The following is a 57,671-nucleotide window of genomic DNA, read 5'->3' as shown; positions in this document are numbered from 1 at the left end:
CAGCCCCAGTCGTGGAGGGCCTGCCGGGTGAAGTCGCGGGAGAGCGGCACGGCGCCGCCGACTCCGACGAGGCGCAGCCGACGACTCCGACCGCCCGGCGGCGGTGAGCCTGCCGGGGCGGCGCCCGAGGCCTCCGGACCGGGACCGTCCGGCGGTGGGCACGCCCGGGGGGTGCTCATCAGCGCTTCACCTCACCGATTCACCGAAACGAACACGAACAACTTCAACGGATTCAGCTGTCTCCTGCCCGGCGGAATCGTGAGAACACCCACGAATTCGACACGGGACTGTGACGCAGGCAACGAGGCCTACGGAGATTTTCGGCCGGACTCAGTCGGCGAGTGCCGCATCGAGCGTGTCGTGCACGGTGAAGACGGCCCCGGCACCCGTGATCTCGAAGACGCGGGCGACGACCGGTCCCATGGCGGCGAGGTGGATGGCGCCCCCCGCGGCCTCGGCCTTCAGCCGGGCGCCGAGCAGTACGTTCAGGCCGGTGGAGTCGCAGAAGTCGAGCCGCGAGCAGTCGACGACCACGCGCGCGTCGCCGGCGCTGACGCAGTTCTCGAGTGGTTCACGCAACAACTCGGCCGTGTGGTGATCGAGCTCACCCGCCGGCGAAACGATCGAGCTCGCCCCGTGCCGCCGGACCTCCACCCGAAGCCGACCTCTGCTCGGATTGCCGACCATCCCGCGATCCATGCGCTTCCCTTCGTGCCTTACGTGCCTTCGTGGCGTACCCGTGTGGCGCAGGCAAAACCCTACGCCTTCGATACGGTCGTCCGGAAGCCGAAGTTCCGTCATTTCCGACAGAACCGGACAAACGGTACTTGCCATATGAAGGTAAAGACCGGTAGGGCTAGTAGAGACACATCCACCACCGACGGCCTCGGAGGCGCCGCAAACCGCAGCAAAGGGTCACGGCATCGGCAGCCATATGCCGAGAATGATGGAGGAGACCATGTCACCCCGGCTCGACGAAAAGCATTCCTATACCTCGTGCGCGGCCCTGGCGGCCCGCACCCGCGAGGAGCGGGAAACCGCCTCGTCGACAACCCCGCCCGAGCACAGCGACCCCGGACTCTCCGGGCTCCCCGAGATCCCCCCGTTCGACGAGGTGGGGGCGGTCGACGCACGTGCTCTGTCCAAGACGCTCTTCGCGCGCCTCAGCGCGCTCGAGGAGGGCACCCATGAATACGCCTACGTCCGCAACACCCTGGTCGAACTGAACCTGGCACTGGTGAAGTTCGCGGCCTCACGGTTCCGCACCCGCAGCGAGCCGATGGAGGACATCATCCAGGTCGGGACGATCGGCCTGATCAAGGCCATCGACCGCTTCGAGCTCAGCCGCGGCGTCGAGTTCCCCACGTTCGCGATGCCGACGATCATCGGCGAGATCAAGCGCTTCTTCCGCGACACCAGTTGGTCGGTACGCGTGCCCCGCCGGCTTCAGGAGCTCCGGCTCGACCTGGCCAGGGCCGGCGACGAACTGGCACAGCAGCTCGACCGCTCCCCGACCCTCGGTGAACTGGCCGAGCGGCTGAACCTCAGTGAGGACGAGGTCGTCGAGGGCATGGCGGCGAGCAACGCGTACACCGCGAGCTCGCTGGACGCCCAGGCCGACGAGGACGAGCCCGAGGGCTCGCTGTCGGACCGCATCGGCTACGAGGACCACAGTCTCGAGGGCATCGAGTACGTCGAGTCGCTCAAGCCCCTGATCGCCGAACTCCCCTCGCGCGACCGGCGGATACTGTCCCTGCGCTTCGTGGCCAACATGACGCAGTCGGAGATCGGCGAGGAGCTGGGCATCTCCCAGATGCACGTCTCACGACTGCTGTCCCGCACGCTGGTGCGACTGCGCCGAGGGCTGCTGAGCGAGGACTAGGACCGGAGCCGGGCCTCCCTCGTCACCAGTGCGCCGCACGGACAGCTCCGTGCGGCGCACTGGGGCTGCCGCGCCCCGCCCGGACGGTTCTCCGAGCGGTGCGAGCGCCAGCAGGAACAGCAGGGCGCCCAGCGGCAGCAGATCCAGGCTGACCGCCGTGAGCGCCGTTGCGGCCACCACGGCGACCGGCCGCCACGCCGCGACGGCGCGCACCACCGCCGCCTGCGCCGTCAGCAGCACCAGTCCGACGTGGAAGAGCAGCGGGCCGACGGTGTAGAACGCGGGCCCGATGCCCGGCCCGCCCTGGATCCGGTCGAAGAGCTCGTCCATGGTCGCGCGGTCCGCCGAGCAGTAGCCGACGACGAGGTCGATGACGGCCTGCCCCGTCACGGCCGCCACTCCCAGCAGCCCCAGCACCGCCCCGGTACCCGCGAACCACCGCCCGGCGGGGCCGCTGCCGCGCGCCGCCGCCCCGCGCAGCCCCACGAACACGGGGACGAACAGCAGGACGCCCGCCAGAAGGGCGAGGTGGCCGATCGACCAGTCCGGCCCCGGACCGTGATCGTCGTCGATCAGCCGGACGAGGCCGTACGCCCCCATGCACAGCGGTCCTGCGGCGAAGGCCGCCCGGCCCCACGTCGTGTTCGTCATGAACCGATCATTGCGGCGGGGGTGCCGCCCCGGCCTCGGGGAACACCCGGATGCCGCCCTGACGGACCCCTGACAGGCCCTCAGAGGGCGCGGACGCCCCGCTGCCAGACGGCCGAGACGAGCGGCACTCCGGGGCGATAGGCGAGGTGGACGTGCGACGGGGCGTCCAGGAGCGCGAGGTCGGCGCGGGCGCCCGGGGCCAGGCGGCCGATGTCGGTGCGGCGCAGGGCGGCCGCGCCGCCGGCCGTGGCGGACCAGACCGCCTCGTCGGGCGTCATGCCCATGTCCCGTACCGCCAGGGCGATGCAGAAGGCCATGGAGCTCGTGAAGGACGAGCCGGGGTTGCAGTCCGTGGAGAGGGCGACCGTGGCGCCGGCGTCGAGAAGGCGGCGCGCGTCGGGCCACCGGGCGCGGGTGGAGAACTCGGCGCCGGGAAGCAGGGTGGCCACGGTGGTGCTGTTGGCCAGGGCGTCGACGTCCGCGTCACTGAGGTGCGTGCAGTGGTCGGCGGAGGCCGCGTCCACCTCCACGGCGAGCTGGACGCCCGGACCGTGGCCGAGCTGGTTGGCGTGGACGCGCGGGGCCAGACCGCGCCGCTTGCCGGCCTCCAGGACCGCACGGGCCTGGTCGCCGTCGAAGGCGCCCTTCTCGCAGAAGACGTCGACCCAGCGGGCGTGGGGCGCGCACGCGTCGAGCATCTCGCCGGTGACGAGGGCGACATAGCCCTCCGGGTCGTCGGCGAACTCCGGGGCGACGATGTGCGCGCCGAGGTAGGTGACCTCGTCCGTGTGGGCGGCGGCGATGCGCAGGGCGCGGGCCTCGTCGTGGGTGGTCAGGCCGTAGCCGGACTTGGTCTCCAGCGTGGTGGTGCCCTGCCGCAGGGCCTCACCGAGGTAGCGCAGGAGGTTGGCCCGAAGCTCCTCGTCGGTGGCCGAGCGGGTCGCCGCCACCGTGGTGCGGATGCCGCCGGCGCTGTAGCTCCGGCCGGACATGCGCGCGTTGAACTCGGCGGTGCGGTCGCCCGCGAAGACCAGGTGGGAGTGGGAGTCCACGAAGCCGGGCAGGGCGGTGCGGCCCTGCGCGTCGACGGCGTTGTCAGTGGCGGGTGCTTTCCTGGACTCACCGGTCCACACGACGCGGTCGCCGTCGATGACGACCGCCGCGTCCCGGATCAGACCGAGGGGGCCTTCACCGAGGGAGGGGTCGTTGGTGACGAGAGTGCTGATGTTGGTGATCGCCGTGCTCATGCTGTCTCCGGTCGTCGGCGTCAGCCGCGCAGGGCGGCGATGGAGTCGGCCAGGGCCAGGGGCACGTCCGGTACGAGCTGGTGGACCCCGTCCCGTACGACATGCCGGCCACCGACCACCGTATGGCGGATGTCCGCGCTGGTCGCCGCGAATACGGCCGTCTCGGCGCCGTGGCGCGGCTCCGGGCCCGCGGTACGGACGGAGTCCAGAGCGACGGTCGTGAGATCGGCGAGCGCGCCGGGCCCGATGCGGCCCGCGTCGGCCCAGCCGAGGGAGGCGTGGCCGTCGGCGGTGGCGGCGCGCAGCAGCGCGGCGGCCGTCCAGTGGCCGCGGGTGCGGGTGCGCAGCCGTTCGTCGAGCTCCATGGCGCGGGCCTCTTCGAGAAGGTCGATGACGGCGTGGCTGTCGCTGCCGAGGGACAGCGGGCTGCCGGCCTGCTGGAGCCGGGCGGCGGGGCCGATGCCGTCGGCGAGGTCCCGTTCGGTGGTGGGGCACATGCAGATCGTCGTGCTCGCGCCGCCGAGGAGGCGGATGTCCTCGTCGGTCAGGTGCGTGGCGTGCACGGCGGAGGTGCGGGGGCCGAGCACACCGTGGTCGGCGAGCAGACGCGTGGGGGTGCGGCCGTGCGCCGCCTGGCAGGCGTCGTTCTCGGCGGTCTGCTCGGAGAGGTGGACGTGCAGGGGGGCATCGCGCTCGTCCGCCCAGGCGGCGACGGTCGCCAGCTGGCCGGCGGGCACGGCGCGCACGGAGTGGACGGCGGCACCTATCCGGGCGTGGCCGGCGGGCTTGAGGGCCGCGGCGCGCTCGGCCCAGGCGTCGGCCGTGCCGTCGGAGAAGCGGAGCTGGTGGTGGTTGGGGGGCTCGCCACTGCGTCCGTCACCCATGCCGGAGGAGAGGTAGGCGGTATCGAGGAGGGTGATGCGGATGCCGGCTTCGCCGGCGGCCGCGATCAGGGCCTCGCCCATGGCGTTGGGGTCGGCGTAGCGGGTGCCGCCGGGGGCGTGGTGGACGTAGTGGAACTCACCGACGCAGGTGATGCCGGCGAGGGCCATCTCGGCGTAGGTGGCGCGGGCGAGGGCGAAGTAGTTCTCGGGGGTGAGCCTGTCGGCGACGCCGTACATGACGTTGCGCCAGGTCCAGAATGAGTCGGGCGCTCCGCCCGGGCTCCGCGCAGGCGGAGGTGACCCGGCACGGCTGCGATCGTCGGCCGGTCCGGGGAGGGCGGAGTCGGGTGCCGCTTGGACCACGCCCCGCAAGGCGCGGTGGAACGCGTGGGAATGGCTGTTCGCCAACCCGGCGATGGTCAGCCCGCGCAGGCTCACCGCGCCCGGTGGCGGGGCCGGGACCCCGGTGCGTACGGCCGTGATCCGCCCGTCGGTGACGTCGATGGCCACGCCGGGCTCGACGCCGGTGCCGAGCCACGCGTGCTCGGCCCAGTAGGTCACCTGCACGCGAGGCCCTCCAGTACGTCGGCGAGTGCGCTCACCCCGGCGAGGCAGTCGTCCTCGGACGCCGTCTCGGCCGGCGAGTGCGAGACGCCGGTGGGGTTGCGGACGAACAGCATGGCGGTGGGGATGACGCCGGACAGAATACCGGCGTCGTGCCCGGCGCCCGTGGGCAGCACGGGGGCGCCGCCCAGCAGCTTCGCGATCTCGTCGCGCAGGTCGTGCGCGAACTCCACGACGGGCGTGAAGGACTCCCGGGTGACGTGGACGTCGACGCCGTCGCGGGCCCCGCGCTCCAGGGCGGCGTGTTCGATCCCGGCGACGACGGCGGCGAGGGTCTCCTCGTCGGCGGCGCGCGAGTCCAGCCAGCCGCGCACGAGGGAGGCGATGGCGTTGACGCCGTTCGGCTCGACACTGACCTTCCCGAAGGTGGCCAGGGCGCCGGCGAGGCGGGCCTTCTTGCGGGCGGCCAGCACGGTGTTGGCGTAGGTCAGCATCGGGTCGCGGCGGTCCTCGATGCGGGTGGTGCCGGCGTGGTTGGCCTCGCCGTGGAAGTCGAACCGCCAGCGGCCGTGCGGCCAGATCGCGGAGGCGACGCCGACCGCGTGGTCCGTCCCGGCGAGGGCGCGGCCCTGCTCGACGTGCAGTTCCACGAACGCGCCGATGCGGGCGAGGCGCTCGGGGTCGGCTCCGATGGCGTCCGGGTCGTAGCCGGCGCGCTCCATGGCCCGGGGCAGGGAGATCCCGTCGGCGTCGCGGAGCGCATGCGCCTTGTCCACGGTGAGCTGCCCGGCGGTCAGGCGGGAGCCGACGCAGGCGAGGCCGAAGCGGGCGCCTTCCTCGTCGCCGAAGTTGACGATGGCCAAGGGCCGGGCCGGCTTCGCGCCGCGCGAGCGGAGTTCGTCGAGCGCCGCGAAGGACGACACGACGCCCAGCGGTCCGTCGAAGGCGCCGCCGTCGGGGACGGAGTCCAGGTGGGAGCCGGTGACGACGGCGTCACCGGCGGCGGGGTCGCCGAGCCAGGCCCACTGGTTGCCGTTGCGGTCGAGTTCGTAGGCCAGGCCGCGGCTCTCCGCCTGCGCCCGGAACCACGCGCGGCAGTCGGCGTCGGCGCCGTTCCAGGCGAAGCGGCGGTATCCGCGGCTTTCGGAGCTGCGGCCGATGGGGAGAAGGTCCCGCCACATCTCGTGAAAGGTCGCGCCTGCGGCGGGCTGCTCCCCTGCCCCGCCCCTTCCCGGAACCGGGGGACGGGCTGTATTCAGCCCGTGCGGCGATCGAGTACCGGGGTCCGGGGCGGAGCCCCGGACGGGGGCACCTCCCAGCGGTAGCTGGGGGAGGGAAGGGGCGGGGTGGGGCGAGGATTCCTCGGTCACGACGCGTCGCCCTCGCGCATCGGGATGCGGACATCGCGCTCGGCGGCGACCGACTCCGCGATGTCGTACCCGGCATCCACGTGCCGGATGACGCCCATGCCCGGGTCGTTCGTCAGCACCCGGCGGATCTTCTCGCCGGCCAGCGCCGTGCCGTCGGCCACCGTGACCTGGCCCGCGTGGATCGAGCGGCCCATGCCGACGCCCCCGCCGTGGTGCAGGGAGACCCAGGACGCGCCGGAGGCCACGTTGACCATCGCGTTCAGCAGCGGCCAGTCCGCAATCGCGTCGGAACCGTCCAGCATGGCCTCCGTCTCGCGGTAGGGAGAGGCGACCGAGCCGCAGTCGAGGTGGTCGCGGCCGATGACCAGCGGCGCGGCGAGCGTGCCGTCGGCGACCATGTCGTTGAAGCGCTCGCCCGCCTTGTCGCGCTCGCCGTAGCCGAGCCAGCAGATCCGGGCGGGCAGGCCCTGGAAGTGGACCCGCTCCCCGGCCATCTTGAGCCAGCGGGCGAGGGACTCGTTCTCGGGGAAGAGTTCGAGCATCGCCTTGTCGGTCTTGTGGATGTCGGCCGGGTCGCCGGAGAGGGCCGCCCAGCGGAAGGGGCCCTTGCCCTCGCAGAAGAGGGGGCGGATGTACGCCGGTACGAAGCCGGGGAAGTCGAAGGCGCGCGTGTAGCCGGCCAGCTGGGCCTCGCCTCGGATGGAGTTGCCGTAGTCGAAGACCTCGGCGCCCGCGTCCTGGAAGCCGACCATGGCCTCGACGTGCCGCGCCATCGACTCACGCGCCCGGAGCGTGAAGTCGGCGGGCTTCTCGGCGGCGTAGGAGGCCATGTCGTCGAAGTCGACGCCGGTCGGCAGGTAGGCCAGCGGGTCGTGGGCGGAGGTCTGGTCCGTGACGATGTCGATGGGGGCGTTCATGGCGAGCAGCTGCGGGACGAGCTCGGCCGCGTTGCCGAGGACGCCGATGGACAGCGGGCGGCGCGCGTCGCGGGCCTCGACGGCCAGCTGGAGCGCGTGGTCGAGGGAGTCGGCCTTGACGTCCAGGTAGCGGTGCTCGATGCGGCGCTCGATGGCGCGCGGGTCGCAGTCGATACAGATCGCGACGCCGTCGTTCATGGTGACGGCGAGCGGCTGGGCGCCGCCCATGCCGCCGAGGCCGGCGGTGAGGGTGATCGTCCCGGCCAGGGTGCCGCCGAACTTCTTCGCGGCGACGGCGGCGAAGGTCTCGTATGTGCCCTGCAGGATGCCCTGCGTGCCGATGTAGATCCAGGAGCCGGCCGTCATCTGCCCGTACATGGTCAGGCCGAGGGCCTCCAGGCGGCGGAACTCCTCCCAGTTGGCCCAGTCACCGACGAGGTTGGAGTTGGCGATCAGGACGCGCGGCGCCCACTCGTGGGTCTGCATCACGCCGACCGGCCGGCCGGACTGGACCAGCATGGTCTCGTCCTGCTTCAGCGTCTGCAGGGTGCGGACCATCGCGTCGAAGGAGCGCCAGTCGCGGGCGGCCTTGCCCGTGCCGCCGTAGACGACGAGCTTGTCGGGGTGCTCGGCGACCTCGGGGTCGAGGTTGTTCTGCAGCATCCGCAGCGCGGCTTCCTGCTGCCATCCCCGGGTGCTCAGCTCGGTGCCTCGCGGCGCTCGCACGGGTCGCGCTCCTGACATGGGCCCTGCCTCCCTGGCTTTGAATGGAACATTGCACAGTTTGAGCCGCTGAATACCGCTAGTCAACAGGTCGGCGGGGCTCACATCGGTCCCGGCGGGACGGAAGCCTCCGGCATCCCGCAGGATCCGGCCTCGCGAAGTCCGTGGCAGGCGGCCTCCCGCAGTGGTGGAGTAGGTACATGGGCCTCGACGACGGTGAGCGCTGCGGCACCGCGAGCGCCGCCCGGCGCCGGGCGGCCGTGCGGGCCGCTGTCCGGCAGGGCGTGGTGAGCGCGGACCGGCCCGTGGTGGGGCTGCTGGACGTGCGGGGCATCCGGGAGGCCGCGGGGGCGCTGCGGGATGCCTTCGCGGGCGCGGGCGGAGCGCAGGGCGTCCTGCACGCCTTCGCCGTGAAGGCGGCACCGCTGGTGCCCGTGCTGCGGCTGCTCGCCGCCGAGGGGCTGGGCGCCGAGGTCGCGAGCCCCGGGGAGCTGGCGCTGGCACGGGCGGCCGGCGTGCCGGCCGGGCGCACGGTGCTGGACTCGCCGGCGAAGACCACCGCCGAGCTGCGCGAGGCGCTGGCGGCCGGGATCACCGTCAACGCCGACAGCCGGGAGGAGCTGACGCGGCTGGACGCCCTCCTGGGCGGGGCGCCCAGCACATCACCGGTCGGGCTGCGCGTGAACCCGCAGGTCGGCGGCGGCAGCATCGGTGCCCTGAGCACCGCCACGGACACCTCCAAGTTCGGGGTGGCACTGCGCGACGAGGGAGCACGCGCATGGCTCCTCCGCGCGTACGCCGAGCGGCCGTGGCTGACCCGGATCCACGCCCACGTCGGCTCGCAGGGCTGCCCGCTGGAGCTGATGGCCGCCGGGGTGCGGGAGATCCACGAACTGGCGGAGGAGGTCAACCGGGCCCACCGGGCCACCGGTGGCGGGCAGCGGATCGACACCATCGACATCGGCGGCGGCCTGCCGGTCAACTTCGCCTCCGACGACGTCGCTCCCACGCACCGCGACTACGCGCGGCTGCTGTCCGCCACCGTCCCGGGGCTGTTCGACGGGGGCTACGGCCTGGTGACCGAGTTCGGCCGGTCGCTGCTGGCCAAGAGCGGCACGATCCTGGCCCGCGTGGAGTACACCAAGTCGGCCGGCGGCCGGCGGATCGCGGTGACCCACGCGGGCGCCCAGGTGGCGGTGCGCACGGTCTTCGCCCCCGAGTCGTGGCCGCTGCGGGTGGCGGTGTTCGACGCCGAGGGGCGGCCGAAGGAGGCGGATCCGCTGCCTCAGGACGTGGCGGGGCCGTGCTGCTTCGCGGGCGATCTGGCCGCGGCCAACCGCCTCCTGCCCCGCATCGAGGCCGGGGACCACATCGCGCTGCTCGACACCGGCGCGTACTACTTCTCGCACCACTACGCGTACAACACACTCCCCCGGCCGGGGGTTTACGGCTACGCCGCGCACCAACAGGAGGTGCGCTTCGCCACCGTACGACCGCCGCAGACCGTGGACGAGCTCGTCGCGGAGAGCGGTGGCGGCCCCCACGCCGCGGACCTCAGCGCGCTGCGCTGACCGCCGCCCCGCTCCGCGGCGTCGCACCGCGCCGGCGCCTGGCGCCTCCCGGCAGGGCGTCGCCCGCGGCGAGGCCGGTGGTCAGATAGCCGGGGACGGACCCCGCGGCGGGGCTGCCCTGCGCCCATTCCGTGCGCACCCACAGCAGCGCCTCGCCGCGGCGCTCCAGGCCGCCCAGCCACAGGGCCTTCGCCCACAGGCCCGCGCCGAGCCCGGCCATGGCCAGGCCCGCCGCGGCCGGCACCGCGAAGGAGGAGCCGGCGGCGGCGAGGAAGGCGGCCGTCAGCCACCAGCGCCGGGCGCGCGACCAGTTCCGTGCGGTCACAGCACGGTCCTGGAGGAAGACGGACCGTCCCGCGCGCGCCGCGCCGCCCGCCAGTTCCCTGTACCGCCCGCGCCGCACGGCGAAGGCCACGGCGCCCGCCACGACGAACAGCGCCGCTCCGGCCGCCAGGCCCGTCCGGCGCCCGGTCAGCCCCGGCACCACGGCTGCGATGCCCGCGGCCGGCACGCCCAGCCACCACAGGCGGACGGCCGTCGCCCGTACGATCACGGCGACCCGCGCCAGCGCATATGCTCCGCGCCCCACGTCAGACCTCCTTGTGTCCCGTCTCCCGACTCGCGCCCGGCAGGTTAGCCAACGAATATGAGGACCGGCTGAGAACGGCGCCGGGCGCCACTGGTCCACTGAAGGTCATACCCAGGTATCACCCGTGAGTCGGCTCCTGCGCAGGCCGTGTCCGCACTGACCGGCCTGCTGGGCGCGTTCGCCCCGCACTCGCAAGCGGCGGATGCGCCACGCCCACCGGTCCGGGTGACGGCGGCTCACTCGACGAACAGCCCCCGCGCCGTCGCATGCGCGTCGAACTCCTCCAGCCGCGCCTGCGCGTCCGGCAGCGCGTCGCACATCGCCTCCAGCAGCACCCGCCCCAGCAGCATGGGCGCGCACGCGGTGTCGAAGGCGAGGCCCGTGCCGACGGCGGCCGGCAGCAGCAGGTCGCTGTGGCGGGCGACGGGGGCGAAGGTGGAGTCGGCGACCGTGACGGTCGTCAGGCCCGCGCCGCGCGCGTACTCCAGGGCGTCGACGACCTCGCGCGGGTGGCGCGGCAGCGCGAAGCACAGCAGTGCGCTCGCGCCCGCCCGTACGGCCGCGTCGACGCGGTCGACGAGCAGCGTGCCGCCCTCGTCGAGCAGCCGCACGTCGGGGTGGACCTTGCGCGCGAAGTAGGCGAAGCCGCCCGCCTGTGCGGCGGCGGCGCGCAGGCCGAGGACGGGCAGCGGCCGCGACGCGGCCAGCAGCCGGCCCGCGCGGGCGACGGGGGCCGGGTCGGAGAGCAGCGAGGCGAGGTGGCGCAGGTTGTCGATCTCGGCGTGGACGGCCTGCTGGTACTCGTTGAACGAGCTGTCCGACGGCGCCTCGACGGCGGGGACCACATCGCGCAGGTGCCGGCGCAGCGCGGGGTAGCCGTCGAAGCCGAGGGCGACCGCGAAGCGGGTGACGGAGGGCTGGCTGACCCCGGCGAGGTCGGCGAGCTCCACGCTGGAGAGGAACGGCGCGTCGGCGGCGCGCCGCACCATGCAGTGCGCGATACGGCGCTGAGTGGGCGTCAGCCGGTGCCCCTCGAAGAGCTTCTGCAGCCGCGCGATGGCTTCCGGTTCGCCCCCGGTCTCGCTCATGGCCCTCCTCGGTCATTCATTCCACCCGTACCCTGCATGGAATTATGCAGGGTACGCGAGGGAAGAAGCACGCTCACAGCGGCGGGAGCAGCTTCTTCTGCGGCTTGCCCATGGCATTGCGCGGCAGGGCGTCCATGAAACGGATGCGCCGCGGCCGTTTGTGGACGGACAGGTGGCCGGCCACGAAGTCGATCAGCTCCCGTTCGCTCACGCCGTCGGCCACCACATAGGCGACGACCTCCTGCCCCAGGTCCTCGTGCGCCACCCCGACGACGGCGGCCTCGCCGACCGCCGGGTGGTCCAGCAGCGCGTTCTCGACCTCGCCCGCGCCGATGCGGTACCCGCCGGACTTGATCAGGTCGGTGGAGGCGCGGCCCACGATGCGGTGCGTGCCGTCGGCGTCGACGGCCGCGATGTCGCCCGTACGGAACCAGCCGTCGTCCGTGTACGAGGCCGCCGTCGCCTCCGGCCGGCCCAGGTAGCCGGAGAACAGCGTCGGCCCGGTGACCTCCAGCTCCCCGATGCCGCCTTCCTCCCCGCTCTCCACGACCCGGGTCCGTACGCCCCGCAGCGGCAGGCCCACCGAGCCCTGGCGGCGTTCGCCGTCCGCCCGGGTGGAGAGGGTGATCAGGGTCTCGGTCATGCCGTAGCGCTCGACGGGCCGCTGTCCGGTGAGCGCCTGGAGGTCGCGGAAGACGGGCGCGGGCAGCGCCGCGCTGCCCGACACCAGCAGCCGCGCACCGCCGAGCGCCCGCGCGGCCTCCGGCTCGCGCACGACGCGCGACCACACGGTCGGCACCCCGAAGTAGAGGCTGCCGCCGGCTGCCGCGTACGCCGTGGGGGTGGGCCGGCCGGTGTGCACCAGCCGGCATCCGGTGCGCAGCGCGCCCAGCACGCCCAGGACGAGGCCGTGGACGTGGAAGAGCGGCAGCCCGTGCACGAGGGTGTCCTCCGCCGTCCACTGCCAGGCCTCGGCGAGCCCGTCCAAGCCCGCCGCGACGGCCCCGCGCGGGATCAGCGCGCCCTTGGGCGCCCCGGTCGTACCGGAGGTGTAGAGCACGAACGCGGTCGCCCCGGGACCCGGCTCCGGCGCGGACCACGCTCCCCTCTCCCGCATGTCCACGGGCACGTCCTGGCCGAGCACCAGTTCGGCGCCGGAGTCGCGCAGGATGTGCTCACGCTCGGCGGGCCCGGCGTCCGGCGGCAGCGGCACGACGGGCACCCCGGCGAGCAGGGCGCCGACGACCGCGACCACGGTCTCCGGCGCGGCCTCGGCCCGCACGGCCACGGAGGAGGCCCCGGCGATCCGGGCCGCCACCGCGCCTGCCGCGCCCAGGAGTTCCTCGCGGGAGAAGGACCGGCCGGCGACGGTCAGGGCGTCCGGGCGGTCACCTGCGTCCGGCGCGGCGAGGGACGACAGCAGGGGCTCGTGCGCCCGCCCGTCCGCCTGCCCGCGCGGGGCGGGGGTTCGGTCTTCGTCGTTGTCCGGCGGCCCGGCGGCCGTGCGTGCGTCGCTCACGGTTGTGCTCCTTCCAGGGGGCCCTCGGCGACCGGGGGCCTTCCCCTCTGCGGATACGGGTGCTGGCCCCACCGACGCGGGCCCTGGGCGACCGTACCGTCGTAGGCATGATGGCCCGGGACCCCGATCTGAAGAAGGACCTCGACGCGACCTGGCAGACCCGCAAGGAGCTGGGCGCGGAGTACGAGGCGGAGCTCATCGACTCCTTCATGGAGAAGGTGGAGCACCGCATGGAGCAGAGGCTGGACGCCTCGGCGGACCGGCAGGTGCGCCGGCAGCTGGCCGAGCGGCAGATGGACGCGGCCCGCGGCGCGTGGCCCGGTGGCGGCCCGGTGGCGGGCGGCTTCGGCGAGCGCTTCGGCTTCGCCGCGGTGTCGCTGGTGCTCGCCGTCCCGCTGTCGGCGATCGGCGCGGTCAATGCCCACCTGCCGGGACTGCTGGTGACCTGGGCGGGGATCGTGGGGGTCAACGCGGCCCAGGCCGCGGGGCGGTTGCCGTGGCGCCGCATCCCCGGTGAGGAGCGGTAGCGCCCGTCCGGGCGGTGGAGCGGCGGGGGCCGCCGCACCCCGGCCGGGGCCGGGGTCGGGACGGCGGCGGTCCCCGCACAGGACACGGACCGGATCCGGGGGTGCCGGGGCCGGGGCCGCGTCCGGGCGGCCCTGGAAGTCCGGGAGCCGCTCCGGAGGTTCCTGCCGCCGCATTCGGGATGCCGGCCGGGGGAGTTCCCCTTGACCGGCATCCCTCACTATGCCGGACCCGTGTTAAGCGCATGCTGCGCGCGCGTGACGCTCCCGTGCCTTTTACGGACCGTCAGCTTCCGCGCGGAGCAGGGCGGTTGGACGGCTGCTCCTGAACGGCTACTTCGCCGCGCCGTTGCCGCCCTCGGCGAGGAAGGCCAGCAGGTCCTGGCGGCTGACGACGCCCGTCGGCTTGCCCTCGACGATCACGATCGCGGCGTCCGCGCTGCCGAGCACGGCCATCAGGTCCGCGACCGGCTCGCCGGAGCCGACCTGCGGCAGCGGCAGGCTCATGTGCTTCTCCAGCGGGTCGTCGAGCGAGGCGCGCTGGGCGAACAGCGCGTCCAGCAGGTCGCGTTCGACGACCGAGCCGATGACCTCGGCGGCCATGACGTCGGGGTGACCGGCGCCCGGCTTGACGATGGGCATCTGCGAGACGCCGTACTCGCGCAGCACCTGGATCGCCTCGCCGACGGTTTCCTCGGGGTGCATGTGCACCAGCGAGGGCAGGCCGCCGTCCTTGCGGAGCAGGACGTCGGCGACGCGCGCGGAGTCGCCGGCCTCCTCCAGGAAGCCGTAGTCCGCCATCCACTCGTCATTGAAGATCTTGCTCAGGTAGCCGCGGCCGCTGTCCGGCAGCAGGACGACGACCACGTCGTCCGGGCCGAGGCCCTCGGCGGCGCGCAGGGCGCTGACGACCGCCATGCCGCAGGAGCCGCCGACGAGCAGGCCCTCCTCCTTGGCGAGGCGGCGCGTCATCTGGAAGGCGTCCTTGTCGGAGACCGCGATGATCTCGTCGGTCACCGTGCCGTCGTAGGCGCTCGGCCAGAAGTCCTCACCGACGCCCTCGATCAGGTACGGACGGCCCGAACCGCCGCTGTAGACCGAGCCCTCGGGGTCCGAGCCGATGACCTTGACCCGGCCGTCGCTGATCTCCTTCAGGTAGCGGCCGGTGCCGCTGATGGTGCCGCCGGTGCCCACGCCCGCCACGAAGTGGGTGATCTTCCCCTCCGTCTGCTCCCAGATCTCCGGGCCGGTGGAGTGGTAGTGCGACAGCGGGTTGTTGGGGTTGCTGTACTGGTCGGGCTTCCAGGCATTGGGCGTCTCGCGCACGAGCTTGTCGGAGACGTTGTAGTACGAGTCCGGGTGCTCCGGGTCGACGGCGGTCGGGCAGACGACGACCTCGGCGCCGTACGCGCGCAGCACGTTGATCTTGTCAGTGGAGACCTTGTCCGGGCACACGAAGATGCACTTGTAGCCCTTCTGCTGGGCCACGATGGCAAGGCCGACGCCCGTGTTGCCGGAGGTCGGCTCGACAATGGTGCCGCCCGGCTTGAGCTCCCCGGACTTCTCCGCGGCTTCGATCATCCGCAGGGCGATCCGGTCCTTCACGGAACCGCCGGGGTTGAAGTACTCGACCTTGGCAAGCACGGTGGCCTCGATGCCATCGGTCACGCTGTTGAGCTTCACGAGCGGGGTGTTGCCGACGAGCTCAATCATCGAATCGTGATACTGCACGGTGATCTCCGCGGTCAGGGGGCACTAGCGGTCGTCGCGTACCCGTATGCCCAGCCTATTGCGCGTCCGACTGCACTAGTGGCGCGTTGCGGGCGGCGTTGCTCGGGGCAACCTGCTGATAGCGCGCCCGGACAAGGGTGCACGGGTTTCGTGAACCTTTGATGAAGTGTTTGTAAAACGGCTTATTAACGGGTTTCGTGGGAGCCGAGGAGGCCGGCCATGTCCGTGCGGAGGGCGAGGGTGGCGCGGCGGATCGCGGCCGCGGCGGCGTACGGGGGCGGCGGGGCCGGACTGCTGGGCGGGGCGGCGCTCGGCCTGCTGCTCACCGAGGTGGCGCTGGCCAAGCGGGTGGTCGGCGGCCACCAGGACACACCGCCGCACGCGGACGGCCGCTACGGCTCGGGGTTCGTGCACCGGCTGGGCCGGCCGCCCCTGCTGCTGGGCGTGCTGGGCGACTCCACGGCCGCCGGACAGGGCGTGCACCGCCCCCGCCAGACGCCCGGGGCGCTGCTGGCGTCGGGGCTCGCCGCGGTCGCGGAGCGGCCGGTGGACCTGCGCACCGTGGCGCTGTCCGGCGCGCAGTCCTTCGACCTGGAGCGGCAGGTCACCCAGATCCTGTCCGACCCGGACCGCAACCCCGACGTCTGCGTGATCATGATCGGTGCCAACGACGTCACCCACCGGATGCCGGCGGCGCGCTCGGTCCGGCTGCTGTCGGAGGCGGTGCGCCGGCTGCGGGACGCGGGGTGCGAGGTGGTGGTGGGCACCTGCCCGGACCTGGGCACGATCGAGCCGGTGTACCAGCCGCTGCGCTGGCTGGCGCGGCGGCTGAGCCGCCAGCTGGCGGCCGCGCAGACGATAGGGGTGCTGGAGGCGGGCGGCCGCACGGTCTCGCTCGGCGACCTGCTGGGCCCGGAGTTCGCGGCGAACCCGCGCGAGCTGTTCGGCCCGGACAACTACCACCCCTCCGCCGAGGGCTACGCCACCGCCGCCATGGCCGTGCTGCCCACGCTGTGCGCGGCGCTGGGCCTGTGGCCGGAGGACGAGCGGCCCGACGCGGCCCGCCGCGAGGGCATCCTGCCGGTGGCCCGGGCGGCGGCGGAGGCGGCGGCCGAGGGTGGCACCGAGGTCACGCCCACGGCCCGTGGCCGCTGGGCGCTGCTGAAGCACCGCAAGCGGCGGCGGCTGCCGGCGCACACCGAGGCCGTGGTGAACCACTTCCGGGCGAGGACGGGGCGTAGCCTGTAGGACAGACGACTGAGCGCCCGCTTAGAAAAGAGGCCCGCATCACAGCCACGAGTGCGTGACCGGAGCCCTACGTGCGGGTAACTTCCCGGAGAGTCCGGAGAGTATGCCCTTCCGCGCCCCTGGAGCCGTGATGCCCGAAGCCGTGATCGTCTCAACCGCCCGCTCGCCGATCGGTCGCGCCTTCAAGGGGTCCCTGAAGGACCTGCGGCCCGACGACCTCACCGCCACGATCATCCAGGCGGCGCTCGCCAAGGTCCCCGGGCTCGACCCGCGCGACATCGACGACCTGATGCTCGGCTGCGGCCTCCCCGGCGGCGAGCAGGGCCACAACCTGGGCCGCATCGTGGCCGTGCAGATGGGCATGGACCACCTGCCCGCCACCACCGTCACCCGCTACTGCGCCTCGTCGCTGCAGACCTCGCGGATGGCGCTGCACGCGATCAAGGCGGGCGAGGGCGACGTCTTCATCTCGGCGGGCGTCGAGATGGTCTCCCGTTCGGTCAACGGCTCCTCCGACGGCATGCCCGGCACCCACAACCCGCTCTTCGCCGACGCCGAGGCCCGCACGGCCACCCGCGCCGAGCAGGGCGGCGAAGGCTGGCGCGACCCGCGCGAGGACGGCCTGGTGCCGGACGCCTACATCGCGATGGGCCAGACCGCCGAGAACCTGGCCCGCCTGAAGGGCGTCACCCGCCAGGACATGGACGAGTTCGGCGTACGGTCGCAGAACCTCGCCGAGCAGGCCCTCGCCAAGGGCTTCTGGGAGCGCGAGATCACCCCGGTGGCCCTCCCCGACGGCACGGTCGTCTCGCAGGACGACGGCCCCCGCGCGGGCGTCACGCTGGAGGGCGTGGCGGGCCTCAAGCCCGCCTTCCGCCCGGACGGCCTGATCACCGCGGCCAACTGCTGCCCACTCAACGACGGCGCCGCCGCCGTCGTGATCATGTCCGACACCAAGGCGCGCGAGCTGGGCCTGACCCCGCTGGCCCGGATCGTCTCGACGGGCGTCTCGGCGCTCTCCCCCGAGATCATGGGCTACGGCCCGGTGGAGGCCAGCAATCAGGCGCTGCGACGGGCCGGCCTGGGCATCGGCGACATCGACCTGGTCGAGATCAACGAGGCCTTCGCCGCGCAGGTCATCCCCTCCTACCGCGACCTGGGCATCGACCTGGACCGGCTCAACGTCAACGGCGGCGCCATCGCCGTCGGCCACCCCTTCGGCATGACCGGCGCCCGCATCACGGGCACGCTGATCAACTCCCTCCAGTTCCACGACAAGCAGTTCGGCCTGGAGACGATGTGCGTGGGCGGCGGCCAGGGCATGGCGATGGTGATCGAGCGGCTGAGCTGAGTTGAGCTGAGCAGGGGCAACTGCCAACAGCAACCATCGGCCACCTTGCCGAAACGTGACCGAAACTCCCCCAGGATGTGACCAACGTCCCGGGGGAGATTCGTTTCCCCAGGTCAGAGTGGTTGAAGAGACAACGTCCAGGCCGAAGGTCCCGCCTGGTTCATGACGTTTTGCACTGTGGGGCCTCAAAGACGTGCGCGAAGCTGAGGTAGGAATTCGGGGGATCCTTAGCAACCGGGAGTACGTCAGTGAGCGCCATGTCTCTTGCCCTGCTGCTGGCCGCTGCCACCGCCACGGCCGCGGGCGCCGCCGCCCTGCACAGCACGCGCGGCCTGCGCCGCCAGATCGCGGCCCTGCGCGCCGACCTGGCGACCGCCGCCCCGCTCCGCGGAACGCATGCGCCGGTGCCGCCCGCACGCACCGCACCGGTCGCCGAGATACGTGAAGCCGTCGCGGACGCGCTCGCGGAGGAGCGGGAGCGGGAGCTTGCCGAGGCGCGTGCGTTCTGGGCCGCGCAGGAGGCCCGGGACCTCACCGGCGCCGACACCCCGTCACTGCTGGGCGGCCCGGTCGACGAGCCGCTCGCCGAGAGCCTGTACGGCGGACCGTACCTGCCCCGCCAGGCCGACTTCACCGCTCTCGACCCGCTGGCCGACCACGAGTCCGAGGCCGCGGACTCCCCCGAGCTGGCCGCCGCGCGCCGCCGCCACCCCTCGCACCCGGACTTCACCCCCGCGGCCTCCGCCGTCACCGACCACGAGCGCACCGTCGAGTGCCTGGACGACCTCGCCGACGCCCGCGTCCCGCTGGCGGACGTCCGCCCCGGCCCGCTGGGCACCCTCGACGTCTACGTCTTCGCCGACGGCACCACCGTCTGCATGACCCCCGGGCACCGCGAGACCGCGGAGCGCCTCGCCCAGGCGCTGCGGGCCGGAGAGGCCCCGGTCCTGCTGGGCGGCTCGGGCCTCGCCGGCGCGTACGCCCTGACGTTCCAGTGCGGGACCGACACCGTCTACGTCCTGGCGGACAGGGTCATAGCGTCGCTGTAGAGCGGACGGAAGGGGCCGGGCGGCACGAGAACACCACCCCGGCCCCTACAGCCCGCAGCGCCGCGCCGCGGCCGTCACCAGCTCCACCGCCTTGGCCACGTTCCCCGGCACCTCGCCGGAGGCGATCAGCGCTTCGGCCAAATCGTGACCCGCCACCGCCACTTGGTCGGCCACCGCGAACATCCCCGCCTCCGGCATCTCCCGTACCGCCGGCGCCCCCGGCTCCTCGATCCGCTGGGTCCATACAGCCAACTCTCGGGCCAGAGCCAGCGCTTCCGCGGCCGCCCCGCGGCTCAGTCGGGACTGCGGCAGGGCCCGCAGCCGGTCGGCGAAGGTGTCCACAGCGGCCAGAAGAGGCGTCACGTCATCCACGCCACGAGCCTATGCGCCGTCCACCGACTGTTGCCAATGCTTGAACACTCGGGCACGGTGACATGAAGGACCATCATTCGACGCGTCCGGAGGCGCCGATGTCCCACGTCTTCTCCGACGAGACCCACCGGAACCTGCTCTCCCGAATCCCTCACTGCACGGGCCGTGAAGTCGCCGACTGGCTGCGCACGGTCGATGAAGGCCCCGCCCTCTCCCGCTTGGAGGAGAAGGTCAGCTGGCTGCGCGGAGAGCACAATCTCGCTTACGGCCACGCAAAGGCGATCGTCCACGAGTACGACCTCCAACGGGCGGCGCGGAAGCTTCGGTAGCGGGCGCGCCCGGAAAACGGGACAGGGCCCGGGAAGGCAAAGCCTTCCCGGGCCCTGTCGTGGATAAATCCACGCGGCAGTGAAACGACCGCCAGTCGCCCGCTAGTCGTTATTCAGGATCGCGATGATCCGCAGGATCTCCGTGTAGATCCACACGAGCGACAGCGTCAGGCCGAAGGCCGCCAGCCAGGACTCCTCACGGGGGGCGCCGTAGCGGACGCCGTCCTCAATCTGCTTGAAGTCCAGCGCCAGGAACGCCGCGCCCAGCAGGACGCCGACGACGCCGACCGCGATGCCCAGGCCGCCGCTGCGGAAGCCCAGACCGTCACCGCCGCCGAAGACGGCGAACAGGGAGTTCGCCACCATCAGCAGCAGGAAGCCGATCGCGGCACCGATCACGAAGCGGGTGAACCGCCGGTCGACCCGGATGATCCGGGTCCGGTACGCGATGAGCACGCCCGCGAAGACGGCCATGGTGCCCAGCACCGCCTGCATCGGGGCGCCGCTCGCGATGTTGTTGTACGCCTGGCTGATCACGCCGAGGAAGAGACCCTCGAAGACCGCGTAGGCCAGGATCAGCGCGGGCGACGGCTTGGCCTTGAACGACTGGACCAGGCCCAGCACCATCGCCACGATGCCGGCGACGAAGCCGACCGCGACGGGCAGCGAGAGCGCCCATGCCGCGCCGGCGGCGACGACGACCGTGCCCAGCGTGATGCCGGTGCGGGCGACGACGTCGTCCATCGTCATCCGGTCGGTCTGTGCCGGGGCCTGCGGGTAGCCCTGCTGGAGATCCGGCCCGCCCTGCGCGTACGGATTCGCCGCGTAGGGGTTGGTGGGCTCGGCGTACGGGTTGGTCGCGTACGGGTTGCCCTGGGCCGCGGCCCCGGCCTGCGGCGCCGCGCCGAAGCCCGCGTAGCCGCTGTTACCGCGGCTGAACCCCCGTCGCGAGAAGACCGGGTTGCTGCTCCTCATCTCACTCCTCCATGGCCACCCTGCGCGGCCTTGGCCTCAAGGGTAATGGGTAGGCAAAAGAATGGCTCTCCTGCTTCGGGACGATCTTTTCTTCTCCTGCCTCCGTACCGGACAACGCAAACCGTGGGCAGCCGGTTCCGTGAAGAGCGAGGAAAAGACGGGAAGTGCGCCAAGGAAGCGCCAAGAGCCGTCAGGCGGGCCGCTGCCACGGCAAGGAGGTGCCCGGAGCCGGACTTGAACCGGCACGGCCCGAAGGGCCAGCGAGGTTTAAGCTCGCCGTGTCTGCATTCCACCATCCGGGCGGGGCTCTCGGGCAGCACAGCGGGGAGGCGCGCGTTCCTCCCCTCGAAGAGAGCAGGACGAGCCTAGCCGGGGAGCGACCCCCAAACAGCGGAACCCTGACCCGAGGTTGTCTTATTTTATTGGCAACTGAGGGCCCATCAGTGCAGGGATGACGCCATTGGCACATGCCAGGGGCTGATCTCCGCCGTTCATCACCCCGCCCCCGAAACCCAGCGGAATTGTCGCAATCTCGTCGCTCTGGGTGAGGGGTGCTCTCCTACCCAGGGATGAGAGCGCACCCGGCCCGTACCTCCCGAGCATGTCCCCGGAACCGGAGCTACGGCGGATCCGGGAGGGGGGTGCCGCAGCGGACCATGGAGTACGTCCCTGAACCGTCCGTCCCGACAGGAGTGCTCCCCTGTGACCACCACCCCCTTCGGCGCCCCGGCCGCCGTCCGCACCGCTGCGGTGGCAGCCCGCGCCACGGATCTCACCAAGGTCTACGGACAGGGCGAGACCCAGGTGGTCGCCCTGGATGCCGTCTCCGTGGAATTCCGGCAGGCCGAGTTCACCGCGATCATGGGCCCCTCCGGCTCCGGCAAGTCGACGCTGATGCACTGCATGGCCGGCCTCGACTCCGTCTCCGGCGGCTCGGCCCGCATCGGCGACGTCGAGCTGACCGGGCTGAACGACAAGAAGCTCACCCGGCTGCGCCGCGACAGGATCGGCTTCATCTTCCAGGCGTTCAACCTGCTGCCGACGCTGAACGCCCTGGAGAACATCACGCTCCCCATGGACATCGCCGGCCGCAAGCCCGACAAGCAGTGGCTGGACATGGTGGTCGACACCGTCGGCCTCTCCGGGCGCCTCAAGCACCGCCCCAACCAGCTCTCCGGCGGCCAGCAGCAGCGCGTGGCCGTGGCCCGCGCCCTGGCCGGCCGCCCCGAGATCATGTTCGCCGACGAGCCCACCGGCAACCTCGACTCCCGCTCCGGCGCCGAGGTCCTCGGCTTCCTGCGCAACTCGGTGCGCGAGCTCGGCCAGACCGTCGTCATGGTCACCCACGACCCGGTCGCCGCCTCCTACGCCGACCGTGTCGTCTTCCTCGCCGACGGCCGCATCGTCGACGAGCTGCGCGAGCCCACCGCCGACGCCGTCCTGGACCGGATGAAGCGCTTCGACGCCAAGGGCCGCACGAGCTGATCCCCGCCGGATTCGATCCTCAGGACTGACCTCAATGTTCCGCACTGCCCTGCGCAATGTGCTCGCGCACAAGGCCAGGCTGCTGATGACCGTGCTCGCCGTCATGCTCGGCGTCGCCTTCGTCTCCGGCACCCTGGTCTTCACCTCGACCATCTCCGACGCCTACCAGAAGAGCTCCCAGAAGGGCTACACGGGCGTCGACGTCGCCGTCCAGCCCCACAAGCAGGACAGCGACCGGAGCAACCCGGGCGCGGCCCCGCAGCTCACCCAGAACCTGCTGGACCGGGCCGGCAAGGTGCCCGGCGCCGCCTCCGCCACCGGTTCCGTCAACGGCTTCGCCGCGATCGCCGACAAGCACGGCAAGCTCATAGGCGAGGGCTTCTCCTCCTCCGGCGCGAACTACTACCCGGGCAGCGACGGCAAGGACGCCCGCTACCCGATGAAGGACGGCCGCGCGCCCAGGGACGCCGGCGAGATCGCGCTCGACGCCAGGACCGCCGAGCGCGCCGGCTACAAGGTCGGCGACACCGTCCGGATCTCCGTCGACGGCCCCGTGCTGCAGCAGAAGGTCGCGGGCATCTTCACCACCGACGACGGCAACGTCGCCGCCGGTGGCAGCCTCGCCCTCTTCGAGACCCCGACCGCGCAGAAGCTCTACGCCAAGCCCGGCGAGTTCAGCCGGATCGACGTGAAGGCCGCGCCCGGCACGTCCCAGGCCGCGCTCAAGACCGCGGTCGAGAAGGTGCTGCCCAAGGACGCCGAGGCGACCACCGGCCAGCAGCTGGCCGATGACGAGGCCGAGCTGATCTCCAAGAACATGGACGGCATGCGGACCGCCCTGCTGGTCTTCGCCGGCATCTCGCTGTTCGTCGGCATCTTCATCATCGCCAACACCTTCACCATGCTGGTGGCCCAGCGCACCAAGGAGCTGGCGCTGATGCGCGCGGTCGGCGCCAGCCGCCGCCAGGTCACCCGCTCGGTGCTCATCGAGGCGTTCGTCGTGGGCACCATCGCCGGCGTCGCCGGCCTGGTCACGGGCATCGGCATCGGTTCCGGGCTGCGCGCCCTGATGAACGGCACCGGCGCCACCGTCCCCGACGGCCCGCTGGTCGTCTCCGCGAACACGGTCCTGGTCTCGATGGGCGTCGGCATCGTCGTCACCATGCTCGCCGCCTGGCTGCCCGGCCGGCGGGCCGCGAGGATCCCGCCGGTCGCCGCGATGAACAGCGTGCACGCCGTGGCCACCACCCGCTCGCTGGTCGTGCGCAACTCCATCGGCGGCGTCCTCACCGCGGCCGGCGCCGCCCTCGTCCTGGGCGCCTCCAGCTCGAGCACGATGGGCATGGGCGCGGCCCTGGTCCTCATCGGCGTCTTCGTGCTGACGCCGCTGCTGTCGCGCCCGGTGATCGCCGCCTCGGCGCCCGTCCTGCGCCTGTTCGGGATGCCCGGCAAGCTGGCCCGGCAGAACGCGGTCCGCAACCCGCGCCGCACCGCCGCGACCGCCTCCGCGCTGATGATCGGCCTGACGCTGATCACCGGCCTGACCGTGATCGCCGGCAGCGTCCAGAAGGCCATCGACAAGATGGCCACGGACTCCATCAAGGCCGACTACATCGTCTCCATGGCCAGCATGACCCCGCTCTCCCCCGACGTGGAGAAGACGCTGGCCGCGCACCCCGGCGTCACCGCCACCAGCCCGCTGCGCAGTTCTCCCTCGCGCATCGACGGCGACCACGAGACGCTCACCGGCGTCAACGGCAGGACCATCGGGCAGCTGACGAAGGTCGACTTCACGGCCGGCTCGTTCAACGGGCTCTCCGGCGACAAGGTCGTCGTCGACGACGCGACCGCCCGCACCCACCACTGGAAGCTCGGCTCGTCCTTCACCACCACCTATGAGGACGGCAAGCAGGGCAAGCTGACGGTCTCGGGCGTCTACAAGGGCAACGACCTGATGCGCGGCCTCATGGTCGACGTGAACACCCTCGCCCCGCACCAGCGCGAGATCACCGACCGCCAGGTGATGGTCAGGACCAAGACCGGTGCCGACGACTCCGCCAAGGAGAACCTGCGCAAGGCCCTCGGTGACAACCCGGCCATCCAGGTCCAGGACAAGAAGGACGTGTCCGACGGCATCGCCAAGGTCATCGGCCTGCTGCTGAACATGCTCTACGGGCTGCTGGCCATGGCCGTGGTCGTCGCGGTGCTCGGTGTCATCAACACCCTGGCCATGTCGGTCTTCGAGCGCTCCCAGGAGATCGGGATGCTGCGCGCCATCGGCCTGGACCGCAAGGGCATCAAGCGGATGGTGCGGCTGGAGTCGCTGGTCATCTCGCTGTTCGGCGGCGTGATGGGCGTGGGCCTGGGCGTGTTCTTCGGCTGGGCGGCCGGTGACCTCATCCGCAAGGGCCTCAGCACCTACGAGCTGGTGCTCCCCTGGGGCCGGATGGGCGTCTTCCTGCTGCTGGCCGCCGTGGTGGGCGTGCTGGCCGCGCTGTGGCCCGCGCGCCGGGCGGCGAAGCTCAACATGCTGTCCGCCATCAAGGCGGAGTAACCCGGCGGCAAGCAAGAAGGAGGGGCCCGGTCCACGCGGACCGGGCCCCTTCGCGTGCGCTCAGCGCCAGTCGCGCGTGCGCAGCGGCATGCCCGCCGCGCCGGTCTCCGGCGTGCGCACGGCCAGTACTTGATTGACCCCTAGGCGGTTGCGCTCGAAGGACAGCGCGCAGGCGGCCATGTAGAGCCGCCACACCCGGGCCCGGCCCGGTGAGGTCAGGCGCACGGCCTCCTCCCAGTGCGTCTCCAGGTTGGCCACCCACTGGCGCAGCGTCAGGGCGTAGTGCTCGCGCAGCGCCTCCACGTCCCGGACCTCGAACCCGGCGGCCTCCAGCTGGGTCACGGTCCGGCCGAGGGGGGCCAGTTCGCCGTCGGGGAAGACGTAGCGGTCGATGAACTCGTCCACGCGGTAGTCCGCTTCGTCCGCCAGGGGGCGGCGGGCGATCTGGTGGTTGAGCAGCCGGCCGCCGGGCCGGAGCAGGCAGTGCAGCTCGTGGGCGTACTCGGCGTAGCGCTCGGATCCGACGTGCTCGGCCATGCCGATGGAGCACAGGGCGTCGTACGGCCCGTCGCGGACCTCGCGGTAGTCCTGGACCCTGATCTCCACGCGGTCCGCCAGACCGGCCTCTGCGACCCGTTTGCGGGCGTAGACGGCCTGTTCCCCGGAGAGGGTGATGCCGACCGCGTGCACCCCGTACTCCCGGGCGGCGTGCAGCACCATCGAGCCCCAGCCGCAGCCGACGTCCAGCAGCCGCTGTCCGGGGGCGAGGGCCAGCTTGCGGCAGACGAGGCCGAGCTTGGCGTGCTGGGCGTCCTCCAGGGTGGCGTCCGGGCCGGGCCAGTAGGCGCAGGAGTAGACCATCGAGGGGCCCAGGACGCGCTCGTAGAAGGTGTTGCCGACGTCGTAGTGGTGGCTGATGGCCCGCTTGTCGCGGCGCACGGTGTGCAGGGGTCCGCCGCCGGTACGGGCCTCCTCGCGCGGCGGTGCGGGCGGCGGCCAGGGCCCGGCGAGCCGGAGCAGTTCGCGGCCCGCGGCGCGCAGCACGGGGTCGCGGAGGGCGTGGACGAGGGCGGCCGGGCCGCTGCGCCGGGCGGTGTCCTCCTCGCGCTCCCACAGGTGCCCGGCGAGCAGGTCCAGGGCCTGGTAGAGGTCGCCCTCGATGTCGATGTCACCGGCGACCCAGGCGCGGGCCAGTCCGAGCTCGCCCGGCTTCCACAGCATGCGGCGCAGGGCCCGGCGGCGGCGGATGACCAGGACGGGGGTGCCGGGGGAGCCGGGAGTGCCGGGCGGGCCCGACGACTCGCTGCGGTCCCAGGCGCGCAGCCGGACCGGGAGCGGGGTCCCCAGGACCTGTTGCGCGAGTGCGGTGAGCCGTCGAGCGGCCTCGGCCATGTCGCACACCTCCATGATGAAGTGTCAGGAGATAGTTCCACCTGACACCTGAACACCAACGGGCCGTGCTGTGATCCCTCTTGGTCCAGATTAGGTCAACGGCAACGCGAAGGGCGCCCACCCCACGGATTGGTGGACGCCCTTCACACAGCGGTCTTGCTTACGAGGCCTTGGCCTTCTGGGCCGTGCCCGCGTCGGACTTGGCGGCGGCCTGCGGGGCCGGCTTCGCGGCCTCGTAGAACTCCTCGCGCGGGTTCTCCATGGCGCGCAGGGAGACGACCTCGCGCTTGAGGAACAGGCCGAGGGTCCAGTCCGCAAGGACGCGGATCTTCCGGTTGAAGGTCGGCATGGCCATGCCGTGGTAGCCACGGTGCATGTACCAGGCGAGACGGCCCTTGAGCTTGATCTTCATCTTGCCCATGACGATCATCGCGACGCCCTTGTGGAGGCCGAGGCCCGCCACCGCACCCTTGTTGGAGTGCGCGTAGGTCTTCTGCGGGAAGCCACGCATCCCGGAGATCACGTTGTCGCCGAGGACCTTGGCCTGGCGCAGCGCGTGCTGGGCGTTCGGCGGGCACCAGGCGTTCTCGTTGCCGGCCTTGCGGGAGGCGACGTCCGGGACCTGGGCGTTGTCGCCCGCGGCCCAGATGTAGTCGGTGCCCTGGACCTGGAGGGTCTCGGAGGTGTCGACGTGACCGCGCGGGCCGAGCGGCAGGCCGTAGCGGGCCAGCGCCGGGTTGGGCTTGACGCCCGCGGTCCACACGATGGTGTTGGAGTCGACCTCGAGGCCGTTCTTCAGCACGACGTGACCGTCGACGCAGGAGTCCATGGAGGTCGAGAGGTAGATCTCGACGCCACGGCTCTCGAGGTGCTTCTTGCCGTACTCGCCGAGCTTGGGACCGACCTCGGGGAGGATCTTGTCGGCGGCGTCGACGAGGACGAAGCGCATGTCCTCGCGCTTGACGTTCGGGTAGTACTTGGCGGCGTCGCGCGCCATGTCCTCGACCTCGCCGATGGTCTCCGCGCCTGCGAAGCCACCGCCGATGAAGACGAAGGTGAGCGCCTTGCGGCGGATCTCCTCGTCCTTGGTCGAGTCGGCCTTGTCGAGCTGCTCGAGTACGTGGTTGCGCAGGCCGATGGCCTCCTCGATGCCCTTCATGCCGATGCCGTTCTCGGCCAGGCCGGGGATCGGGAAGGTACGGGAGACCGCGCCGAGCGCGATGACCAGGTAGTCGAAGGGCAGCTCGTACGCCTCGCCGACGAGCGGCGCGATGGTGGCTACCTTGCGGTCCTGGTCGATGGTGGTGACACGGCCGGTCAGGACCTCCGCCTTCGGGAGCACGCGGCGCAGCGGCACCACGACGTGGCGAGGGGAGATGCTGCCGGCGGCTGCTTCGGGGAGGAAGGGCTGGTACGTCATGTACGAGCGCGGGTCGACGACCGTGACGGTCGCCTCCGCGTACCGCATCTTCTTCAGGATGCGGCGCGCCGCGTACAGGCCGACGTAACCGCCGCCTACTACGAGGATCCGTGGACGCTCCGTGGTGCTCATGTTTCGAGTATCCAGCACTCTCGGGAGGGGTGCTCGTGAGCCCCTTCACAAGGAGCGTGGGCCTGTCTGCTACACTCCGCCGCCCCCGTGACCGACGCCATAGCGCCGTCGTGGAACCAAGCCGCCCGGCCGGGCGTTGATCACCCCCGCTGAACTGGGCTTGCGGCGTGCGGGACGACTGGACCACAGTCGGCGGGAGACCCGCATAAGCGGGTCTTTAACACGCCAGAAACTGGACGGTTTCCGGGCGCGAGGGCCGTGCGGCGCCCGGAAGAGGGCCTGAAGGCCTCATTCCGGGATCTCGTGACCGCTTTTTCATGTGAAGGATTTCACGAACATTCCCCGGCTCGGGGTCCGCAATCCCCTTCACCTGCCCGGAACGTCCCTTTACGCAACGCTCCACGCGATGCCGTCGAGAATGTCGTGCTCGCTGACGACGACCTCCTGGGCACCCGTCCGCTCCATCACGCACAGCAGGACGAGCGCCCCCGCGGCGATGACGTCGACCCGTCCCGGGTGCATCACCGGGATCGCGGCGCGCTGCTCGTGGGTGGAGGAGATCAGCCGGTGGGTGATCTCCCGGACCTGCTCCAGGGAGATCCGTGCGTGGTGGATGGCCGCGGAGTCGTATTCCGGCAGGCCCAGGGCGATCGCCGCGACCGTGGTGACCGAGCCGGCCAGGCCGACGAGCGTGCGGGCCTCGGTCAGCGGCACGGTCTGCCCGGCCAGGTCCAGCGCGGCCTCGATGTCGGCCCGTATCGCCGCCACCTGCGCGGCCGACGGGGGGTCGGTGACCTCGCCGTCCACCACCAGATGACGTTCCGTCATGCGTACGCAGCCCACGTCCACGCTGCGGGCGGCCCGCACGTGCTCCTCGCCGACCACGAACTCGGTCGAGCCACCGCCGATGTCCACGACGAGGAACGGCTTGGCCAGATCGTGCCGCCCGGTGAGCTCCTTGGTGGCGCCGGTGAAGGAGAACTCCGCCTCCTGGTCACCGCTGATCACCTCGGGCTCCACGCCCAGGATCCCGACGACGCCCCGCACGAAGTCCTCGCGGTTCTCCGCGTCCCGCGAGGCGGAGGTCGCCACGAAGCGCACGCGCCGCACGCCGTGCGCCTCGATGACCTCGGCGTACTCCCGGCACGCGGCGAAGGTGCGCTCCAGCGCCTGCGGCGCCAGCCGTCCCGTGCGGTCCACGTCCTGGCCGAGCCGGACGATCGTCATCCGCCGGTCGAGCTCCTTGAGTTCTCCGGTGGCGGGGTCGGCGTCGGCGACGAGCAGCCGGATGGAGTTCGTGCCGCAGTCGACGGCGGCGACGCGCGTCATGCGCATCCCTCGCCGGAGTCGGCGCACGGGCTCACGCACGGGCCCTTGGCCCACCACTCCGGCAGCAGCGCCAGCGCCTCGTCGCCGAAGGGGTTCACGCCCGGGCCGGCCACCAGCGAGTGCCCGACCAGCACGTGCAGGCACTTGACCCGGTCGGGCATGCCGCCCGCGCTCGGGAAGCCCTGCAGGACCTCGATCGCGTCGCGGCGCGCGATGTAGTCCTCGTGCGCGGCCCGGTAGGCGGCGGCCAGTTCCGGGTCGGTCGCCAGCCGGTCCTGCATCTCCTTCATCAGGCCCGAGCCCTCCAGCGTGCCGATCGCGGACGAGGCACGCGGGCAGGTCAGGTAGTACGTCGTCGGGAACGGCGTGCCGTCCGGCAGCCGGGGGGCCGTCTCGACCACGTCCGGCTGACCGCAGGGGCAGCGGTGCGCGATGGCGCGCAGGCCGCGCGGCTCCCGCCCCAGCTGCTCCTTGAACGCGGCGATGTCCGCGTCCGTCGGCTCGGTGGGCTCGGTCTTCGGAGGAGGGGTGTCCATGTGCTCGCTCGTGCTCGCTCGGTCTTATAGAAAGAATGTGCGGGATCAGCGGTGGTCGTCGGAGGTGTCCACGCCGTCCCAGAGGTTGCTGTACCAGGGGCGGTCGGCGGCGCCCTCGTCCTTGCGGGGTCTGGTGACGCCGCTGCCGTCCACCACGCTGTAGCCGATTTCGCCGGGGCGTACGAAGTGCAGGTGCTGACGCGCCTGCTGCTCGACGTACGCCGGGTCCTCCAGCCGTGCCTTCTCGTCGCGCAGCCGCTTGACCTGCGCCCGCGCGTGCTCGGTCAGGCGCCGCTGGTCGGCGATGTCCGAGCGCTGGGTGACCCACTGGCGCATGGGGTAGGCGAGGGCGACGACGAGGGAGCAGACGACGAGCGCGAGCAGCGCCGCACGGCCGGTGAGCCGGCTGCGCCGCTGCGGCCGGGCACGGTAGACCCGGGCCGCGGCCGGCCCCTGCACGAGCGCCGTCCCCAGCGCCTTGAGCCTGGTCGCGGTGGAGAACCGGTCCGCGCCCACGTCGCCTCCCCGAAGTCGGCCGAGTCATGGCGTACTCACGAACGATACGTCCCCGGACACGGTACGGGACCGCGGCCGGGGACGTACGGCGACTGGCGAGAAGGTCAGCCCTTGAGGCTCAGCCCTTGCAGTGCTTACTGGTTCGCGGAGCGAAACCGCGGGAACGCGCTGCGGCCGGCGTAGACCGCGGCGTCGTCGAGGATCTCCTCGATGCGCAGCAGCTGGTTGTACTTGGCGACGCGCTCGGAGCGGGCCGGGGCACCGGTCTTGATCTGGCCGCAGTTGGTGGCGACGGCCAGGTCGGCGATGGTGACGTCCTCGGTCTCGCCGGAGCGGTGGGACATCATGCACTTGAAGCCGCTGCGCTGCGCCAGCTCGACGGCGTCCAGGGTCTCGGTCAGCGAGCCGATCTGGTTGACCTTGACGAGCAGGGCGTTGGCGGAGTTCTCCTCGATGCCGCGGGCCAGGCGCTCGGGGTTGGTGACGAACAGGTCGTCGCCCACGAGCTGGACCTTGTCGCCCAGCTTCTCGGTGATGGCGTTCCAGCCGTCCCAGTCGTCCTCGAACAGCGGGTCCTCGATGGAGACGAGCGGGTACACGTCGACGAGCTCCGCGTAGTACTCGGTCATCTCGGCGGCGGAGCGCTCCTTGCCCTCGAAGAGGTACTTGCCGTCCTTGTAGAACTCGGAGGCGGCGACGTCGAGCGCGAGGGCCACGTCCTGGCCGGGGGTGTAACCGGCCTCCTTGATGGCCTCGAGGATCAGGTCCAGGGCCTCGCGGTTGGAGCCCAGGTTCGGGGCGAAGCCGCCCTCGTCGCCGAGGCCGGTGGACAGGCCGCGGTTCTTCAGGACCTTCTTGAGGGTGTGGTAGACCTCGGTGCCCCAGCGCAGCGCCTCGGAGAAGGACTCCGCGCCGATCGGCGCGATCATGAACTCCTGGATGTCCACGTTGGAGTCGGCGTGCGAGCCGCCGTTGAGGATGTTCATCATCGGAACGGGCAGCAGGTGCGCGTTCGGGCCGCCCAGGTAACGGAAGAGCGGCAGGTCGGACGCCTCGGAGGCGGCGTGCGCGACGGCGAGGGAGACGCCCAGGATGGCGTTGGCGCCGAGCGAGCCCTTGTTGTCGGTGGCGTCCAGGTCGAACATCGCCTGGTCGATCAGGCGCTGCTCGGTGGCGTCGTAGCCGACGAGCTCCGGGCCGATCTGCTCGATGACGGCGAGAACGGCCTTCTCGACGCCCTTGCCCAGGTAGCGGTTCGGGTCACCGTCACGGAGCTCGATGGCCTCGAAGGCGCCGGTGGAGGCGCCGGACGGCACGGCGGCACGGCCCGTGGAGCCGTCGTCGAGGCCGACCTCGACCTCGACCGTGGGGTTGCCTCGCGAGTCGAGGATCTCGCGAGCTACGACGACGTCGATGGACGGCACGAGGGTCTCCTTCGTGGTGTGTCTGGAGTTCTGCAGCACGAGCCTAACGGGCCCCGGAGGCTGCGCCCGCCCTTGGACCGGTTGCCGGACCGAAAATTGGCACAAAAGCCGAGATCACGGGATGAATGGACGATGTGTTCGCTCAATGGGAACGCCGCCCGGGGCCGCCGCCCGGCAGTGCCCCGGGAAACGGCGGAGCCCCGCTCCGATGCGGCTCGGGGGGGAAGACGCATCGGAGCGGGGCGGTCCCGCGGATGAGCGGACTCGCGGATGAGCGGACTCGCTCAGCCGGTGATCAGCTGAGGTGCAGCTTCTGACCCGGGAAGATCAGATCTGCGTTGTCGATGATGTCCTTGTTGCGGTCGAACAGCTTCTGCCAGCCGCCGTCGACCTTCTTGGCCGTGGCGATCGAGCCGAGGGTGTCGCCCTCCTTGACCTCGTACTCGCCGTCGCCCTGCTTGACGGTCTTCGGAGCGGCGTGCTTGGGCGCGCTCTGCTTCGGGGCCGCCGGGGCCTCTTCGGACTCCTGCGCCGGCTTGGCGTGCTTGGGCGCGGCGGGGCGCTCGGCACGGTCGGCGCGGCTGCCGGCGGAGTTCCCGCTCGCGGGGGCGGACTGCGAGGACTTCGAGGACTTCTTCGACACGGCGCCGGAACCGGAACCGGAGGTGTCGACGTCGGCCTTCGCGCCACCGGAGCTCAGGCCGCCGGCACCCGCGCAGCCCCAGGCGCCCGGGCCCTGCATGGCCAGGAGGCGCTCGGCGGTGGCGATCTGCTGGGCCTTGGTGGCGAGGTCGGCACGCGCGGCGTACTGGGTGCCGCCGGCGGCCTTCCAGGAGGACTGCGAGAACTGCAGGCCACCGTAGTAGCCGTTGCCGGTGTTGATGTGCCAGTTCCCGGTGGACTCGCACTGGGCGACCTTGTCCCAGGTGGAGACGGAGGCGGCGTTGGCGGAGGTCGCGACCATCAGCGGGGCTGCCACGGCGACGCCGGTGACGCCGGCGAGCGTGACGATGCGGACGGCCTTGGACGGACGACGGTGCTTGCCCTTGGACATGAGTCGGTTTCCTCACCGACGCCTACGAGGTGAGCTGTCGGGTTCGGGCTGTGAGTTTGCCCGGCCCGGTGCGCGGCTGCGCTCCGGGCTTCACCCCGAGCCGTTCCGTCCTCCGGTCGCGAGACCGTCGGCCGTTCCGGCGGCTTACCTTGGTTCCCCCGCTCCTGCCAACGGCGCTTGCGCGACGACTCCCCCGGTCGCCGGCAGGATTCGGCGTGACGACCGCGGTGCTCGCGATGACGAGCGGTGACGACGTTAAACACAGGCGGCCGACGGGTTCAAACCCCACTTTTCAGCCACAGTTGCTTGAAGTTACCCGCAGGAACCTCCTGTTTCCGCAGGTGAGAGGGGGTTTGAGGAGAACGGATGCGTCCCGTCCAGCGTCCAGTCAACGAGAGCCATGTCTCACTTTCGACTGGAACGGACATTCGGCCCGAACCTCCCTGCTATTTACGGACGTCGAGTCGCTGACCAGGCTGGATGAGGTCCGGATCGGATCCGACAACTTTTTCGTTCTTCTGATAGAGCGTCTGCCAGCCACCGGTGACCGAGTGGTCCTGCGCGATGGCTGACAGGTTGTCACCGGGCTGCACGGTGTAGCCGTCCGCGGCCGGGACGCCCGTGCGTCCGTCGCCGCCGTCGCGCGAGGGGCGCTGCGTCTCGCCGGAACGCGGCGGCTCGGCGCGGTGCTTGCCCGTACCGGCCTCCCCGCTCGCGTCACCGGGCGCGGGCGTGGCGCCGGGCGCGGGCTCGGCGGGCGTGCCCGAGGGCGTACCGGACGGGGTGGCGGGGCCGTTGGAGGGTTCGGCCGACGGGTCCTTGCGGTCCTTGTCACCGGACTGGCCGGGCGTGCCGCTCGCGGGGGCCGAGGAGCCCGTGGACGGGATGGCCGACGGGATCCCGGACGGGTCGGCGGAGGGTGCCGGCGTGCCGGGCGAGGGGGACGCGCCGGGCGTGGGCCCGGCGGAGCCGGGGGCACGGTCGTCCGGCGCGGGGGTCGTGTGCCCGGGCGTGGCGGGGGTGGTGCGCTCGGGCGCGGGCGTGGTCGCCTCCGGCTCGGGGCTCTGGATCCGGCCGGGGTTCACGTCCGGCGCCGGGGCGTCCTTGGACAGGCCCGAACTGACGGCGCAACTGCGCCAGGCGTCGGGGCCCTGGGCGGCCAGGATCCGTTCGGCGACGGCTATCTGCTGGGCCCTGCTGGCGAGGTCGGGGCGGGGGGCGTAGGAGATGCCGCCGCTCTGCTCCCACATCTCCTGGGTGAGCTGCAGTCCGCCGAAGAATCCGTTGCCGGCGTTGGCGCTCCACATTCTTCCGCTCTCGCACTGGGCGACCTTGTCCCAGGTGCCTGCGTCCGCTGCGGACGCTCCGGTGGCCGCCATCAGCGGCATCGCGATGCCCGCCCCCGTCACCCCCGCCGCGAGCACGATGGCGGGTACCTGACGGGGGCGGCGATGTCTTCCGTTTCCGAAGCGCATGCGATGTCCTCTCGAGTGGCGGCCGATGTGGTCGTCGAACATAGCGACGGCTCCGGGCAGTCACAAGCCGGTGTAGCCGAGGTCACGCGAAGGTCACTCCGGTTGACATGGCGTCATTTGCTACGGCGTCCGGGGGGTGAACTCGACGGGCAGAGTGCGCAATCCACGCATAATCAGCCCCCCGCGCCACCGCAGGTCCGCCGGGTCGGCGGCCAGCCGGAGGTCGGGGAGGCGGCGCAGCAGCGTCGCCAGCGCGGTCTGGCCCTCCAGGCGCGCCAGGGGTGCGCCGAGGCAGTAGTGGATGCCGTGCCCGTAGCCCAGGTGCTGGTTGTCGCGCCGGGCGAGGTCGAGGGTGTCGGGGTCGGCGAACCGCTCGGGGTCGCGGTCCGCGGCGGCGAGGACGACGAGCACGGGGTCGCCCTCGGCGATGCGCTGTCCGCCCAGGGTCAGGTCCTGGGTGGCGAACCGCCATGTGGCGAGCTCCACCGGGCCGTCGTAGCGCAGGAGCTCTTCCACGCCCGTGGCCAGCAGGCTCTCGTCGCCCTCGTGCAGGGCGCGTTGGAGCCGCTCGCGCTGCCCGGGATTGCGCAGCAGCGCGTAGGTTCCGTTACCGATCAGGTTCACAGTTGTTTCAAAACCGGCGAAGAGGAGGATGAAGGCCATGGCCGCGGCCTCGTTCTCCGTCAGGTGTTCGCCGTGGTCACTCGCCCTGATGAGTCCCGAGATGAGGTCATCACCGGGATTCTCCCGCTTGCGGTGGATCAGTTCCGCGAGATAGGTGCGCATCCGCTTCACCGCGCGGGCCACTCCGCCGCGCGGCCCGCCGCCGTGGCGGATCATCATCCCCGCCCAGTCGCGGAAGTCGTCCTGGTCCTCGGCCGGCACCCCGAGCAGGTCGCAGATGGCGTAGATGGGGAGGGGAAAGGCGAACTCGTGGATGAGGTCGGCCGTCCCCCTCTCCACGCCCTGCTTGCCGGCGATGTCGTCGATGAGCCGGTCGGTCAGCTCCTGCACCCGGGGCGCGAACTCCGCGACCCGGCGCGGGGTGAACGCCTTGGAGACCAGGCGGCGCAGCCTGGTGTGGTCCGGTGGGTCGATGTTGAGCAGGTGCGTCATCAAATTGGCGCTGCGCTCGCCGGGGATGCCCACCTTGCCCTTGCCGTGGGCGCTCTCGGAGTGGTGCACGGGGTTCTTCGACAGCCGCTGGTCGGCGAGCGCCTGGCGGGCGTCGGCGTACCGGGTGACCAGCCAGGCCTCGACGCCGCTGGGCAGGGCGGTGCGGTGCACCGGGGCGTGCTCGCGCAGCCAGGCGTACGCGGGGTAGGGGTCGGTGGCGAATTCCCAGGTGAAGAGCGGCGGGGCGGGGGGCGTGTTCATACGGTCGTTCGTGTCGTGCACGCCCCGACGCTACCCGCGGCCCGCCAGTGGTGCCTGCTGCCGCTGGTCGCGGCCCGCTGGTGGCACCCGCGCCGCTGCCCGCGGCCCGCTAGTGATGCCTGCTGCCGCTGGTCGCGGCCCGCCAGTGGTGCCTGCTGCCGCTGGTCGCGGCCCGCTGGTGGTGCCCGCGCCGCTGCCCGCGGCCCGCTAGTGATGCCCGCCGCCGCTGCCCGCGGCCCGCCAGTGGTACCCGCGCCGCTGCCCGCGGCCCGCTAGTGATGCCCGCCGCCGCTGGTCGCGGCCCGCCAGTGGTGCCCGCTGCCGCCGCTCGCGGCCCGCTAGTGGTGCCCGCTGCCGCCGCTGCCGAAGGAGCCGCTGCTGCCCGGGTCCCACTTCTTGCGCTCCTCGGACTGCTCCTCGGAGTGGCTGCCGGGATTGTTGATCTCGTGCGGCAGCACGCGCTCACCGTTGGCCTCGGACTGCAGCGGGTCCGACTCCCGGTGCTCGACGACGTAGCCGACCGCCTTGTCCTCGTCGTCGTTGTGCCCGGGGCCGTGGTCGGGGGAGGCGGGGCCCCTGTCGTATTCCTCCCGCGTCTGCCAGGAGCCCTGGCGGCGCTGCGGCTGCGCCGGGGGCGGCGGCTCCCTGTCGCGCCACCGCTGCCCGTACACGAAGGCGGCGAGCAGCAGGCCGCAGACGCACAGCCCCACGATGAAGGGGGCGGTGCCGCCGACCCAGTGCGGAAGGGCGAGGTCCAAGTGGTCAGTGCGCATGGATGTCGGGTACCCCCCGGGCGCCCGGTCAAGACTGCGCGTGGGCCGAACGAGTGGCGCGGCCCGCGGCCCCTACTCCCCGGCGGCCTCCTCCGCGGCCCGGATGGCGTCCCGGTAGGTACGGGCGGCGGCCCGCAGGGCCGTCTCCGGCTCGGTGCCGGCCGCTTCCGCCCGTACGGCCAGGGCCAGCAGCTCGTAGCCGACGCCCTCCCCGGCCGGCAGGGCGACGTCGAGTCCCCCGGCACGGACCCGGGAGGCGAGCTTCGCGGCGAGGGCGAGGGCGGGCTGGCCGAGGGGGACGCCCTCGGTGACGGAGTCGCGGCGCTTCTCGGCGGCCTTCGTGCGCGTCCAGTGGGCCTTGACGTCCTCGGGCGTCTCGGCGGACTCCTCGCCGAAGACGTGCGGGTGGCGGTGGATGAGCTTGTCGACGATGCCGCCCGCGACGTCGTCGACGGAGAACGGCTCGTCCGGGTCGTCCTGGGCGATGCGGGCGTGGAAGACGACCTGGAGCAGCACGTCGCCGAGCTCCTCGCGCAGCGCCTCCCGGTCGCCGGTCTCGATGGCCTCCAGCAGCTCGTACATCTCCTCCAGGCCGTACTTGGCCAGGTCCTCGTGGGTGCGGATGCCGGTCCAGGGGCAGGCGGCCCGGATCCGGTCCATGACCTGGACCAGGTCGAGCAGGCGGGCGCCGGGCAGGTCGTAGGAGCCCGGCAGCAGCTCCAGCGCGGGCATCGGCTCACGGCCGGAGCCGGCCAGCCGGGCCAGGCCGTCGGTGAGGGCGGACTCGCCCTCGGCGGAGGTGATCACGACGGCGGTGCGCTGCCCGTCCGCGCAGTAGTCGACGAGCTCGCGGGCGGTGGGCGAGGCGTGCTCCACCTCGACGCCGGCTTCCCGCAGATACGGCAGCTGCGGGTGGCCGGCATCGGCGCACAGGACCCGGCCGGCGCCGCGCAGCATCTGCCACGCGGGCCAGGACAGCAGGCCGGGGGCGACCCGGTGGCTGGTGGTGAGCAGGACGATGCGGCCGAAGGAGTCGTTCACGCGGTCGAGCCTAGGCGACCGCCCGAGCACGGGCTCACGTCGGCTCGGGACCCGGCGCAGGCGGCCGCGCGCGACCAGGCCCGCAATGCCTCGGCCAGGCAGGCCGCCGTCACGCTCGCTCCGAACCACCCACGGACTCACGCCGCCTCGGGGCCCGGCGCCGCCGGCCGCAGCCACGGCTCCAGCGCGGCGCGGGCGGTGCCGCGCGGCTACGCCCGCATGCCTCGGCCAGGCAGGCCGCCGTCACGCACGACCGCCCGCGCACGGGCTCACGCCGCCTCGGGGCCCGGCACCACCGGCCGCAGCCACGGCCCCAGCGCGGCGCAGGCGGCCGCGCGCGGCTCCGCCCCCAATGCGTCGTCGGCCAGACAGGCCGCCATCACGCTCGCTCCGAACCACGCACGACCGCCCACGCACCGGCTCACACCGGCTCAGGGCCCGGCGCCGCCGAACGCAGCTACGGCCCCAGCACGGCGCAGGCGGCCGCGCGCAACTACGCCCCCAATGCGTCGTCGCCCAGGCAGGCCGCCATCACGCTCGCTCCCGACCACGCACCGGCTCACGCCGCCTCGGGGCCCGGCGTCGCCGGCCGCAGCCACGGCTCCAGCGCGGCGCGGGCGGTGCCGCGCTTGGCGTCCCAGGTGCCGTAGCGCGGATTGACGTCCACGCGCAGCGAGTCGGAGGTCTTCATCAGGACCTCGCCGGTGCGGGCCTTGCCGAGCTTGTCCTCCAGCTTCGTGCGGACGAGCCCGATCATCAGCTCCTGGTCGATCTGCCCGGGCGCGATGCCGGCCGCGAGGAAGCGGTCCTCGACGGCCTGCGGGCCGCCGAGCACCCGCTCGACCTGCCCGCGCCGCTGCTGCAGCTCACGGCGCGTGACCTCCACGCCGTTGTCCTCGCCGGCCTTCTCGATGATCCGGTACTGGATCATCCGGATCAGTGTGTCCTGGCCGAGCTGTGCGCTGCCCGCCAGCAGCTGCGCGCCCTCCGGCGAGGAGCGCTGCGCCTCGCGCACGTCCGCCACCTGGTTCTGCAGCTGCGACACGGTGATCCGGTCCCTGCCCACGACGGCCGCGGCCCCCGGGTGCGGTGCGGAGCCGCACGCGGTGAGAGCGGGCGCCGCGGCGAGCAGAGCGGCGGCGGAGAAGGAGAGCGCTGTCCTGCGGCGGATCATGAAGCCTCCCGGCGAAGATCGCGATCAAACAGGTACGGGGCGAGGGCCCCCACGCGGGGGCGGTGGTCGGGTGACGGGCGGGCGACGACCCGGCGTTGACCGATGGTAGGGAGTCCGCGTGGCCCAAGCCACTGATTCGGCCAACGATTCACGGGGCGCCGGGGCACGCGGGCACCGCCTCCCGCGGCCGGGCCCGTCGTAACGATCAGGATGAAGGACGCATACTTCAAGACCGAACCCCCACAGACCACCACCGCGAAGAGGGACCGCCCATGGACTCGGCCACCACCTCCGTCGCCGCCCAGGGCCGGAGCAGGGCCGAAGCCGCGCCCGTGCGGCGCACCCGGGGCGCCCGGCTGCGCGCCCCGCGCCTGGACCCGTACTGGGTGGGCGGCGTCCTGTTCGTCCTCTACACCGCGCTCTCGCTCAGCCGGCACCGGCGGATGCTGACCATGTCGTGGGACCTGGGCATCTTCGAACAGGCCATACGGGCCTACTCACGCCTCCAGGCGCCCATAGCCGACCTCAAGGGCCCCGGCACCAACATCCTCGGGGACCACTTCAGCCCCGTCACCGCGCTGATCGCCCCGCTCTACCGCGTCTTCCCCACCCCGGTGACGCTCCTCGTCGTACAGGCCGCGCTCTTCGCCCTGTCCGCCGTGCCGGTCACCCGGCTCGCCGCGCACCTCCTCGGGCGGCCGCGGGGGCTCGCGATCGGGGCCGCCTACGGGCTGTCGTGGGGAGTGCAGCGCGCGGTCGACTTCGACTTCCACGAAATCGCCTTCGCCATGCCGCTGCTGGCCTTCTCCCTGGAGGCCGTGGTGCGCGGCCGCGCGCGGGCCGCGGTGCTCTGGGCCGCGCCGCTGGTGCTGGTCAAGGAGGACCTGGGGATCACGGCCGCGGCCATCGGCGTCCTGATACTCGTGCGGCAGCGCGGCTCCGGGCGCCGGGCGCGGGCGACGGCCCCGGCCGCCGCCCTGGTGGCCTTCGGGCTCGCCGCCACCGCGGTGACCCTCTGGCTGGTCATCCCGGGCTTCAACAGCGGCGGCGGCTACGACTACTGGAACAAGCTGAGCGGCGGCACCGGCCCCGCCCCCGTCATCCCCGTCGACACCGCGCTGCGCACCCTGGCGTGGGTGCTGCTGCCCACCACCGGGCTGCTGGCCCTGCGCTCACCGGTGCTGCTGGCCGCCCTGCCGACCCTGGGCTGGCGCTTCGTCTCGCACGACGACCACTACTGGGGCACCGACTGGCACTACAGCGCCGTCCTGATGCCCGTCGTCTTCATCGCGCTGACCGACGCGCTCGCCCGGGCCCGGCACAGCCGCCGCCCCTGGCTGCGCTCCTACGCCCACCAGCTGCCCGCGGCCGTCGCCGCCGCGGCCCTGGCCATGACCGCGTCACTGCCCCTGTACAGCCTGACCCTGCCCGACACCTACCGGGTACCGCCGAGCGTCGAGGCCGCCGAACAGCTCCTGGACCGCATCCCCGACAACGCGACCGTCGAGGCCGACGTCGGCCCGATAAGCCGGCTCGTGGCCCGCTGCCGCGTCCTATGGATAGGCGACACCCGCGGGGTCACCCCCGACTACGTCGCGCTGCACCTGGCCGACGGCAGGACCGCCGCCGACCTGGCCGGCGACGCGCACCGGATGCACCCCGGCGCGCGCTACGCCGTCCTCGGCACCGGCGGCGGCTACGCGGTGCTCCACAGGGTGCCGTAGCCGCCGCTCCCGCCGCCCGGGCCTCAGCCCAGGATGGTGGTGAGGAACTCGCCCGTCCACGCCAGCAGTTCCCGGCCGACCAGCGGCTTGCCGCCGATGGGGCGGGTCGCCGGGCGCGGCACCAGGATCTGCCGGGTGGCCGGCTTCATGACCGTACGCGGGTGGAGCCGCTTGAGCCGCAGCTCCTGGGACTCGCGCAGCTCGACGGGGCCGAAGCGCACGTTGGGGCCCTGGAGGGTGATATCCGAGACCCCGCAGGCGCGGGCGAGCATCCGCAGGCCCGCGACCAGCAGCAGGTTCTCCACCGGCTCCGGCAGCTTGCCGTAGCGGTCGGTGAGCTCCTCGCGGACGGCCTTGATGTCCTGCTCGCTGGTGGCGGAGGCGATGGCACGGTAGGCCTGCAGGCGCAGCCGCTCACCCGGCGCGTAGTCGTGCGGGACGTGCGCGTCGACCGGCAGCTCGATCTTGACTTCGAGCGGTGCCTCCTCCTGCGCGCCGCCCTCGACGGAGGCCCGGTAGTCGGCGACCGCCTCGCCGACCATGCGGATGTAGAGGTCGAAGCCGACGCCCGCGATGTGCCCGGACTGCTCGCCGCCGAGCAGATTGCCCGCGCCGCGGATCTCCAGGTCCTTCATCGCCACGTACATGCCCGCGCCCATCTCCGTGTGCTGGGCGATGGTGGCCAGGCGCTCGTGGGCCGTCTCGGTGAGCGGCTTCTCCGGCGGGTACAGGAAGTAGGCGTAGCCGCGCTCGCGGCTGCGGCCCACGCGGCCGCGCAGCTGGTGCAGCTGGGAGAGGCCGAAGTTGTCGCCGCGCTCGACGATGAGGGTGTTGGCGTTGGAGATGTCGATGCCCGACTCGACGATCGTCGTCGAGACCAGCACGTCGAACTTCTTCTCCCAGAAGTCGACGACGACCTGTTCGAGCGCGCTCTCCCCCATCTGTCCGTGCGCCGTGGCGATGCGCGCCTCGGGGACGATCTCGCGCAGCTTCGCCGCCGCCCGGTCGATGGACTCGACCCGGTTGTGGATGTAGAAGACCTGGCCCTCGCGCAGCAGCTCACGGCGGATCGCGGCGCCGATCTGCTTCTGGTCGTACGGGCCGACGAAGGTCAGCACCGGGTGGCGCTCCTCCGGCGGCGTGGTGATCGTCGACATCTCGCGGATGCCGGTCACCGCCATCTCCAGGGTGCGGGGAATGGGCGTGGCGGACATCGTCAGCACGTCGACGTTGGCGCGCAGCTTCTTCAGCTGCTCCTTGTGCTCGACGCCGAAGCGCTGCTCCTCGTCGACGATGACCAGGCCCAGGTCCTTGAACTTCGTCTCGGAGGAGAAGAGGCGGTGGGTACCGATCACGATGTCGACCGAGCCCTCGCGCAGCCCCTCCAGGACGTTCTTGGCCTCGGTGTCCGTCTGGAAGCGGGACAGCGCCTTCACCGCGACCGGGAACTGGGAGTACCGCTCGGAGAACGTCCCGAAGTGCTGCTGCACCAGCAGCGTGGTCGGCACCAGAACGGCGACCTGCTTGCCGTCCTGCACCGCCTTGAAGGCCGCGCGGACCGCGATCTCCGTCTTGCCGTAGCCGACGTCGCCGCAGACCAGGCGGTCCATGGGGACGGACTTCTCCATGTCCTCCTTGACCTCGGCGATGGTGGTGAGCTGGTCCGGGGTCTCGGCGTAGGGGAAGGCGTCCTCCAGCTCCCGCTGCCAGGGGGTGTCGGGCGCGAAGGTGTGGCCGGGGGCGGCCATCCGAGCGGAGTAGAGCTTGATCAGATCGGCGGCGATCTCCTTGACGGCCTTCTTCGCGCGCGCCTTGGTCTTCGTCCAGTCCGCGCCGCCCAGGCGGTGCAGGGTGGGGGCCTCGCCACCGACGTACTTGGTGACCTGCTCCAGCTGGTCGGTGGGGATGTACAGGCGGTCGCCGGGCTGGCCGCGCTTGGCGGGGGCGTACTCGACGAGCAGGTACTCGCGGGTGGCGCCCTGCACGGTGCGCTGGACCATCTCGATGTAGCGGCCCACGCCGTGCTGCTCGTGGACGATGTAGTCGCCGGCCTGCAGGGTCAGCGGGTCGATGGTCTTGCGGCGGCGGACCGGCATCCGGCCCAGGTCCTTGCTGGCCGACTTCTGCCCGGACAGGTCGGTCTCCGTCAGTACGGCGATCCTCAGGCCGGGGTCGACGAAGCCGTTGTCGACGCTCGCGCAGGTCACGTGTACGACGGAGGGGGTCAGCCCTGCCAGGTCCGCGTCGAGGCGGGCGGGGATGCCCTCGCCGCCGAGCACCTCGACGGTACGGGCGGCGGGGCCGTGGCCCTCGGTGAGGAAGACGGTGCGCCAGCCGTCGGCCACCCAGCCCTTGGTGTCGGCCAGGGCGCGGGCGGTGTCACCCCGGTAGGTCTCGGGGGCGTGCATGCCGAGCTTGAGGGTGTCGCCGTCCAGCTCCTCCTCGTCGGCGGCGAAGGGGCTGATGGACCACCACATCATGCCGAGCTCGCGGGCCCGGTCGCGGACGTCGGCGATGCCCCGCAGGGAGGCGGCGTCCACGTCGATGGGCGCCTCGCCGCCGCCGGCGGAGGCTGCCCAGGACGCCTGCAGGAACTCCTGGCTCGTGGCGACGAGGTCGGCGGCCCTGGTCCGGACCCGCTCCGGGTCGCACACCACCGCCATGCTGCCGGCGGGCAGCACGTCCAGCAGCAGCTCCATGTCGTCCACCAGGACGGGTGCGAGGGACTCCATGCCCTCGACCGCGATGCCCTCCGCGATCCTGCCGAGCAGCTCGCCCAGCTCCGGGTGCTGCTCGGCCAGGGCCGCGGCCCGCTCCCGCACGCTGTCGGTCAGCAGCAGCTCACGGCAGGGCGGGGCCCACAGGCCGTGCTCGGAGACCTCCAGGGACCGCTGGTCGGCGACCTTGAAGTAGCGGATCTCCTCGACGTCGTCGCCCCAGAACTCGACCCGCAGCGGGTGCTCCTCGGTCGGCGGGAACACATCGAGGATGCCACCGCGCACCGCGAACTCGCCGCGCTTCTCCACCAGTTCGACCCGGGCGTAGGCGGCCGCCGCCAGGGCCTCGGTGACCTCGCCCAGATCTGCGCTCCGCCCGCTGCGCAGGGAGACGGGCTCCAGCTCGCCGAGCCCCTTGACCTGCGGCTGCAGCACCGACCGTACGGGCGCCACCACGACGCTGACGGGGCCGGCGGCCGGGTCGTCCTTGCTGGGGTGCGCCAGCCGGCGCAGCACGGCCAGGCGCCGGCCGACGGTGTCCGAGCGCGGCGAGAGCCGCTCGTGCGGCAGCGTCTCCCAGGAGGGGTAGTCCACGACGCCGTCGGGGGGCAGCAGCGAGCGCAGCGCCGCTGCCAGGTCCTCGGCCTCCCGGCCGGTCGCGGTCACGGCGAGGACGGGCCGCCCGGCGGAGCGGGCGAGCGCGGCGATGGCGAAGGGGCGGGCGGCGGGCGGGCCGACGAGGTCGACGTGCGGCCGGTTCCCGTCGGCCGCGGCCCTCACCGCTTCGGCGAGCGCCGGATCGTTGACGACGGCGTCGAGCAGACCGTGCAGGCTCATGGAGAGTTTTCCCGTCCCGGGGGTGGACCAGCGGACAACACGAAGCGCCCGACACGTGCGTACGGGCCGGGGTCTCCAGGTTACGACGGCGGACCGGCACCCGCCGGGCCGCGCTGCGCGCGGTGTCCTCGATCGCCGCCCGGGCCGCATGTGCGGCCCGGGCGGGGGAAAGCCCCGGTCCGGGCACGCACCCCCGTGGCGCGCCCGGACCGGCGTCGAAGGACCGCGACCGTCAGTCCGTCGCGATCGCGTTCAGGACGTTCATCCGGCCCGCCCGGAACGCCGGGACCAGGGCCGCGAGCAGGCCCACCACCGCGGAGCCGATGAAGACGGCGGTGATCGTCGGCCAGGGGATGTCCAGGACGCCCAGGCCCTGCAGGGCCAGCAGCTTCTGGGACGTCGCACCCCAGGCCATGCCCAGGCCGAGGCCCAGCAGGGCGCCGAAGAGGGCGATGACGACCGACTCGAGGCGGATCATGCGGCGCATCTGGCGGCGGGAGAGGCCGATGGCGCGCATGAGGCCGATCTCGCGGGTGCGCTCGACGACGGAGAGGGCGAGGGTGTTCACGACGCCCAGCACCGCGACGATGATCGCCAGGGCCAGCAGGCCGTAGATCATGTTGAGCAGCTGGTCGACCTGGCCCTTGACGAGCTCCTTGTAGTCGGCCTGGTCACGGACCTTGATCTGCGGGTAGTCCGCGACCGCCGCCTTGAGGGAGGCGGCCGCCGCCTCGGCCTTACCGTCGGCGGCCTTGGCGAACATCATCACGTCCAGCGGCATCCTGTCGGCCGGCAGGTACTGCCGGGCCGTGGCGATGTTGGTGAACAGCGCGCCCTGGTTGAGGCTGGTGTCGTCCGAGGTGATGGCCTTGACCTCGAGCTCTGCCCGACGGCCGTCGGTCATCGCGACGGTCAGCCGGTCGCCGAGCTTGATCTTGTGGTCCTTGGCGAAGCCTTCCGGCACCGACATGGCGTCCTTGCCGTAGGCGTCCGCGAAGGTGCCCTGGACGGTCTCGGTGCGCAGGTCGTCGCCGTAGGTGGGGTCGGAGGCGTTGATCGACTCGGTGACGGTCCTGCCGTCCGGGAGGGTCAGCTTGGCATGGACGCCGGTGATGGCGGTGACGTGCGCGACGCCGCCGGCCGAGCGGATGGCCCTGGCCTGGGCCGGGCTGAGCGGCTGGCCGTTCTCGCTCTGGATGATGAAGTCCGCGCCCACCGACTTGTCGAGCTGGTCCGTGGCCGAGGCGACCATGGAGGAGCCCACCACGGACAGGGCGGCGACCAGCGCGAGGCCGATCATCAGGGCCGAGGCCGTGGCGCCCGTACGGCGCGGGTTGCGCAGCGCGTTGCGCTCGGCGAGGCGGCCGACGGGGCCGAAGACCCGCAGGACGGCGGCGCTGATGACGCGGACGACGAACCCGGCCAGCAGCGGGCCGACGACCACGAAGCCGATGAGGGTCAGCAGCACGCCCAGGCCCAGCATCCCCGAGCCGGCCGAGGCGTCGGAGGAGTTCGCGGCGGCCAGCAGGGCCGCGGCGCCCGCACCGGTCAGCAGCAGGCCGATGGCGGCCCGTACCTTGCCGGCGCTGCCGTCGGCGGGGTTGCCGGCGTCGCGCAGGGCGGCCATCGGGGAGATCCGCCCGGCCCGGCGGGCGGGCAGGTAGGCGGCCAGCACGGTGACGACGACGCCGATCGCCAGGCCCACGACGGGCGTGGTGGGCTTGATCGTCAGCTCGGAGGTGTCGAGCTTCATGCCGGTGGCGCCCATGAGCTCCATCAGGCCGACCGCCAGCCCGATGCCGCCTGCGATGCCCAGCACCGAGCCGACGACACCCAGCATCAGGGCCTCGGCCAGCACCGAGCGGTTGACCTGCTTGCGGCTGGAGCCGATGGCCCGCATGAGGCCGATCTCGCGGGTGCGCTGGGCGACCAGCATGGAGAAGGTGTTGACGATGAGGAAGATGCCGACGAGGACGGCGATGCCGGCGAAGCCGAGCAGCGCGTACTTCATGACGTCGAGGAAGGAGCCGACGTCCTTCTTGTTCTCGGCCTTGGTCTCGGCCGCGGTGCGCACGGCGTAGTCCGTGCCCACGGCGGCGGTGACGTCCTTCTTCAGCTGCTCGTCGCTGACGCCGGAGGCGGCGGTCAGCCCGTAGCCGCTGTACTCGCCGGCGCTGCCGAGCAGCCTGGCCTGCGCGGTGGGCGTGTCGAAGTAGAGGACGGCCGCGCCGGGGTTGGTCGTCCTGTACGTGGCGATGCCGACGATGCGGACGGTGAAGTCGCCCGGCGTGGCCATGACGCGGAGCCGGTCGCCGGTCTTCAGGCCGTGCTTGTCCGCGGTGTCGGCGTCCAGGACGGTCTCGCCCGCGCCGTGCGGCTCGTGGCCGCTGGTGATCTCGACGGACTTCTTCTGGCTCTCGTCCCAGTTGGTGCCCACGGTGGGGGCGCCGGAACTGGGGCTGATGCTCTTGTTCTTCGCGTCCGCGACAGTGATCTGCTGACTGGTGGCGTGCCCCTCGACCTTGGCGACGCCCGGCACCTTCGCCAGGCGGCCCTGGAGCGAACCGGGGAGGGTGCGCGGCTTTCCGGTCTCCTGGGCGTCGTCCTTCTTCTGGGGTGAGACGGCGACGTCGGAGGCGGTGGAGGCGAAGAGCTTGTCGAACGTGGCGTTCATGGTGTCGGTGAAGACGAGCGTGCCGCAGACGAACGCCACCGACAGCAGGACGGCTACGGCGGACAGCGCCATGCGTCCCTTGTGCGCGAAGAAGTTGCGCAGGGAGGTCTTGAGGACGGTCACGACACCCGCCCGCGGGCGTCGGAGCCGGCGGGGGTGCGGGGGTTGCCCGCCGGCGCGAAACGCAGCATGCGCTCGAACACCATGTCCGCCGTCGGGCTGTGCATCTCGTCCACGATCCGTCCGTCGGCCAGGTAGAGCACCCGGTCCGCGTAGGAGGCGGCGACCGCGTCGTGCGTCACCATCACGATGGTCTGGCCCAGTTCGTCCACCGAGCGCCGCAGGAAGCCGAGCACCTCGGCGCCGGAGCGCGAGTCCAGGTTCCCGGTCGGCTCGTCACCGAAGATGATCTCGGGGCGGGCGGCGAGGGCGCGCGCCACGGCGACGCGCTGCTGCTGGCCGCCGGAGAGCTGGTTGGGGCGGTGCTTGAGGCGGCCCGCCAGGCCCACGGTCTCCACGACCTGCTCCAGCCAGGCCCGGTCGGGCTTGCGGCCGGCGATGTCCATGGGGAGCGTGATGTTCTCGATGGCGTTGAGCGTCGGCAGCAGGTTGAACGCCTGGAAGATGAAGCCGATCCGGTCCCGGCGCAGCCGCGTGAGCTTCTTGTCCTTGAGCCCGGTGATCTCGGTCTCGTCGATGAATATCTGTCCCGAGGTGACGGTGTCGAGGCCCGCCAGACAGTGCATCAACGTCGACTTGCCGGAGCCGGAGGGACCCATGATGGCCGTGAACTGCCCGCGGGCGATGTCCACGTCCACGTGGTCGAGGGCGACGACGCGGGTCTCCCCCGAGCCGTAGGCCTTCAGGACCTGACGTGCCTTCGCCGCGACGGCCGCATGCGTTCCGCTGCCCCCGGCCCTGGGAATCGATACAGCCGTTGTCACGGTGGGTCTCTCCTATGGGTGTGGTGCTGCTGAGTAGCTGTGCTGCTGAGTAACGGGTTCAAGCCTGCCGGGACGGGGCGGCGGCCACGATGGTGCCCGTCCGTGTCTTCGGGGTGGGGCAAACCCCACCCCGGCCCCCCGGCCGTCCATAAGGAATCTAGGCGGCGTCCGAGCCCCGCTCCTCCTGCTGCGGTACGAACCGGGGGGAGGGGAACGTACGGAGGGACCCCTAGGGGACGGGGCCGCGACGGAGGGCGGCGTCTCGGGGTCGGATACGCACAACAGCGCAGGAAGCGCCCCCAGTGGGGTAACGAACGGCGGAGAATCCGTGAAGCCTGTCCCCGGGCAAGACATTTGAGGCTTGAGGGAATTAGTGTTCGGGTCTATGGCCGAGGGGGGCTGACGTGCGACCCCCTTCGTACGGCCGCAGGTCTCCCCAAGGAAGCAGCCTCCGTGAAGATACTTCGAACTCGCGCTGCGAGCGTCTCCCGGCAGGGACTGTGCGCTGCTCTGCTCGTCGCCGGCCTGACCACGGCAGCGGCGGGCGCCAGCCCGCCGCACCACACCGGGCAGGGCGACCCCTCGCCCGGCACGGACAACCCGCAGAGCCGGCCGCACGGCGTGCCCAACCTGACCCTGCCCGACCTGGTGCCCCGCCCGGGTGCCACGGGCAGGCCCGATCCCAACGCCACCCCCGGGGACACCCCGGACGGCGCCACGGGCATTCCCGCGACCGCCCTCGCCGCCTACAAGAACGCCGAGAAGCTCGCGCAGGAGCGCTACCCCTCCTGCCACATTCCCTGGCAGCTCGTCGCCGGCATCGGCAAGGTGGAGTCCGAGCACGCCGCGGCCTACGGGCTGCGTTCGGACGGGTCGACGGCGAGACAGATCCTCGGGCCGCGGCTGACGGGCGGCCAGTTCGCCGTCATCAAGGACACCGACGGCGGCCGCTGGGACGGCGACCGGGAGTACGACCGGGCCGTCGGCCCCACCCAGTTCATCCCGTCCACGTGGGAGAGCTTCGGGGAGGACGGCAACGGCGACGGGGTCAAGGACCCGAACAACATCTTCGACGCCGCGGCCGGCACCGCCCGCTACCTGTGCGCGGGCGGCAAGGACCTGAACAAGCCGGGCGACCTCGACAAGGCGATCCTCAGCTACAACCAGTCCCGCGAGTACGTCAACGCCGTGCTCGCCTGGATGCGTACGTACAAGAGCAGCAACGTCGGCGCGGTGCCCGACCCCGCGCCCTCCCGGCCGGGCACCCCCTCGGGGAGCTCTCCCACGCCCTCGCCGTCCTGGCCGGCGAACCCCGGCACCACCAAGCCGGGCAAGCCCGCGGGAGGCAGCACGCCGGGCCCGTCCGGCAAGCCCTCCCCCAAGCCCACCGAACCGAGCAAGCCCGGCAATTCAGGCAAGCCGGGCGGCGGGACCAACGGCGGCGGGACCACCCCGCCCGCCCCGGCCCCGGTCACCCGCCTCGAACGCGTCGGCGAGCAGACCCTGGAGGCCACGGCGAACGAGTACTTCGCCGAGCAGCCGCGCGTGCGGGCCCTCGACGGTGCCGGCAAGGCGGCCCCGGACCGCACCCGTGTGCGGTTCGAGATCATCGGGCAGCACACCAAGGCGCGCTTCCCGGGCGGCGCCCGCTCCGTCTCCGTGCCCACCGAGAAGGACGGCACCGCCACCGCTCCGCGGATCCTCGCGGGCGACTGGCCCGGCCCGTTCACCGTCCACGCCACCGTCGAGGGCCGCGACATCGCCGTCGACTTCGACGCGACCGTCAAGACCGCCCCCGCCCCACGCGCGGACACCCTCGTGCGCGTCGGCGACGGCGCCCTCAAGGCCGCGCCGAAGGGCTCCTTCACGCAGAAGATCCAGATCAAGGCACTCGGCAAGGGCAAGCCCGTCAGCGACACCCCGGTCACGGCCACCGTGCTCGACGCCGACGGCAAGACGGCCGCGAAGACCGGCCCGTACTTCAAGGACACGGAGGGCAAGCCGCTGCGCACGCTCGCCCTCCCCAAGACCGACAAGGACGGCCTGGTCACCCTGCCGGAGCTGTTCACCGACGAGCGGACCGGCACGTTCGTCCTGCAGCTGGCCACCGCCGACGGCAAGACCCTCACCCTGGAACTGACCGTCGCGGCACCCGCCACGCCGGAGCCCACCGGGACCGCCACACCGGCGGCTCCCAAGCCGGCCCAGTGAACGCATGAGCCACGCGCTGTCCCGCCCGCCCTGCGCGGGCGGGGCAGCGCCGCCCGGCCGGCGTCCCGTCAGCCGGCGTCCGCGTCCTCGGCCACCGGCTTGCCCGTCAGGGCCGCCAGGCTGTGCCGGACGTGCGCCATGTGCGACTTGAGCTCCTCACGCCGCTCCTCGTGCTCGCGCAGCACCCGCTCGGTGTCCCGCGCGATCCGCTCCTCGCGCACCCGGGCCTGCGCGATCACCGCCGCCGCCTGCGCCTCGGCGTCCTCCTGGCCGTGCCGGGCGGCCTCCTCCGTGTCGGCGTAGCGCCGCCGCGCCTCACCGAGAGCGGTACGCGCGTACTCCTCCAGCGCCGCCACGCGCGCGTCCATCGCCGCCTCGCGCTCGGCGATCTCACGGCCCGCCGCGTCCCAGCGCTCGGAGTGCTCCTTCTCCTGCTCGGCCAGCACGTGCGCGCAGCGCTGCTTCATGTCCTTCAGCGCGGCGAGGGAGTCCTCGCGCCGCTCCTTGACCTCATGGCTCACGCTCGACCGCAGCCCGTCGGCGACCGTCTGGGCGGCGAGCAGCGCCTGCCGCGCCCACTCCTCCGCCTCGGCCCGTACCGCCACCGCGTACTCGTGGGCCGCGTCGCGGAGCTGACGGGTGTACGTCTGGGAGGCCTCCTGCACCGCGGCCACCTCGGCCTCGGCGCGCTCCCGCAGCCCCCCGGCCTCCAGCTCGGCGGTGGTCACCAGGCCCTGCGCGCGGGGGCCCAGGGTTTCGTACGTCTGCGGCGGAAGCTTCGCCACCACCTGGACGAGACGCCGGCCCTCGTCCTCCATCTCGCGCGCGAGGACGGTCAGCCGTGCGGCCCGCTCCCAGGCGGAATCCCGCTGCCGGGCGCACTCCGCCATCGTGCTGTCGACCTGCTCCGGCCGGTAACCGCGGCCCCGTACGACAGCGAAACCGTCAGGAGACACCGATGAACTCATCCTTGTAGCCCCTTATATCCGGAAATCCGGTATGCGACAGGTCTGGCGTACATCATTCCCGGACAAGCGGAGCGCCCATGACGCGACACTCCGCGGCGCAGGGCACAGGGCGCCCGACCCCGGCCCTCCCGTGGACGGGGCCGGGGCTACCCTGCGCCGTCCACGCACGCCTCGGCCGGCCGCTAGAAGAGACCGTCCCACATCTGCTCCAGCAATACGGCCCACCAGTTCTCCGGCGACGACAGGGCCGCCGGGTCCAGTGCGGCCAGCTGGTCCTGAAAGTCCACGGTCCAGCGCCCGGCCTGCTCCGGCGTCAGCCCGTACCGCCAGCGCCACATCTTTCCGAGCAGCGCCAAAGAGCGAACGAACTGAGGCAGGCTCGTGTTGACGAACTGCGGTGGCACGGGGTGACCGTCCGGGCCGGCCTCCACGGGCACGGCCACGATGTGCGCCGTGCCGTACTGCACGCACAGCTGGCGGCCGTAGTCGCTGCCCATGACGAGGTACGAACCGGCGTCCGACGCCGGGCGCACGCCCCGCTCGGCCGCCAGCTCCGCCAGCGTCGGCACGGGACGGCCGGCCTGCGCCTGGCCCCAGAAGAACGGGCCGAAGTCCACCGGCAGCCCCGCCCACACGAGCGTCTGCGCGACCACGTCCGGCACGCCCTGACGCGAGACCGCACGCTGGTCGAACCGGAACACGCCCTGCGGGCCGAACGCCTCGGCGAGTTCCCGCCCGATCACATCGGGCCCCACCGGCGGCGCCGGCCGCACCTGGCCCGCGTGCGGCAACGGCACCCGGTTCGGCGCCGGCCGCGCGGGGCCGTCCGCCACCTGGTGCAGCTCACCCTGATGCTCCACCAGGTGCCGCACGCCCTGCTGCCGGGTGACGTGGTCCCGCCCGTACGCGGCCGTGTGACTGATCCTCACCTGCGGCCACGACTCACGGATCATCCGCGCGCAGTACCCGCCCGGCAGATCGCACGACTCCAGCTCCGTGTGCAGCTCCAGCACCTGCTGCGGCGGCACGTTCATGGCACGCAGCTCATGCAGGATCTGCCACTCCGGATGCGGCGTCCCCGGCGCGCTGCGCCGGATGAGCTGCTGCTCGGACCCGTCCTGCGCCCGGTAACGGAGCACGGCCATGTAGCCGGGCCCGACCGTGGGCACACCGCTGGGCGCCGCCTGCGGGTAGCCGTAGGAGGGCACGGGACCCTGCGGCGGCTGCGGAGCGCCGGGCGCGCCGACGCCGGGGCCGGCCAGCATCGTGGCCGCGGCGTGCACCCCACCTGGGCCCTGCGGGGCTCCCGGGGCGGACGGCGGAGTCGCCGCACCGGGGGTGCCGGGCGGGCGGGGTGTGCCGGGGAAGGCGGGGGCACCGGGAGCGCCTGGCGCACCGGCGGTGCCGGGGCTGGCGAGCATCGTCGCTGCCGCGTGCACACCGCCGGGGCCCTGCGGGGCACCGGGCACGGGCGGACGGCCGGGAGCGCCTGGGGCGCCGGGAGCGCCGGGGGCCTGGGGCTGCCCGGGGGCGCCCGGGGCACCCGGGAAGGCAGGGGCACCGGGGGCACCGGGGGCACCGGGGGCCTGCGGCATGCCGGGGGCACCCGGCGGCTGGGCGCCGCGCTGACCCGGACCAGGCACACCCGGGGCATGCGGCACGCCGGGAACGCCCGGGGCACCGGGACCCTGCGCATGCTGACCCGGGGCACCGGGACCCTGCGGCTGCCCCGGAGCACCCGGAGCATGCGGTACGCCGGGAGCGCCGGGGAAGTCGGAGGCGCCGGGGGCCTGGGCACCCGGCTGACCGGGGACCTGCGGCATGCCGGAGGCACCGGCCGCACCCGGCAGCTGGGCGCCGGGCTGACCCGGACCAGGCACACCGGGGGCACCCGGGGCATGCGGCACGCCGGGAACACCCGGGGCACCGGGACCCTGCGCATGCTGACCCGGGGCACCCGGGGCACCCGGGCCCTGCGGCTGACCCGGACCCGGAGCGTGAAGGCCCTGCGGCTGCCCCGGAGCACCCGGAGCATGCGGTATGCCGGGAGCACCCGCACCGGGGCCCTGCGGCTGAGCCGGAGCACCCGCGGCGTGCGGCACGCCAGGAACGCCCGGGGCACCGGGACCCTGCGCATGCTGAGCCGAGGCACCCGGGGCACCCGGGGCACCCGGGGCACCCGGGCCCTGCGGCTGCCCCTGGGCACCCGGGGCATGTGGCACGCCGGGAGCACCCCGGAAGTCGGAGGCGCCGGGGGCCTGGGCACCCGGCTGACCGGGGGGCTGCGGGGCGCCGGGATGGCCGGGGGGCTGGGCGCCGGGCCGGCCCTGCGGCAGGACCGGAGCGCCCGGGAACGCCGGGGGCTGACCAGGCGCCGGCGGCATGGGAGCCGCACCGTGGTCGCCGGGGCCCGCCAGCATCGTGGCGGCGGCGTGCGCACCGTCGCCGGGGGCCTGCGGGGCGCCGGGAGCGCCCTGGGCCGCGCCCGGAGCGCCGGCTCCGAAGCCGGCCTCGTCCAGCTGGGAGATCAGCTGCGTCCGTACGTACCGGCCAGCCGGCGCGTCCGGCGCGTCCGGCGCCTCCGGGGCGTCGATCGCCGGGGCGATCGTCGTCCGCGGCAGCGCACTGCCCTGCGGCATCAGCTCGGTCTTCGCCTCCGGGCGGACCCCCGGCGGCGGGGTGTCGTCGAGGTCCGAGCCCGACAGGGCCGGGGCCAGAACGGTGGCGGGCAGGCCGACGGAACGGTCGTCACCGCCCGCCTCCCCCACATCCGCGCCGGCCCACGGCTCGGGCGCGGGCTCGGGCTCGGCCTCGGGTTCGGGCGAGGACGCAGGCCCGGGTGCCGCAGCAGGATCCGCACCGGTCGGCGCCGCAGCAGGATCCGCACTCTCCGGCGCCGGGGATCCCGTCCTGCGGTCGGGGATGCCGATCGCGTCCGCCGCGTCCTGCAGCCACTGCGGCGGACTCAGCAGGAAGGACGTCGCCTCCAGGTCCACCCGCCGTGGCGGCACCGCATCCGCTACCGGTTCGTCCACGGCCCCGTACTCCTCTTCGTACCGCCGGATCACTTCACCCACCGGCAGTCCCGGCCACAGCGTCGTCTCACCGCTGTCCCGCGCGATAACCAGCCGGACCCGGCCGCCGTCGCCCGTGGGACCGCCCTCGCGGCCCTCGGCCCAGGCCACGAAACCCAGGTCGAACTCCCGTACCTGCACGTCGCGTTGGAGATAGGACGGCACATCGCCGTTGACCCAGCGCTCCGCGCGCTCCTGCGCCTGCGCGAATGTCACCACTGCGCCGCTCACCCCTCCACCGCGACGGCGTACGCGAAGCCGCCGTCCACCATCAGGTTCGCCACGGTCTCCAGCTCCGGCGGGCCGCCGGCCAGCCGCGACAGGAACGCGTCGAAGTCCTCGCCGCAGGGCAGCAGCAGCCGCTCCACGCGCTCCGTCACCGTCCAGCCGTCCCGGTCCCGGGCGTCGTCGTACGGGCAGAACCACACCGAACCGATGGCCTCGCCGCGCACCTTGACCGCGAGGACACCGCCCTGCACGAAGCCGACACCCAGGTAGTCCTTGGTGAAGTGGTCGCGCAGGCACTTGTTGACGTAGACGAGGTCGTTGACCGCCGCCTCGTCGCGCACCGTGAAGAACGGCTGGTCCAGCAGCAGCCCCAGCTCCGCGTCGAGCGCGGCGCCCACCGGCGCGCAGCCGCCCGCCGCCTTCAGGAAGGCCCGGTACGCACCGGGCAGCCGGTAGCCGAGGTCCTCCTCGACGCCCTGGACCTGCTCCTCGGTGACCGCCAGGTCCCGCTGCGGCAGCGCGAAGTGCACCGGCCGGGTCTCCTGCAGCGGACGCGTGCCGCGCTTGTCGTGGTCCACCGCGGCCGTCGACAGCCCGCCGTGGTGCCGCAGCAGCGCCTTGACCTCCGCGGGAACCAGCTCCAGTCGGCGCGTACGGGCCACGTGATGCCACGTCCAGCCGTGCGGCGTCGCCACCGGCGACAGGCTGGCCCACAGCTCGTGCCCGGCCGCGTGCTGGGCGGCGTTGGCCGACACGTAGTCGGTCAGCCGCAGCTCGTCGACGCCGAAGCCCTCCGGCGGCTCCTCGATCTCCGCGGCCGCACGGGCGTAGGGCGAGAAGTCCGGATAACCCTCGTCGTCGATCCGCACCCCCTTGGGGTAGCGGCCACGCCGCACCGGGTCCGGGAAGTGCACGACCTGCCCGGCGTAAGCCGCGTTCGGCGGCGCGGCTTGTTCCCCGGCCTGAGGGCCGGGGGGTACCCCCAGCCCGAGCCGACCTGTCGTCATGGCTGAAGCCCCCTGCTGACTGTGTCTCCTACAGGACCACTGAAGACCCGGACATGCGGCGGACGCCGGGAACACTCGTGACCGACAGCCTATGCGGTGCCGCAAGAAAGGCACCTCCGGCACGGGCCCGCCCCCGCCCACCGACCGTCAGCGCACACGCTTGCAGGTGCGTACGAACCCGTACCAACGGATGTCGTCCTGACGTCGTCCCGCGACAACTCGTGACCCCACAGTGATCATTCGACACACCTGGCGCACGCAACACCGACCTGCCTTCCGCACCCGCCATCCCATTTGGCAGGCTGATCCCCGCAACAGGGGGATTGCACGGGAGGGAACACCGCCATGCACACAACGAAGGACCGCCGAGCCGCCGAGGAGGGCACCGGCACGCCCGGCGACCCCCGGCTCACCTGGAGCTCCACCGAGGACGCCGACCGGCCGCCCGTACTGCTCCACCGCCGCGACGGCATCCTGCCCGCCGTGGCAGCCGCCCTGTCCGTCCGCGGCGAAACCCTCACCTGCACAGCGGGCAAATCAGACCAACCGCCCAGACTTCACCCTCTGGTCCAGGACTTCCTCGACACCCTCACCAGCGAACGACGCGAACGCTTCACCGGCCGCTGCCCCGAGACCGTACTCCTGACGCGCTACCTCACCGGCTTCGAAGCCGGCCGCAGCAAACGCGCCGCCCGCAAACCCCTCACCCACAGCGAGGCCCGCCGCGCCCTGAAGCAGGCAAAACTGACCGCCCGCCACATCCGCGAGGACGGCGACCCCCGCCACGGCGCCTACGCCCCTCCCTGCCGCTCCTGCACCGCGCTCCTGACCCACTTCGGCGTACGGACCGTCGACCCCGGCGCCCCGACCAACGGCAGGAACTGACCGCCACCCATGCGCGCATTCGACCGCACCGCAGCCACCCGCTTCCCCGTCAACGTGGACGCCGCCCTGCGCGAAGCCGGCTGGCAACCCGGCCGCTGGGACATCAAAACCGCCGAGAACTGGGCCGACACCCTGCGCGCCCACACCTCACCCGCCGGCCACCGGCACACCGTCTTCCCCGCCGCCGTCGAGGCATGGGCCGAATTCGGCGGACTCCACATCAGCTCCACCGGCCCCGGCCGGCACATCGCCCCCACCCCCTTCCACATCGACCCCCTGCACGGCCTCCACCTCGCCCGCACCGTCGCCGACCTCGGCCGCGCCCTCGGCGCCGACGTCTGCCCCCTCGGCCAGGAACTGGACGACCAGGCGCTCCTCGTCATCGACGCACACGGGCGCGTCTACAGCCTCGACCACACCGGCGACTGGTACCTCGGCTCCGACATCGACCACGCCATCGGCACCCTCGTCACCGGAACCCGGCCCTCACGCCTCTCCGCCACCGGCCCGGCGCACACATAGCGCAGGACACCGCGAACCCTGCCCCCACCCACCGCACGCTCAGCGCCGGTCGGGTATCACCGCCGAGACGCGGAACCCACCGGCGTCCGTCGGCCCGCACACGAAGACACCGCCCAGCGCACCCACCCGCTCGCGCATGCCGACCAGTCCATTGCCACCGCTCGGCAGCCCCGGGCCCGCGCCCGCGTCACCGGCCGACGGACCGTTCTCCACCTGCAGCGCCACCTCGGCCCCCCGGTGCGCCAGCCGCACCAGCGCCTTCGCGCCCGGAGCATGCTTGTGGACGTTGGTCAGCGCCTCCTGCACCACCCGGTACGCGGTCTGCTCCACGTCCGGCGCATACGAACGCCCGTCACCGCTCACCGACAGCTCCACGGCCATTCCGGCCGCACGGGACTGCCCGACGAGATCCTCCAGCCCCTCCAGGCACGGCCCGCCGTCCCCGTGCTCCGCCCCGTCCCCGTGCTCCGCCCCGTCACCGCCCGACGGCACCCGCACCCGCGCCGAAGCCGCCACCGCCACGGCCGCCAGCCGCTCGGACTGCACCGCCGAGGACGCCGGCCCGCCGGCACCCCGCCCCGCACCCTCCGGCGCCGTGCGCAGCACCCCCAGCATCTCGCGCAACTCCGTGAGCGCCTGCCGGCCCATGTCACCGACCAGCCCCGCGTTCCTCGACGCCTTCTCCGGGTCCTTCAGCGCCACCGCCTGCAGCGCCGCCGCGTGCACCACCATCAACGACACCCGGTGCGCCACCACGTCGTGCATCTCCCGGGCGATACGGGTCCGCTCCTCGTTACGGGCCCACACGGCCCGCTCCTCGGCCCGGTCCGCCAGCAGCGACAGCTCGCGCTCCAGCCCGTCCGCCCGCTCCCGCAAGCTCTCCACCAGGCGGCGCCGGGCGCCCACGTACAACCCCAGCAGCACCGGCGGCGCCGTCAGCCCCAGGGCCATCACCACGGAGAACGTGATCATCGCCCAGAGCCCGGGGTGGTAACCGTCCTCCGCCGTGTCCTGATGGAAGCGGGCGATGGCCACCACCAGCGTGCCCGCCAGCGACGCCCCCGCGAGCACCACGATGATCCGGCGCGGCACCTCCGAAGCAGCAAGCGTGTACAGCCCGACGATGCCGAGCAGGAACCCCATCTCAGCCGGCGTGGTCGCGATCGACACCAGCACCACAGCGACCGGCCACCGCCGCCGCAGCACCAGCGAGGCACCCGCCGGCGCGCCTATGAGCCCCCCGAGCACGGCCGGCATCCCCACGTCGTGCGCGAAGGAGATCCCCTCCAGCACACACTCCAGCGCCGACGCCAGAGCCAGCACCACATCCAGCACCAGACCGCGCCGCCGCGCCCACCACCACGGCCCCATGGGCGCGCCCCGCGCGCCCTCCTCCGCGATTGCCCCCGTTGTGGTCATACCACCCAGACTACGGGCGGGTGCCACCGGTTTTCCTGCTCGTACGACAGCGCGTGCCGCACCCGAAAGCGACACATTTCGCTCGAACTATTGAATCGGTCGCGGATTCGAAGCCTCCGCCCCCGGCAGGCCCAGAGGCTGTCCTCATGGTCCAAGCGAAGACAGACATGCGGGCCCGCGCCCGCGAGCTGCGAC

At 72.6% G+C, this 57,671-nt stretch carries 46 protein-coding genes, 1 tRNA gene and 1 riboswitch (2 of these 48 cut by a window edge); of the genes, 14 read left to right on the top strand and 33 right to left on the bottom strand.

What is annotated here, in order from left to right; translation table 11 throughout:
- Positions 1-179: the 5' end (the start) of an ATP-binding protein gene (locus AB0F13_RS10005; RefSeq protein WP_362078015.1), read on the bottom strand. It extends 316 nt beyond the left edge of the window; only the first 179 of its 495 coding nucleotides appear in the window; the start codon lies at positions 177-179; the stop codon falls past the left edge of the window.
- Between the two features lie 151 nt (positions 180-330).
- Positions 331-699 carry an STAS domain-containing protein gene (locus AB0F13_RS10000; RefSeq protein WP_362078013.1) on the bottom strand — a complete coding sequence of 123 codons (369 nt, stop codon included), beginning with the start codon at positions 697-699 and terminating at the stop codon, positions 331-333.
- Between the two features lie 247 nt (positions 700-946).
- Here AB0F13_RS10000 and AB0F13_RS09995 point away from each other — a divergent pair, with 247 nt between their 5' ends.
- Entirely contained in the window at positions 947-1,882 is a 936-nt protein-coding gene (locus AB0F13_RS09995; protein WP_362078098.1) for an RNA polymerase sigma factor SigF, read from the top strand.
- Here the strand turns inward: AB0F13_RS09995 and AB0F13_RS09990 are convergent.
- From AB0F13_RS09990 to hutU, 5 genes are all read right to left on the bottom strand, one after another.
- Positions 1,823-2,533 carry a hypothetical protein gene (locus AB0F13_RS09990; protein WP_362078011.1) on the bottom strand — a complete coding sequence of 237 codons (711 nt, stop codon included), beginning with the start codon at positions 2,531-2,533 and terminating at the stop codon, positions 1,823-1,825. The genes AB0F13_RS09995 and AB0F13_RS09990 overlap by 60 nt on opposite strands.
- A gap of 80 nt (positions 2,534-2,613) precedes the next feature.
- Positions 2,614-3,780, bottom strand: coding sequence for an imidazolonepropionase (gene hutI / locus AB0F13_RS09985; RefSeq protein WP_362078008.1), 1,167 nt, complete (start codon positions 3,778-3,780; stop codon positions 2,614-2,616).
- Between the two features lie 20 nt (positions 3,781-3,800).
- Positions 3,801-5,231: a formimidoylglutamate deiminase gene (locus AB0F13_RS09980; RefSeq protein WP_362078005.1), complete on the bottom strand. Its 1,431-nt coding sequence runs from the start codon at positions 5,229-5,231 to the stop codon at positions 3,801-3,803.
- A complete protein-coding gene (locus AB0F13_RS09975; protein ID WP_362078002.1) occupies positions 5,222-6,409 on the bottom strand; it encodes an allantoate amidohydrolase in 1,188 nt (395 codons plus the stop codon). The genes AB0F13_RS09980 and AB0F13_RS09975 overlap by 10 nt, the downstream gene beginning before the upstream one ends.
- A gap of 185 nt (positions 6,410-6,594) precedes the next feature.
- Complete coding sequence (gene hutU / locus AB0F13_RS09970; protein ID WP_362077999.1) at positions 6,595-8,259, bottom strand: urocanate hydratase; 1,665 nt, start codon at positions 8,257-8,259, stop codon at positions 6,595-6,597.
- Positions 8,260-8,438: 179 nt separating this feature from the next.
- Here hutU and AB0F13_RS09965 point away from each other — a divergent pair, with 179 nt between their 5' ends.
- Entirely contained in the window at positions 8,439-9,809 is a 1,371-nt protein-coding gene (locus AB0F13_RS09965) for a diaminopimelate decarboxylase (protein WP_362077995.1), read from the top strand.
- Here the strand turns inward: AB0F13_RS09965 and AB0F13_RS09960 are convergent.
- The 3 genes from AB0F13_RS09960 to AB0F13_RS09950 form a co-directional block, all read right to left on the bottom strand.
- A complete protein-coding gene (locus tag AB0F13_RS09960; protein WP_362077992.1) occupies positions 9,793-10,398 on the bottom strand; it encodes a hypothetical protein in 606 nt (201 codons plus the stop codon). The two genes, AB0F13_RS09965 and AB0F13_RS09960, sit on opposite strands and share 17 nt — an antisense overlap.
- 236 nt (positions 10,399-10,634) lie before the next feature.
- Positions 10,635-11,486: a MurR/RpiR family transcriptional regulator gene (locus tag AB0F13_RS09955; protein ID WP_362077989.1), complete on the bottom strand. Its 852-nt coding sequence runs from the start codon at positions 11,484-11,486 to the stop codon at positions 10,635-10,637.
- 73 nt (positions 11,487-11,559) lie between these two features.
- Positions 11,560-12,909 (bottom strand): acyl-CoA synthetase, encoded by a 1,350-nt coding sequence (locus AB0F13_RS09950; RefSeq protein WP_362078095.1) that lies wholly within the window; start codon positions 12,907-12,909, stop codon positions 11,560-11,562.
- Positions 12,910-13,112: 203 nt separating this feature from the next.
- Here AB0F13_RS09950 and AB0F13_RS09945 point away from each other — a divergent pair, with 203 nt between their 5' ends.
- On the top strand, positions 13,113-13,532 hold the full coding sequence (locus tag AB0F13_RS09945) for a hypothetical protein (protein WP_362077986.1): 420 nt from the start codon (positions 13,113-13,115) through the stop codon (positions 13,530-13,532).
- A gap of 330 nt (positions 13,533-13,862) precedes the next feature.
- On the opposite strand, the gene AB0F13_RS09940 is transcribed toward AB0F13_RS09945, so the two are convergent.
- Complete coding sequence (locus AB0F13_RS09940; protein WP_362077983.1) at positions 13,863-15,260, bottom strand: cystathionine beta-synthase; 1,398 nt, start codon at positions 15,258-15,260, stop codon at positions 13,863-13,865.
- A gap of 219 nt (positions 15,261-15,479) precedes the next feature.
- Here AB0F13_RS09940 and AB0F13_RS09935 point away from each other — a divergent pair, with 219 nt between their 5' ends.
- From AB0F13_RS09935 to AB0F13_RS09925, 3 genes are all read left to right on the top strand, one after another.
- Complete coding sequence (locus tag AB0F13_RS09935; RefSeq protein WP_362077980.1) at positions 15,480-16,508, top strand: SGNH/GDSL hydrolase family protein; 1,029 nt, start codon at positions 15,480-15,482, stop codon at positions 16,506-16,508.
- A 130-nt stretch (positions 16,509-16,638) separates the two neighbouring features.
- A complete protein-coding gene (locus AB0F13_RS09930; protein WP_362077977.1) occupies positions 16,639-17,859 on the top strand; it encodes an acetyl-CoA C-acetyltransferase in 1,221 nt (406 codons plus the stop codon).
- Between the two features lie 248 nt (positions 17,860-18,107).
- Positions 18,108-18,908, top strand: coding sequence for a hypothetical protein (locus tag AB0F13_RS09925; protein ID WP_362077974.1), 801 nt, complete (start codon positions 18,108-18,110; stop codon positions 18,906-18,908).
- 45 nt (positions 18,909-18,953) lie between these two features.
- Here the strand turns inward: AB0F13_RS09925 and AB0F13_RS09920 are convergent, their stop codons facing one another.
- Positions 18,954-19,280: a hypothetical protein gene (locus AB0F13_RS09920; RefSeq protein WP_362077971.1), complete on the bottom strand. Its 327-nt coding sequence runs from the start codon at positions 19,278-19,280 to the stop codon at positions 18,954-18,956.
- A gap of 98 nt (positions 19,281-19,378) precedes the next feature.
- On the opposite strand from AB0F13_RS09920, the gene AB0F13_RS09915 reads away from it, so the two are divergent.
- Positions 19,379-19,609 carry a DUF4287 domain-containing protein gene (locus AB0F13_RS09915; RefSeq protein ID WP_362078092.1) on the top strand — a complete coding sequence of 77 codons (231 nt, stop codon included), beginning with the start codon at positions 19,379-19,381 and terminating at the stop codon, positions 19,607-19,609.
- Positions 19,610-19,711: 102 nt separating this feature from the next.
- On the opposite strand, the gene AB0F13_RS09910 is transcribed toward AB0F13_RS09915, so the two are convergent.
- Positions 19,712-20,584 (bottom strand): Bax inhibitor-1/YccA family protein, encoded by an 873-nt coding sequence (locus AB0F13_RS09910; RefSeq protein ID WP_362077968.1) that lies wholly within the window; start codon positions 20,582-20,584, stop codon positions 19,712-19,714.
- Between the two features lie 219 nt (positions 20,585-20,803).
- A tRNA-Leu gene (locus AB0F13_RS09905) sits at positions 20,804-20,886 on the bottom strand.
- A gap of 400 nt (positions 20,887-21,286) precedes the next feature.
- Between AB0F13_RS09905 and AB0F13_RS09900 the strand changes: the two genes are divergently transcribed.
- Positions 21,287-22,069 carry an ABC transporter ATP-binding protein gene (locus tag AB0F13_RS09900; RefSeq protein ID WP_362077965.1) on the top strand — a complete coding sequence of 261 codons (783 nt, stop codon included), beginning with the start codon at positions 21,287-21,289 and terminating at the stop codon, positions 22,067-22,069.
- Positions 22,070-22,103: 34 nt separating this feature from the next.
- Positions 22,104-24,623: an ABC transporter permease gene (locus AB0F13_RS09895; protein ID WP_362077962.1), complete on the top strand. Its 2,520-nt coding sequence runs from the start codon at positions 22,104-22,106 to the stop codon at positions 24,621-24,623.
- Between the two features lie 60 nt (positions 24,624-24,683).
- Here the strand turns inward: AB0F13_RS09895 and AB0F13_RS09890 are convergent, their stop codons facing one another.
- The 12 genes from AB0F13_RS09890 to AB0F13_RS09835 form a co-directional block, all read right to left on the bottom strand.
- Positions 24,684-26,015 (bottom strand): class I SAM-dependent methyltransferase, encoded by a 1,332-nt coding sequence (locus AB0F13_RS09890; protein WP_362077959.1) that lies wholly within the window; start codon positions 26,013-26,015, stop codon positions 24,684-24,686.
- Positions 26,016-26,175: 160 nt separating this feature from the next.
- Positions 26,176-27,567: an NAD(P)/FAD-dependent oxidoreductase gene (locus AB0F13_RS09885; protein WP_362077956.1), complete on the bottom strand. Its 1,392-nt coding sequence runs from the start codon at positions 27,565-27,567 to the stop codon at positions 26,176-26,178.
- A 387-nt stretch (positions 27,568-27,954) separates the two neighbouring features.
- Positions 27,955-28,896, bottom strand: coding sequence for a Ppx/GppA phosphatase family protein (locus tag AB0F13_RS09880; RefSeq protein WP_362077953.1), 942 nt, complete (start codon positions 28,894-28,896; stop codon positions 27,955-27,957).
- A complete protein-coding gene (locus AB0F13_RS09875; protein WP_362077950.1) occupies positions 28,893-29,432 on the bottom strand; it encodes a DUF501 domain-containing protein in 540 nt (179 codons plus the stop codon). The genes AB0F13_RS09880 and AB0F13_RS09875 overlap by 4 nt, the downstream gene beginning before the upstream one ends.
- A gap of 45 nt (positions 29,433-29,477) precedes the next feature.
- A complete protein-coding gene (locus tag AB0F13_RS09870; protein ID WP_362077947.1) occupies positions 29,478-29,948 on the bottom strand; it encodes a septum formation initiator family protein in 471 nt (156 codons plus the stop codon).
- A 134-nt stretch (positions 29,949-30,082) separates the two neighbouring features.
- Complete coding sequence (gene eno, locus AB0F13_RS09865) at positions 30,083-31,372, bottom strand: phosphopyruvate hydratase (protein WP_362077944.1); 1,290 nt, start codon at positions 31,370-31,372, stop codon at positions 30,083-30,085.
- Between the two features lie 295 nt (positions 31,373-31,667).
- On the bottom strand, positions 31,668-32,426 hold the full coding sequence (locus AB0F13_RS09860; protein ID WP_362077941.1) for a transglycosylase family protein: 759 nt from the start codon (positions 32,424-32,426) through the stop codon (positions 31,668-31,670).
- 4 nt (positions 32,427-32,430) lie between these two features.
- Positions 32,431-32,578, bottom strand: a riboswitch (cyclic di-AMP (ydaO/yuaA leader).
- 294 nt (positions 32,579-32,872) lie between these two features.
- The gene (locus tag AB0F13_RS09855) at positions 32,873-33,901 is read right to left on the bottom strand and encodes a transglycosylase family protein (protein WP_362077938.1); all 1,029 of its coding nucleotides are present in this window, start codon (positions 33,899-33,901) and stop codon (positions 32,873-32,875) included.
- 120 nt (positions 33,902-34,021) lie between these two features.
- The gene (locus AB0F13_RS09850; protein WP_362077935.1) at positions 34,022-35,278 is read right to left on the bottom strand and encodes a cytochrome P450; all 1,257 of its coding nucleotides are present in this window, start codon (positions 35,276-35,278) and stop codon (positions 34,022-34,024) included.
- A gap of 338 nt (positions 35,279-35,616) precedes the next feature.
- Positions 35,617-36,051 (bottom strand): DUF6479 family protein, encoded by a 435-nt coding sequence (locus tag AB0F13_RS09845; RefSeq protein WP_362077932.1) that lies wholly within the window; start codon positions 36,049-36,051, stop codon positions 35,617-35,619.
- Positions 36,052-36,123: 72 nt separating this feature from the next.
- Complete coding sequence (locus AB0F13_RS09840; protein ID WP_362077929.1) at positions 36,124-37,092, bottom strand: nucleoside triphosphate pyrophosphohydrolase; 969 nt, start codon at positions 37,090-37,092, stop codon at positions 36,124-36,126.
- Between the two features lie 559 nt (positions 37,093-37,651).
- On the bottom strand, positions 37,652-38,266 hold the full coding sequence (locus tag AB0F13_RS09835; RefSeq protein WP_362077926.1) for a SurA N-terminal domain-containing protein: 615 nt from the start codon (positions 38,264-38,266) through the stop codon (positions 37,652-37,654).
- A 272-nt stretch (positions 38,267-38,538) separates the two neighbouring features.
- On the opposite strand from AB0F13_RS09835, the gene AB0F13_RS09830 reads away from it, so the two are divergent.
- A complete protein-coding gene (locus AB0F13_RS09830; RefSeq protein ID WP_362077923.1) occupies positions 38,539-39,990 on the top strand; it encodes a DUF2079 domain-containing protein in 1,452 nt (483 codons plus the stop codon).
- A 23-nt stretch (positions 39,991-40,013) separates the two neighbouring features.
- Here the strand turns inward: AB0F13_RS09830 and mfd are convergent, their stop codons facing one another.
- The 3 genes from mfd to AB0F13_RS09815 form a co-directional block, all read right to left on the bottom strand.
- Positions 40,014-43,544 carry a transcription-repair coupling factor gene (gene mfd / locus AB0F13_RS09825; protein ID WP_362077920.1) on the bottom strand — a complete coding sequence of 1,177 codons (3,531 nt, stop codon included), beginning with the start codon at positions 43,542-43,544 and terminating at the stop codon, positions 40,014-40,016.
- A gap of 232 nt (positions 43,545-43,776) precedes the next feature.
- The gene (locus AB0F13_RS09820; protein ID WP_362077917.1) at positions 43,777-46,341 is read right to left on the bottom strand and encodes an FtsX-like permease family protein; all 2,565 of its coding nucleotides are present in this window, start codon (positions 46,339-46,341) and stop codon (positions 43,777-43,779) included.
- Entirely contained in the window at positions 46,338-47,162 is an 825-nt protein-coding gene (locus AB0F13_RS09815; RefSeq protein ID WP_362077914.1) for an ABC transporter ATP-binding protein, read from the bottom strand. Before AB0F13_RS09815 ends, AB0F13_RS09820 begins: the two co-directional genes overlap by 4 nt.
- 453 nt (positions 47,163-47,615) lie before the next feature.
- Between AB0F13_RS09815 and AB0F13_RS09810 the strand changes: the two genes are divergently transcribed.
- A complete protein-coding gene (locus tag AB0F13_RS09810) occupies positions 47,616-49,373 on the top strand; it encodes a lytic transglycosylase domain-containing protein (protein WP_362077911.1) in 1,758 nt (585 codons plus the stop codon).
- Positions 49,374-49,441: 68 nt separating this feature from the next.
- On the opposite strand, the gene AB0F13_RS09805 is transcribed toward AB0F13_RS09810, so the two are convergent.
- The 3 genes from AB0F13_RS09805 to AB0F13_RS09795 form a co-directional block, all read right to left on the bottom strand.
- The gene (locus AB0F13_RS09805; RefSeq protein ID WP_362077910.1) at positions 49,442-50,329 is read right to left on the bottom strand and encodes a cellulose-binding protein; all 888 of its coding nucleotides are present in this window, start codon (positions 50,327-50,329) and stop codon (positions 49,442-49,444) included.
- A 194-nt stretch (positions 50,330-50,523) separates the two neighbouring features.
- Positions 50,524-53,634 (bottom strand): SUKH-4 family immunity protein, encoded by a 3,111-nt coding sequence (locus AB0F13_RS09800; RefSeq protein WP_362078089.1) that lies wholly within the window; start codon positions 53,632-53,634, stop codon positions 50,524-50,526.
- Positions 53,635-53,642: 8 nt separating this feature from the next.
- On the bottom strand, positions 53,643-54,650 hold the full coding sequence (locus AB0F13_RS09795) for an SMI1/KNR4 family protein (protein WP_362077907.1): 1,008 nt from the start codon (positions 54,648-54,650) through the stop codon (positions 53,643-53,645).
- 345 nt (positions 54,651-54,995) lie between these two features.
- Here AB0F13_RS09795 and AB0F13_RS09790 point away from each other — a divergent pair, with 345 nt between their 5' ends.
- Both AB0F13_RS09790 and AB0F13_RS09785 read left to right on the top strand, forming a co-directional pair.
- Complete coding sequence (locus tag AB0F13_RS09790) at positions 54,996-55,535, top strand: YwqJ-related putative deaminase (RefSeq protein WP_362077905.1); 540 nt, start codon at positions 54,996-54,998, stop codon at positions 55,533-55,535.
- 9 nt (positions 55,536-55,544) lie between these two features.
- On the top strand, positions 55,545-56,057 hold the full coding sequence (locus AB0F13_RS09785; RefSeq protein WP_362077903.1) for an SUKH-3 domain-containing protein: 513 nt from the start codon (positions 55,545-55,547) through the stop codon (positions 56,055-56,057).
- Between the two features lie 39 nt (positions 56,058-56,096).
- Here the strand turns inward: AB0F13_RS09785 and AB0F13_RS09780 are convergent, their stop codons facing one another.
- Complete coding sequence (locus AB0F13_RS09780) at positions 56,097-57,476, bottom strand: histidine kinase (protein WP_362077900.1); 1,380 nt, start codon at positions 57,474-57,476, stop codon at positions 56,097-56,099.
- A 146-nt stretch (positions 57,477-57,622) separates the two neighbouring features.
- On the opposite strand from AB0F13_RS09780, the gene AB0F13_RS09775 reads away from it, so the two are divergent.
- Positions 57,623-57,671 carry the 5' portion of a hypothetical protein gene (locus AB0F13_RS09775; RefSeq protein ID WP_362077897.1) on the top strand. The gene runs 650 nt beyond the window's last position, so the window shows 49 of its 699 coding nt (coding positions 1-49); it begins with the start codon at positions 57,623-57,625; the stop codon falls past the right edge of the window.

The sequence above is a fragment of the Streptomyces sp. NPDC026206 genome, assembly GCF_040638465.1.
Lineage (GTDB): Bacteria > Actinomycetota > Actinomycetes > Streptomycetales > Streptomycetaceae > Streptomyces.
Note: the sequence above shows the minus strand (reverse complement) of the source record. Positions and strands in the feature narration are given on the sequence as shown.

Bases quoted from the DNA above. Each gene is read 5' to 3' on its own strand.
- AB0F13_RS10000 (WP_362078013.1), bottom strand. From the start codon at position 699: ATGGATCGCGGGATGGTCGGCAATCCGAGCAGAGGTCGGCTTCGGGTG.
- AB0F13_RS09995 (WP_362078098.1), top strand. From the start codon at position 947: ATGGAGGAGACCATGTCACCCCGGCTCGACGAAAAGCATTCCTATACC.
- AB0F13_RS09990 (WP_362078011.1), bottom strand. From the start codon at position 2,533: ATGACGAACACGACGTGGGGCCGGGCGGCCTTCGCCGCAGGACCGCTG.
- hutI (WP_362078008.1), bottom strand. From the start codon at position 3,780: ATGAGCACGGCGATCACCAACATCAGCACTCTCGTCACCAACGACCCC.
- AB0F13_RS09975 (WP_362078002.1), bottom strand. From the start codon at position 6,409: ATGTGGCGGGACCTTCTCCCCATCGGCCGCAGCTCCGAAAGCCGCGGA.
- hutU (WP_362077999.1), bottom strand. From the start codon at position 8,259: ATGTCAGGAGCGCGACCCGTGCGAGCGCCGCGAGGCACCGAGCTGAGC.
- AB0F13_RS09965 (WP_362077995.1), top strand. From the start codon at position 8,439: ATGGGCCTCGACGACGGTGAGCGCTGCGGCACCGCGAGCGCCGCCCGG.
- AB0F13_RS09955 (WP_362077989.1), bottom strand. From the start codon at position 11,486: ATGAGCGAGACCGGGGGCGAACCGGAAGCCATCGCGCGGCTGCAGAAG.
- AB0F13_RS09945 (WP_362077986.1), top strand. From the start codon at position 13,113: ATGATGGCCCGGGACCCCGATCTGAAGAAGGACCTCGACGCGACCTGG.
- AB0F13_RS09935 (WP_362077980.1), top strand. From the start codon at position 15,480: ATGTCCGTGCGGAGGGCGAGGGTGGCGCGGCGGATCGCGGCCGCGGCG.
- AB0F13_RS09930 (WP_362077977.1), top strand. From the start codon at position 16,639: ATGCCCGAAGCCGTGATCGTCTCAACCGCCCGCTCGCCGATCGGTCGC.
- AB0F13_RS09915 (WP_362078092.1), top strand. From the start codon at position 19,379: ATGTCCCACGTCTTCTCCGACGAGACCCACCGGAACCTGCTCTCCCGA.
- AB0F13_RS09910 (WP_362077968.1), bottom strand. From the start codon at position 20,584: ATGAGGAGCAGCAACCCGGTCTTCTCGCGACGGGGGTTCAGCCGCGGT.
- AB0F13_RS09895 (WP_362077962.1), top strand. From the start codon at position 22,104: ATGTTCCGCACTGCCCTGCGCAATGTGCTCGCGCACAAGGCCAGGCTG.
- AB0F13_RS09890 (WP_362077959.1), bottom strand. From the start codon at position 26,015: ATGGCCGAGGCCGCTCGACGGCTCACCGCACTCGCGCAACAGGTCCTG.
- AB0F13_RS09885 (WP_362077956.1), bottom strand. From the start codon at position 27,567: ATGAGCACCACGGAGCGTCCACGGATCCTCGTAGTAGGCGGCGGTTAC.
- AB0F13_RS09880 (WP_362077953.1), bottom strand. From the start codon at position 28,896: ATGACGCGCGTCGCCGCCGTCGACTGCGGCACGAACTCCATCCGGCTG.
- AB0F13_RS09875 (WP_362077950.1), bottom strand. From the start codon at position 29,432: ATGGACACCCCTCCTCCGAAGACCGAGCCCACCGAGCCGACGGACGCG.
- AB0F13_RS09860 (WP_362077941.1), bottom strand. From the start codon at position 32,426: ATGTCCAAGGGCAAGCACCGTCGTCCGTCCAAGGCCGTCCGCATCGTC.
- AB0F13_RS09855 (WP_362077938.1), bottom strand. From the start codon at position 33,901: ATGCGCTTCGGAAACGGAAGACATCGCCGCCCCCGTCAGGTACCCGCC.
- AB0F13_RS09850 (WP_362077935.1), bottom strand. From the start codon at position 35,278: ATGAACACGCCCCCCGCCCCGCCGCTCTTCACCTGGGAATTCGCCACC.
- AB0F13_RS09845 (WP_362077932.1), bottom strand. From the start codon at position 36,051: ATGCGCACTGACCACTTGGACCTCGCCCTTCCGCACTGGGTCGGCGGC.
- AB0F13_RS09835 (WP_362077926.1), bottom strand. From the start codon at position 38,266: ATGATCCGCCGCAGGACAGCGCTCTCCTTCTCCGCCGCCGCTCTGCTC.
- AB0F13_RS09830 (WP_362077923.1), top strand. From the start codon at position 38,539: ATGGACTCGGCCACCACCTCCGTCGCCGCCCAGGGCCGGAGCAGGGCC.
- mfd (WP_362077920.1), bottom strand. From the start codon at position 43,544: ATGAGCCTGCACGGTCTGCTCGACGCCGTCGTCAACGATCCGGCGCTC.
- AB0F13_RS09795 (WP_362077907.1), bottom strand. From the start codon at position 54,650: ATGACGACAGGTCGGCTCGGGCTGGGGGTACCCCCCGGCCCTCAGGCC.
- AB0F13_RS09790 (WP_362077905.1), top strand. From the start codon at position 54,996: ATGCACACAACGAAGGACCGCCGAGCCGCCGAGGAGGGCACCGGCACG.
- AB0F13_RS09785 (WP_362077903.1), top strand. From the start codon at position 55,545: ATGCGCGCATTCGACCGCACCGCAGCCACCCGCTTCCCCGTCAACGTG.
- AB0F13_RS09780 (WP_362077900.1), bottom strand. From the start codon at position 57,476: ATGACCACAACGGGGGCAATCGCGGAGGAGGGCGCGCGGGGCGCGCCC.